We start from the raw sequence: 57,671 nt of genomic DNA on the forward strand, positions 1-57,671 counted from the left end.
CGGCCCCGCCAACCGCTCCACTCCCCACCTCCGCCCCGACACCCTCAGGCACGCCCTCGCCGCAGCTGCCCTAGCACCCAGACACATCCCCAGAAAGACGGCGAAGCCCGCCGCCGCCACGCCGCCGCCTCCCCCAACCCCCGGCCCCGCCAACCGCTCCACTCCCCACCTCCGCCCCGACACCCTCAGGCACGCCCTCGCCGCAGCTGCCCTAGCACCCAGACACATCCCCAGAAAAGCGACGAAGCCCGCCGCCGCCACGCCGCCGCCTCCCCCAACCCCCGGCCCCGCCAACCGCTCCACTCCCCACCTCCGCCCCGACACCCTCGGGCACGCGGTCGCCGCAGCTGCCGTAGCGCCCCGTACACACCCCGGAAAAAATTCGGGGTACGCCGCGACGGACGCCCCGCCCCTCCCCGTAGAGCAGGTGTCGCAGCTGCTTCCCGGGCGAAGGGTGGAACCGGATGGGTGTCGAGATCTGTGTGGAAGGGCTGAGCAAGTCCTTCGGTCACCAGGTCATCTGGGAGGACGTCTCGCTGACGCTGCCCGCTGGGGAGGTCTCGGTGATGCTCGGGCCGTCCGGGACGGGCAAGTCGGTGTTCCTCAAGACGCTCGTCGGGCTGCTGAAGCCTGAGCACGGCTCGGTGCGGGTCGCGGGCCGGGACGTCACCCGGCTGCGCGAACGCGACCTGTACGAGGTGCGGAAGTTGTTCGGCGTGCTGTTCCAGGACGGCGCGCTGTTCGGCTCCATGGACCTGTACGACAACATCGCCTTTCCGCTGCGCGAGCACACCCGCAAGTCCGAGAGCGAGATCAGGCGGATCGTGCTCGGGAAGATGGAGATGGTCGGGCTGATCGGCGCCGAGAAGAAGCTGCCCGGCGAGATCTCCGGCGGTATGCGCAAGCGGGCCGGGCTCGCCCGCGCCCTGGTCCTCGACCCGGAGATCATCCTGTTCGACGAGCCGGACTCGGGTCTGGATCCGGTGCGTGTGGCCTATCTCAACCAGCTCATCGTCGACCTCAACGCACAGACGGACGCGACCTTCCTGATCGTCACCCACGACATCGCCTCCGCCCGGCAGGTCCCCGACAACATCGGGCTGCTCTTCCGGCGTGAACTGGTCATGTTCGGGCCCCGCGAGCAACTGCTGACCAGCGACGAGCCGGTCGTACGGCAGTTCCTGAACGGCCGGATGCAGGGGCCGATCGGCATGGCGGAGGAGAAGGACGCGGCCCAGGTCGAGCAGGAACTGGCCCAGATGGACGAGCCCGGGTCGGCCGAGGGCCTGACCCCCCGCCTGCTGCCGAGCCCCGGCATCGCCCGCCCGCCCCGGTGGGAGGCGATCGCGCGCCGGGAGGCCGAGCTGCACGGGACGGGGGTGACGGGCGGATGAGCCTCTCCCCGACCGGTGCCCTCAGGCACTCCGGCAACCTGTTCGCGATGGCGCTGGACGTCGTCCGCACGCTGCCCCGACGGCCCTTCCAGGCACGGGAGTTCATCCAGCAGGCGTGGTTCGTGGCGAGCGTGACGATCCTGCCGACGGCGCTGGTCTCGATCCCGTTCGGGGCGGTCATCGCGCTGCAGATCGGCAGCCTGACCCGGCAGCTCGGCGCCCAGTCTTTCTCGGGCGCCGCGTCCGTGCTCGCCGTGCTGCGCGAGGCCTCGCCGATCGTCACCGCGCTGCTGATCGCGGGCGCGGGCGGTACGGCGATCTGCGCGGATCTCGGGGCGCGGAAGATCCGGGACGAGATCGACGCGATGCAGGTGCTCGGCATCGACCCGATCCACCGGCTCGTCGTTCCGCGTGTGCTGGCGTCCATGGTCGTGGCCGTGCTCCTCAACGGCCTCGTCTCGGTGGTCGGCGTCGCGGGCGGCTATTTCTTCAACGTCATCCTCCAGCACGGCACCCCCGGCGCCTACCTGGCGTCCTTCACCACCCTCGCCCAGCTGTCCGACCTGTGGGCGGCCGAGATCAAGGCGCTGGTGTTCGGGGCCATCGCGGCGATCGTCGCCTCGTACAAGGGGCTGACGGCGAAGGGCGGCCCGAAGGGCGTCGGCGACGCCGTCAACCAGTCCGTGGTCATCACCTTCATGTTGCTGTTCGTGACCAACTTCGTGATGACCGCCGTGTACTTCCAGGTCGTCCCGCAGAGGGGTTAGCCAATGAGACTTCTCGACCGCCCCTTGCGCTCACTCGAAGAGCTGGGCACCCAACTCTCCTTCTACGGCCGCTCGCTCGCGTGGACCGGCCGCACCCTGCGCCGCTACAAGAAGGAGATCCTGCGGCTGCTCGCCGAGGTCAGCTTCGGACGCGGTGCACTCGCCGTCGTCGGCGGCACGGTCGGCGTGATCGCCTTCCTGTCCTTCTTCACCGGCACCGAGGTCGGCCTCCAGGGCTACGCAGCCCTGAACCAGCTCGGCACCTCCAACTTCGTGGCGTTCCTGTCGGCGTACTTCAACACCCGGGAGATCGCCCCGCTGGTGGCCGGACTCGCCCTGTCCGCGACGGTCGGCGCCGGGTTCACCGCACAGCTCGGCGCGATGCGGATCAGCGAGGAGACCGACGCGCTGGAGGTGATGGGCGTGCCGTCGCTGCCGTTCCTGGTGACGACCCGGATGATCGCCGGCTTCGTCGCGGTGATCCCGCTGTACGTGATCGGGCTGCTGTCGTCCTACTTCGCCGCGCGAACCATCACCACCGGCTACTACGGGCAGTCGACGGGTACCTACGACCACTACTTCCAGCAGTACCTGCCGCCGGTGGACGTGCTCTGGTCCTTCGGCAAGGTGATCGTCTTCGCGGTGCTGATCATCCTGGTGCACTGCTACTACGGCTACCACGCGAGCGGCGGCCCGGCGGGCGTCGGGGTCGCGGTGGGCCGGGCGGTGCGGACGTCCATCGTCGCCATCAACGTCCTGGACTTCTTCCTGAGCCTCGCGATCTGGGGGGCCAGCACGACCGTACGGATCGCGGGGTGAACCGGTGAAACATCTGAGGCTCAGGCTGTACGGCATCGCGTTCATCGCCGTCCTCGCGTCGCTGCTCTCGCTCGCGGTGGCCGTCTACCAGCAGGCGTTCACGCCCGTCGTACCGATCACCCTGGAGGCGGACACTCTCGGCAACCAGCTCGATCCGCGCGCCGACGTGAAGCTGCGCGGGGTGCTGGTCGGCGAGGTGCGCGAGGTGCACGCCGACGGCACGAAGGCGACCCTCGACATCGCGCTCAAACCGCAGTACGTCCCGTACATCCCCTCGGACGTGCATGCGCGGCTGCTGCCGAAGACCCTGTTCGGCGAGAAGTACGTCGACCTCGTGGCGCCCGGCCGTTCCGCGCAGTCGCCTGCCCGGTCCATCCGCGCCGGGGACGTGATCACCCAGGACCGCACGAAGGTCGGCATCGAGGTGCAGCAGCTGATGAACGACCTGCTGCCGCTGCTGCGGACCGTCCGGCCCGGTGAGCTCAATGCCACGCTCTCGGCGTTCGCCACCGCGCTGGAAGGCCGCGGCGACCGGATCGGCGACAACCTCACCCGGGTCGAGGGCTATCTGCGCCGCCTCAACCCGCACCTGCCGTCGCTCAAGGAGGACATCTCGCGCTTCGCCGACGTCGCCGAGGTCTACGGCGATGCCGCACCCGACCTGATGCGGATCCTGCGCAACACGGTCACCACCAGCCGGACGATCGTCGAGAAGAAGGACCAGCTGGCCGCGGGCCTCCGCTCGACCGCTGCGGTGGCGGGCACGGCGGACGACTTCCTGTCCCAGAACGGCGACCGGCTGATCGCTCTGGGCCGGGTCTCCCGCCCCACGCTGCAACTGTTCGCCCGCTACTCCCCCGAGTACCCGTGCCTGCTGAAGGGCCTGGTCCGGCAGGAGCAGGCGTCGGAGGACGCGTTCCGGGGCGGGGAGATGCGGATCACCCTGGAGGTCGTCCGGCCGCAGGGCGCGTACCGGCCCGGTGAGGAGCCGGTGTACGGCGAGCGGTCCGGCCCGAACTGCCGTGGGCTGCCGGATCCGCCGGTGCCCGGGCCCAAGCCTCATCTGAACGACGGTACGTCCGCCCGGAGTTCGGGCGGACCACTCCCCGGAGGTGTCGACGTGTCCGCCACCGCGGCCGAGCAGCGGGCCGTCGGCTCGCTCGTGGCCCCCGTCATGGGCGTCCCCGCGGACCAGGTGCCGCCCGTCGCGACCCTGCTGTTCGGGCCGCTCGCACGCGGAACGGCGGTGAGCATCGCATGAGCAGGGCAGGAGCCCGGCAGACCGCCGGTCCACTGATCAAGTTCAGCCTGTTCGCGCTGGTCACCATCGCGGCGACGGCGCTGCTCGCCGCCACCATCGTCAACATCTCCTTCACCCCGAAGGACACCTATCACGCGGTGTTCTCCGACGTCACCGGGCTGGAGACGGGCGACGACATCCGGGTGGCCGGAGTGCGGGTCGGCCAGGTCGAGGGCATCCGGATCAAGGACCGGACCCTGGCCGAGGTCACGTTCACCGTCACCGCCGACCGGCCGCTGTTCGCCGGCACCCACGCGGTGGTCCGCTACCGCAACCTGGTCGGGCAGCGGTACATCGCGCTGACCGAGGGCACCGGCGGCAGCGGGCGGCTGCGGCCCGGCGGCACCATCCCGCTGTCCCGGACCCAGCCGGCGCTGGACCTCAACGCCCTGCTGAACGGCTTCAAGCCGCTGTTCGCGGCGCTCAGCCCGAGCGACGTCAACCAGCTCGCCACCGAGATCGTCCAGACCCTCCAGGGCGAGGGCGGCACGGTGAACAGCCTGCTCGCGCACACGGCCTCGCTCACCACGACCCTCGCCGACCGCGACCAGCTGATCGGCTCGGTGATCGACAACCTCAACACCGTCCTGAAGACGCTCGACAAGCGCGGCTCCCGCTTCTCCGATCTGCTCACGCAGTTGCGCCGGGTGGTCTCGGGGCTGTCCGCCGACCGCAAGCCCATCGGGGAGTCCCTGGTGAGCATCGGCGATCTCACGGACGCCACGGCGGGGCTGCTGAAGGACGCACGTCCGCCGCTGAAGGACGACATCGCCGGGCTCGGCGATCTCACCGGAACGCTGAACAAGAACGAGACCACCGTGGAGGGTGTCCTGAAACGGCTGCCGAACAAGCTCAACAAGCTGACCGGGACGGCGTCCTACGGCTCGTGGTTCAACTTCTACCTCTGCGACTTCGACGGCCGGATCGTGCTGCCGAAGACGAAGCAGGTGATCACCCCGGACCTGCACGTGGCACGGGCGAGGTGCGGCGGATGAGCATGCGCGTCCCGCGGCGCAGGGTCCGCCGCCCCGAACCGCTGGTGAAGGTACGGGTCCTGCCACCGAGACTGCCGAGGCTCCTGCCCCGGCTGCCGAGGCGCGAGGCGCGCCCCGAGCCCTTGGTGAAAGTGCGCGTCCTGCCGCCCCGGTTGCCGAGGCTCCTGCCGCGGCTGCCGAAGCGCAAGACCGGTCCCCAGCCCCTGGTGAAGGTGCGCGTCCTGCCACCGAAGCTGCCCAGGATCCGGCTGGGGCGCCCTCGGCTGAAGCCGTTCCGGGAGCGTAACCCGGTCGTCGTCGGCGCCGTCGGTCTCACCGTCCTCGCGCTGCTCACGGTCGCCGCCTTCAACGCCGACAGCCTGCCGCTGATCGGCGGCGGCGACACCTACAGCGCCGCCTTCTCGGAGGCCGGCGGGCTCAAGCCGGGCGACGAGGTGCGGATCGCCGGGGTCAAGGTCGGCAAGGTCGAGGACGTCGGCCTGGACGGCGACCATGTCAAGGTCACCTTCAAGGTGAAGGGTCACCCGGCGTTCGGCACCGACACGGGCGCGTCGATCCGGGTCAAGACGATCCTCGGAGCGAAGTATCTGGCCCTCTCCCCCAGGGGACCCGGGCAGTTGAAGCCGGGCAGTGAGATCCCGATCGGGCGGACGGTGTCGGCGTACGACGTCGTCCAGGCCTTCAGCGACCTCACGACCACCACCGAGGAGGTCGACACGGACCGGCTCGCGAAGGCGCTGGACACGATCTCCGTCACCTTCCAGGACTCGCCCGCGGAGGTGCGGGCGTCCATCAAGGGACTGTCGCGGATCTCTCGGACCGTGGCCTCCCGTGACAAGGCGCTGCGCGGGCTCCTCGACCACGCGAACGGGGTCACCAAGGTGCTGGCCGGCCACACCAAGGACTTCTCGGCGCTGGTGAAGGACGGCGACGCGCTCTTCAAGGAGATCGGCCGGCGCCGTACGGCGATCCACGACCTGCTCAAGAGCTCCGCCCTGCTGGGCATCGAGCTGTCGGGCCTGGTCGACGACAACAGCAAGGACATCGGGCCCGCACTGAAGAACCTCGACACCTTCGTGAAGATGCTCGAACGCAACCAGGCGAGCCTCGACCGCAGCGTCCAGCTCCTCGCGCCGTACGTGCGGCTGTTCACCAACACCCTCGGCAACGGCCGCTGGTTCGACTCCTACGTCCAGAACCTGGTCGCCGCCCCGGTCACGCCCCGGACGGGAGGCACCCGATGACCCGCAGACTCCTGGCCCTGTTCACCGCGCTCGCGGTCGTCGCGGGCCTCGCCGTGCTCCTGTGGCCCGGCCCCGACCCCGTCCGGGTCACGGCGTACTTCCCGCGCACCGTCGGCATCTACCCCGGCTCCGACGTCCGGGTGCTCGGTGTCCGCATCGGCGAGGTCAGGAAGATCACGCCGGAGGGCGGCCGGGTGCGGGTGGAGCTGGAGTACGACCGGGGCCGCAGGGTCCCCGCGAACGCCCAGGCCGCCATCGTCAACTCCTCGGTGGTCAGCGACCGTTACGTGCAGCTGCTGCCGGTGTACCGGACGGGCCCGGTCATGCGGGACGGCGACGTCATCCCCGAGTCCCGTACGGCCGTCCCCGTCGAGCTGGACCGGATCTTCGACAGCCTGCACACCACGGCGGAGGCACTCGGGCCGGTCGGCGCCAACAAGAAGGGCTCGCTGTCCCGGCTGCTGGGGGTGAGCGCCGACAACCTCCGGGGGCAGGGCGAGAACCTGAACCAGACGGTCGGGGACCTCTCCGAGGCGGTCACCACGCTGTCCGACGGGCGCGGCGACCTGTTCGGGACCGTGCGGAACCTGCAGGTGTTCACGGCCGCACTGGCGGCGGACGACACCAGCGTGCGGTCCTTCGACACCGACCTCGCCGACGTGGCCGGGCAGCTGGCCGGGGAGCGCAAGGATCTCGCGGCCGCGCTGAAGTACCTGGCCGCGGCCCTCGGCGACGTCTCCGGCTTCGTGAAGGGCAACAAGAAGGCGCTGGCCTCGGACGTACGGGGCCTGGCCAGGGTCACCAAGGTGCTCGTCACCCAACGGGCCGCACTGGAGGAGCTGTTGACCGTCGCGCCCACCGGCCTGTCGAACCTGCAGAACGCCTACAACCCCGCAGCCGGCACCCTCGACACCCGCAACAACGCGCAAGCCCCGCAGGACCCCGCGTCCCTGCTCTGCTCGATCCTGAGGACGACCGGGGACGAGGGCGGCAAGAACCCCGACTGCACCGACCTGAAGAAGCTCTTCCACTCCCTGCCCGAGGTGCCGTCGGCCCCTGCGGGGACGGGCACGGTCGACAAGACCCTCGGCGGAATCCTGGGGGCCCGGGTATGAGCGCGCGGCGCTTGGGGCGGGTGGCCGCCTGGACGGCGGTCGGCTCACTGCTGCTGACCGGCTGCGAGTTCAACGGCTGGTACGACGTCCCGCTCCCCGGCGGCGCCGCCTCGGACGGCCGCGCCTACCATGTCACCGTCGACTTCCGGGACGTCCTGGACCTGGTGCCGCAGTCGGCGGTGAAGGTGAACAACGTCACCGTGGGCACGGTCGAGAAGGTGCAGCTGGACGGCTGGCACGCGCGGGTGCGGCTGCGGATCGCCGACTCGGTGAAGCTGCCCGGCAACGCGGTCGCCGACCTGCGGCAGACCAGCATGCTCGGCGAGAAGTACGTGGCCCTGTCCGCACCGGCCGGCACGCCACCCGTCGGGCGGCTCCGCGACGGCGACCGCATCCCGCTCTCCCGCAGCGGCCGCAACGCGGAGGTCGAGGAGGTGCTGTCCGCCCTGTCCGCGCTGCTCAACGGCGGCGGGGTGGCCCAGCTGAAGACGATCACCGTGGAGCTGAACAAGGCCCTGAACGGCCGTGAGGACCGGGTCAGGTCGCTGCTGAAGCAGCTCGACACCTTCCTCGGCGGCCTCGACGACCAGCGGGGCGAGATCGTGCGCGCGCTCAAGGGCGTCGACCGGCTCGCCGAGCGGCTGAAGAAGGAGAAGAAGACGATCGCCCTCGCCGTCGACACCATGCCGCCGGCCCTGAAGGCCCTCGCCGACCAGCGCCGCGACCTGACGAAGATGCTCAGCGCACTGTCCCGGCTCGGCACGACCGGCACCAAGGTGGTGAACGCCTCCCACGCCGACACCGTCGCCGACCTGAGAAGTCTGCAACCCGTCCTGCAGGAGCTGAACAAGGCGGGCGACGACCTGCCCAACTCCCTCGAACTGCTGACCACATATCCGTTCCCGCGCAATGCCACGGACGCGGTCAAGGGCGACTACGTCAACCTGAGGATCACCGCCGACCTCGACCTGGCGGGCATCTACGGCAACCTGAACGGCAAGCCCGGCAAGGGCAGGAGCACCCCGGCGCCCGGGACCCCGCGTCTTCCGGGTGTCCCCACGCCGGTCCCCCTGCCGTCCCTGCCGGCCACCCCGCCCCTCCCGTCCGCCCCGTCGGTGCCCTCCGCACCCGCCGTGCCCTCGAAGCCCTCCGACGGCAGCACCCTGCTGTGTCCGCCGGTGTGCACCGCGGCCTACGGCACGGGGGACGGCTCCCGTCGCCTCCCACCCGGGATCGACCTCGGCCTGGCCGAGCTGATGCTGAAGGGGATACTGCCGTGATCACACGTACGGTCAGGGCCCAGTTGCTCGCCTTCGCGACCGTCACCGCCCTCGGGGTGTCGTACGTCGGCGCCCGGTACACGGGCCTGGTGGACGACGTGCTGCACCGTGGATACACCGTGCGCGCCGACTTCGCCGAGTCCGGGGGTGTGTTCCCCGGCGCGGAGGTCACCTACCGCGGGGTGCCGGTGGGCCGGGTGGGCGATCTGCGGCTGAACGGGTCCGGGGTCTCGGTGGCGCTGAAGATCGAGGACGGTGCCCCGAGGATCCCGGCCGACACACTCGCGGTGATCGCCGACCGTTCGGCGGTGGGCGAGCAGTACGTCGACCTCCAGCCGCGCGGGTCGGGCGGGCCGTACCTCATCGACGGCAGCCCGATCCCACGCAGCCGCACCCGGACCCCGCTGCCGGTCACCGACCTGGTCCTCAGCCTCGACCGGCTGGTCAACTCGGTCGGCAAGGACGATCTGCGGGTCACCGTCGACGAGTTGGGCAAGGCGTTCGCCGGCACCGGGCCGAACCTGAGCCGTCTGGTCGACTCCGGCAACTCCCTGGTGGAGTCGGCGTCCGCATCGCTCCCGCAGACCGTCTCGCTGATCGAGGACTCGCGGAAGGTGCTGAAGACCCAGGCCGACCAGGGCTCGGCCATCAAGTCGTTCTCCCGTGATCTGGCTACGCTCACCGCGCAGCTGAAGTCGAGCGACGGCGATCTGCGCCGGCTGATCGGCAACACGGTGCCCGCCACGCAGGAGCTGGACTCCCTGCTGAAGTCCACCCGGCCGCACGTGCCGGTCCTGCTGGCCAACCTCATCAGCGGCGGCCAGATCACCGTGGCCCGGCTGCCCGGCGTCGAGCAGGCCCTGGTCACGCTCCCGCTCACCGTGGCGGGCAGCTACACGGTGATCCCGGGCGACGGCACCACCCACTTCGGGCTGACCGTGAACGCCGACGACCCGCCCGCCTGCACCCAGGGGTACGGCACCCAGCGCCGCGACCCGGCCGACACCGGCCCGCGCCCGGCGAACACCGACGCCCGTTGCACGGCGCCGCGGGGCAGCAAGACGTCGGTACGCGGTGCACAGAACGCCCCCGGCGCGAGGACCGGCGCGGACGGCGCGAACCAGGCCGCGTTCGTGGCCCCGTACGACCCGGAGACCGGCACCCTGACCGGCCCGGACGGAACGCCCGTCGAGATCGGCTCGGCGGGCGGCGAACAGAGCGTGTTCGGAAAGGAGTCGTGGCAATGGCTGCTCGTGGGACCGATGGCATGACAGGGGGACGCATGCGGCTGCTGTCGGCCGGCCTTGTCGCCGCGACCGTGCTGACGACCGTGCTCTGCGTCTGGCTGGGCCTGAAGCTGGCCGACCAGCGCGGGACGGAGCAGCGCCGCCAGGAGGTCCTGGCGGCGGCCCGCCAGTCGGCGCTGAACTTCACCTCGCTCGACTACCGGCACTACGACCAGGACAGCCGCACTGTGCTGGAGGGTGCCACCGGCGACTTCAAGAAGCAGTTCGCTGCGCAGACAGCCCAGTTGACGAAGCTGGTCGCGCAGAACAAGTCGGTGTCCGAGGGGCAGGTGCTGGATGCGGGCATCGTGCGGTCCGACGCGCGCTCGGCTCGGGTGCTGGTCGTGGCCGACAGCAAGGTGACCAATACCGCCGCGCCCGAGGGCCAGGCGCGCACCTACCGGCTCCAGCTCGACCTCGTGCGGGTCGGCGACCGCTGGCTGACCTCCGACGTCACGTTCGTGGGCTGACCCGCCGGTGAGGCCATCAGTGAGGAGAGAGACCATGGCGAACCCGACCCGAACCCGCGGCAGCGGCTCCCCGGCCCGCCGTACGCTGACCGCGGCCGCCCGCGCGGCGGCCAAGCGCGCCGGGCGGCCGGAGCGCGCTCCCCGCCGGGAGGAGGAGGAGGTCTCCCCCGGGCGCACGCTGCTCATCGATCCCCCGGCGGACGGCTGGGAGGACCCGCCGGAGCCCGAGCCGTCCGACGCACCCGAGTCGTCCGACGCACTCGAGCCGTCCGAGAACGAGCCGCAGGAGAGTGGGTCGCAGGAGAGCGCGTCCCCGCGCAGGGCCGGACGGCACGTGCTCATCGCGGTACTGGGCGTCGTCCTCGTGGCGGCCCTGGTCGTGGCCGCCGTACTCGGCTGGCGGTACCGGGAGGGGCGGCAGGCGGAGCAGGCCCGCGGCGAGGCCCTCGCGGCCGCGCAGAAGGCGGCGCCGGCCGTGCTGTCGTACGACTACCGGCATCTGGACCGCGACTTCGCCCGGGCCCGTGCCCTGCTGACCGGGCACTTCCGCGACGAGTACGGAAGGACCACGAAGACGGTGGTCGCGCCGACCGCGACGAAGTACCACGGAGTGGTGAAGGCGACCGTGGCCACGCCCGCCGACGGCGGCGCCCCCGCGGCCTCCGTCGTGTCGGCGACATCGGACCGGGCCGTCGTCCTGCTCTTCGTCAACCAGGTCACCGAGAGCACCCAGGTCCCGGAGCCCCGGCTGGACCTGAACCGGGTGCGGATGACGCTCACCCGCACCTCCGACGGCTGGAAGGTGAGCGGCGTCGACGCCCTCTGACCAGGCCTTCCCATGTGCCCCTGCGCGATCGCGCGGGGGCACTTTTTCGTGGGCTCTCTTGACAGTCCTCCACCCCCGCAGGCAATCTTTCCATACAGCAGAAAGCAACTTCCGCAATACGGAATTACAGGGAAGGGAGCGCCGTCCCCGTGGGATTCGCAGACCAGCGCTTCAACGTCAACCTGTCGATCCTCTTCACGGAACTCCCGCTCCTGGAGCGCCCCGCGGCCGCCGCCGCGGCGGGCTTCACGGCGGTCGAGCTGTGGTGGCCCTGGGTCGACTCCCCCACTCCCGAGCAGTCCGAGCTCGACGCCCTGAAGAAGGCGATCGAGGACGCGGGCGTCCGGCTCACGGGGCTGAACTTCTACGCCGGACAGCTGCCGGGCCCGGACCGCGGCGCCCTGTCGATCCCGGGCGAGGAGTCGGAGAGGTTCCGCGCCAACATCGACGTGGCCGCCGACTTCGCCGGCTCCCTCGGCTGCACGGCGCTCAACGCCCTGTACGGCAACCGCGTCGAGGGCGTGGACCCGGCGGAGCAGGACGCGCTCGCCCTGGAGAACCTCGCCCTCGCGGCCCGGGCGGCCGACCGGATCGGCGCCATCCTGCTGATCGAGACGCTGAACCGGCCGGAGTCCCCGCTGTACCCGCTGGTGAGCGCGCCCGCCGCCATCGAGGTCGTGGACAAGGTCAACGAGGCGACGGGCCTCGGGAACGCCAGGTTCCTGATGGACCTGTACCACCTGTCCATGAACGGCGAGGCCCTGCCGTCGGTCATCGAGCAGCGCGCGGCGAAGACCGGCCACGTCCAGATCGCCGACAACCCCGGCCGCGGCGCCCCCGGGACGGGTTCGCTCCCACTGGAGGAGCTGCTCGACCAGCTCAGGAAGGCCGGTTACGACGGCTGGGTCGGCCTGGAGTACAAGCCGGGCGACCGCCCGAGCGCCGAGGCCTTCGGCTGGCTCCCGCGCGAAGCCCGCGCGGCGCGCTGAACCCCCTGACTTCGCAAGGCAGTTGAGAGAGGCACCCCCATCATGAGCAGCAATCTCCCCAAGATCGCGTGGATCGGCCTCGGCATCATGGGCTCCCCCATGTCCGAGAACCTGATCAAGGCGGGTTACGACGTCACCGGCTTCACCCTGGAGCAGGACAAGCTGGACCGCCTGGCCGCCGCCGGCGGCACCGCCGCCCCCTCGATCGCCGAGGCCGTGCGCGACGCCGACGTGGTGATCACCATGGTCCCCGCCTCACCGCAGGTCGAGGCCATCTCCTACGGCCCGGACGGCATCCTGGAGAACGCCCGGCAGGGCGCCCTGCTGATCGACATGTCCTCGATCACCCCGCAGACCTCCGTGGACCTCGCGAAGGCCGCCGGGGACAAGGGCATCCGGGTGCTGGACGCCCCGGTGTCCGGCGGCGAGGCCGGCGCCGTCGAGGCCGTACTGTCGATCATGGTCGGCGGTGAGCAGGCCGACTTCGACCAGGCCAAGCCGATCTTCGAGGCACTCGGCAGGACCATCGTGCTGTGCGGCCCGCACGGCTCGGGCCAGACCGTGAAGGCGGCCAACCAGCTGATCGTCGCCGTGAACATCCAGGCGTGCGCCGAGGCCGTCGTCTTCCTGGAGAAGTCGGGCGTGGACCTGGCGGCCGCGCTGGACGTCCTCAACGGCGGCCTCGCGGGCTCCACCGTGCTGACGCGGAAGAAGGACAACTTCCTGAACCGCGACTTCAAGCCGGGCTTCCGGATCGACCTGCACCACAAGGACATGGGCATCGTCACCGACGCCGCCCGCAACGTCGGCGCCGCACTGCCGGTCGGTGCCGTGGTCGCCCAGCTGGTCGCCTCGCTGCGCGCCCAGGGCGACGGCGGCCTGGACCACTCGGCCCTGCTGCGCGCGGTCGAGCGCCTCTCCGGCGCTCAGCTGTAGAGACTTCCGGGCCGCGGCGCCGCTGACACCTGTCCTGTCGCGCCCAGGCGGCGCCGCGGCCCGGAATCGACCTTCAACAAACTGTTGACGCTCGGATCACCAACTTTTAGGCTCCACGAAGCGGAAACAGGTTTCCGCTGACACCCGCACGGAAGGTCCCCGATGTCGAAGCGCGTGCTCACGACAGAGTCCGGCGCCCCGGTCGCCGACAACCAGAATTCCGCCTCCGCCGGCGTCGGCGGCCCGCTCCTGATACAGGACCAGCACCTCCTGGAGAAGCTCGCACGCTTCAACCGCGAGCGGATCCCGGAGCGTGTGGTGCACGCCCGCGGCTCCGGCGCGTACGGCCACTTCGAGGTGACGGACGACGTCACCGGCTTCACCCACGCCGACTTCCTGAGCACGATCGGCAAGCGCACCGAGGTGTTCGTGCGCTTCTCCACGGTGGCCGACTCCCTCGGCGGCGCGGACGCCGTCCGTGACCCGCGCGGCTTCGCGGTGAAGTTCTACACCGGGGAGGGGAACTACGACCTCGTCGGCAACAACACCCCGGTGTTCTTCATCAAGGACCCGATCAAGTTCCCCGACTTCATCCACTCGCAGAAGCGCGACCCCTTCACGGGCCGTCAGGAGCCCGACAACGTCTGGGACTTCTGGGCGCACGCCCCCGAGGCCACGCACCAGGTGACCTGGCTGATGGGCGACCGCGGCATCCCGGCGTCGTACCGGCACATGAACGGCTACGGCTCGCACACCTACCAGTGGACGAACGCCCAGGGCGAGGCCTTCTTCGTCAAGTACCACTTCAAGACGAACCAGGGCATCCGCTCGCTGAGCAGCGAGCAGGCCGCGGAGCTCGCGGGCAAGGACCCGAACTCCCACCAGACGGACCTGCTGCAGGCGATCGAGCGCGGCGTGCACCCGTCGTGGACCCTGTACGTCCAGCTCATGCCGGCGGCCGAGGCGGCGGACTACCGCTTCAACCCGTTCGACCTGACCAAGGTGTGGCCGCACCAGGACTACCCGCTGCAGCGGGTGGGCCGCCTGGTGCTGGACCGCAACCCGGACAACGTCTTCGCCGAGGTCGAGCAGGCCGCGTTCTCCCCGAACAACTTCGTGCCCGGCATCGGCCCCTCCCCCGACAAGATGCTCCAGGGCCGCCTGTTCGCCTACGCGGACGCGCACCGCTACCGCCTGGGGGTCAACCACACCCTGCTGCCGGTCAACTCCCCCAAGGCGGTCCCGGGCGGTGCCCGGAACTACGGCCGCGACGGCTACATGGCGTTCAACGCGCAGGGCCGCGGCGCCAAGAACTACGAGCCGAACTCCTACGACGGCCCGGTGGAGACCGGCCGCCCGCTGTCGGCACCCCTGGCGGTGTCGGGCCACACGGGCAACCACTCCGCCCCCCTCCACACCAAGGACGACGACTTCTACCAGGCGGGCGAGCTGTACCGCCTGATGTCGGCGGAGGAGAAGTCCCGCCTCGTCGCGAACATCGCCGGCGGCCTGTCACAGGTCTCCCGCGACGACGTGATCGAGAAGAACCTGGCCCACTTCCACGCCGCCGACCCGGAGTACGGCAAGCGCGTGGAGGAGGCGGTCCGCGCCCTGCGCGAGGACTGAGATCAGGAACCAGCGAGCAGCGTACGGGAGCTGACGGGAAGTCAGGATCCCCGCACGCGGCCCGCGCCGACCGCAGTACGGCCCGGATGAGGGGTGGTCGTGCGGCGGTGGGCGCGGGCAGGGCGCGGACCGTGGCGGCATGCGAGCCAGTGCGGTGGTCAAGGACCGGGTCCTCTTCTCGACCAGAGGGAAGGGTCCCCGGCTCCGTCGCACGCCCCACGGTCCCACCCAGCCCCCTCCGACGGGGGCCACCCGCTCCGTCCGGCGGCGCGAACGACCTGTCGCGCCCAGCCTCGCGCCGTCGGACGGTCATCATCGAGAACGCTCCCCACGCCGGCTCGCCGCCCGCGCAGAGGGAGCGTTCGGCGTTGCGGGGCGCCTTCTCCGCACGCCCGGCCGTCAGCCGGAGCGGTCTCCTGCCACCGCCGCACCGCCGTCTGTACGGCCTCCTCGTCCTCGACGGCATGGGCCCCGGACGCACCCGCGGCACCGGGGATCACATCGTCGTCGGTGACCAGCACACCGCCGGCCCACGGCACGAAGTCGCCGCCGTAGAGGTGCTGGAGGCTGTCGACGATCCCTCCGGGCAGCTTGATCAGACCGGAGGACCGCAGGGCGAGCAGCGCGGTGCGCGCCTTGGCCACGGCGATGCGGCTGGTCATCGGCATCCCGCCGTCGGCCCGGCGCAGGACCACCACCTCATCGGTCAGATCGACCACGCCACCGCCGGCGGAGGGAAACCCCGCTCCGCGCCGACCGCCGGCGCGGCCTGCACGAGCCGGTCCGCCTCGGCCGACGTCGGACCGGGTAAGCGTGGGGTGTCGGACATGATCCCGAAACCAGCGGCGGCGCCTCAGGGCCGTCAAAGCACCCGCCCCCGCGCCCCGAACCGCCGGGCGGCGACCGACGTGCGAGAACCCGGCCGGCGCAGGACGCTGAACCCATGGGCAATCCGACGCACCACCCGCACATCGTGGTCCACTCCCCGGCACTGGACGGCTCCCGGCGGGTCACCGAGGGGGAGGTGACCCTGGGGATCGCCTCGCATCTGGACGATGTCGTGGAGATCCTGCGGCTGGCCGATCTGGACCGGATCGAAGTGGAGGAGAGCGATCTCATCGAGTGGCAGGGCGGCGGGCCCGACGACTGGCCGGGACTGTCGGAGCACGAGCTGTAGCGGCTGGTGTACGGCAGCGGTCGTAGCCGGACTACGCCATCCTCAAATCATCCTCTGAACACCGCGGCTCAGGCTTCAACCGCCCCCGCGGTCGGGCATGTTACGGGCACGGGGCCCGCCGGCACGGGGGCGGCGGGCCCCGCAACGGGGGAGGCACGGGGGACGCGTAAGGGCGGCCCGTCCTGCTGGACGGGCCGCCCTTGGTGTGCGTGGCGGGGGATCAGACCTTCAGCGGCTTGATCGACGTCGGCGCGTGGCCCGGCTCGGTGGCCAGGTCCTCGAACTCGGAGATGTCGCTGATGTCCATGGTGCGGCTCATCGAGATGTTGGTGATCCGCTCCAGGATCGCCTCGACGACGACCGGCACCCGGTACTCCGCGGCCAGCTTCTTCGCCTGCTCGAAGGCCGCGCCCAGCTGGTCAGGCTCGGTGACCCGGATCGCCTTGCAGCCCAGGCCCTCGGCGACCTTCACATGGTCGACGCCGTAGACGCCGATCTCCGGCGTGTTGATGTTCTCGAACTCCAGGTTGACCTGGAAGTCGATGTCCAGGCCGAGCTGCGCCTGACGGATCAGGCCCAGGTAGGCGTTGTTCACCAGCACATGGACGTACGGGATCCTGTGCTGGGCGGCGACCGCCAGCTCCTCGATCAGGAACTGGAAGTCGTAGTCGCCGGAGAGGGCCACCACCGGGCTGTCCGGGTCGGCCTTGGCGACGCCGATCGCGGCCGGGATGGTCCAGCCGAGCGGGCCGGCCTGGCCGCAGTTGATCCAGTGCCGCGGCTTGTAGACGTGCAGCATCTGCGCACCGGCGATCTGGGAGAGGCCGATGGTGGTGACGTACCGGGTGTCCGGGCCGAAGGCCTTGTTCATCTCCTCGTACACACGCTGCGGTTTCATCGGCACGTTGTCGAAGTGCGTACGGCGCAGCAGCGTGGCCTTGCGCTCCTGGGTGTCGGCGACCCAGGCGGAGCGGTCGGGGAGCCTGCCCTCGGCCTTCAGCTCCTTCGCCACCTCGACGAACAGTTCCAGCGCCACCTTCGCGTCGGAGACGACACCGTAGTCCGGCGGGAAGATCTTGCCGATCTGGGTGGGCTCGATGTCGACGTGGACGAACTTGCGCTCGCCGCGGTAGACGTCGAGCTTGTAGCCGGTGTGGCGGTTGGCCCAGCGGTTGCCGATGCCGAGGACGAAGTCCGACTCCAGGAAGTTGGCGTTGCCGTAGCGGTGCGAGGTCTGGACGCCGACCATGCCGGCGTTCAGCTCGTGGTCGTCGGGCAGCGCGCCCCAGCCCATCAGGGTGGGGATGACCGGGGTCCGGGTCAGCTCGGCGAACTCGACGAGCAGGTCGGCGGCGTCGGCGCCGATGATGCCGCCGCCGGCCACGATGACCGGGCGCTCGGAGCTCAGCAGGAAGGAGATCGCCTTCTCGATCTGGGCGCGGGTCGCGGCCGGCTTGTAGACGGGCAGCGGCTCGTACGTCTCCGGGTCGAACTCGATCTCGGTGAGCTGGACGTCGATCGGCAGGTCGATCAGGACCGGGCCGGGACGACCCGAGCGCATCAGGTGGAAGGCCTGCTGGACGACGCCGGGGACCTGCGCGGCCTCCAGGACGGTGACCGCCATCTTCGTCACCGGCTTGGCGATCGAGGCGATGTCGACGGCCTGGAAGTCCTCCTTGTGGATCACATGGGTGGGCGCCTGGCCCGTGATGCACAGGATCGGGATGGAGTCGCCGATGGCCGAGTACAGGCCGGTGATCATGTCGGTGCCGGCGGGACCGGAAGTGCCGATGCAGACGCCGATGTTGCCCGGCGCGGTGCGGGTGTACCCCTCGGCCATGTGCGAGGCACCCTCGACATGGCGGGCGAGGGTGTGGCTGATGCCGCCACCCTCCTTGAGAGCTTTGTAGAAGGGGTTGATCGCCGCGCCCGGCACACCGAAGGCGTCGGTGACGCCCTCGCGCTTGAGGATCTCAACTGCCGCGCGGGCAGCGGTCATACGAGCCATCGAGTACTCCTGCTTCGGCTTCTCGGATGCGTACTCCCGTCGCGCCCCGCGGTGAGCACAGTCTCCAGATTGTCGAAGTTCCGCGAACTTATTTCCGTATCGCGGAACTTAACTTCTACTATCTGGAATCAATGTAGAAGTGCGCGCCAAGTGTCGTCAAGAGAGGGCGAGACATGGCAAGAGCCGGACAAGCGGGGCGGGAGAGGAGGACCATGGGAGCCGCTGTCCCGACGCAACGGTTCCGAAGTGACGCCTGGGGGTGGGCCATGTCCGAGAGCGTGCCGGTGCGCTGCCCGGCCTGCCGGCGCGAGCACGTCTACAGCGCGCCGTCGTATCCGTGCGCATGCGGCGCGCCCACCGCGCCGCGGCTGGATCCGGCCGCCGAACCGGCCGTGGCGGCCCACCGGGCCTGGGACGATGAGTGGATCTCCGTGCCGTGCGCCGTTTGCGGGCGCAGCAATCAGTGGCCGCGCCCGGAACTGGGCTGTACCTGCGGCACTGTCCTGCGCATCCCGGTGGGGACGATGCCTCCGGCGGACCGCGGCATGCCGTCAGCGGCGGCCGGCAGAGCCGCGTCGGACAGCGGTAGGCGGTCGGCGGTGACCCAGCCGGGGTCCCCCGCCCACCGCCCCGCCTCCCAGCCGCGCGCCATCCGCACCGCCTGCGACGCCGTCACCGCCGCCGCGCTCTATCTGCGCTGGCTCGGTTACCGGGACCTCCGCCGCGCCGAACAGCGGCCCCCGAACGGCATCGGGCTCGCCGCGCACGGACTCCTCGCCCAGGTGGACCCGACCGTGCGCCCGGCGGCGCCGCGGGACGTGGAATGCCTGTGGCTGACGGCGATGACGGAGTCCGCGGACTGTGTGTACTTCTCCCTCGCGGGCTACACCGACGACGCCCGGGCCCGTGCGAACACCCTGGGCATCCCCCTCTTCGCCCTGGACCTCGCGGGCGTCCCGCAGCCGGTGAACGACGCGGCCGACGCCCTGAACGAGGCGGGCGCGCCGGGCGGTCGGCCATGGACGCGGCGGCGCCTGCAGTAGTACAGGGTGACGGCGCCGGACAACGGCAGACAGCAAGCGTTCAGCACCATTGCCCCCACGGGGTGATGTCCATCCGCGCGCAGGGTCGTCCACACGAACAGCGCCCCGTGGACCGAGCAGGCCGGCGCACCGAGTCCGGCGGGCACGACGGCCGCGGGGAGGGCAGCGGCAGACCGCAGGCGTTCATCAGCCATGACCCCCACGGGGTGATGTCCATCCGCGACGCAGGGTCGTCCACACGAACAGCGCCCCGTGGACCGAGCAGGCCGTCGCACCGAGTCCGGCGGGCACGACGGCCGCGGGACGAAAAGCCGGCTCGGCCAGGTCTCGCCCCACGGCCGCACCAGCCCCAGCGTCAGCCAGGCAGGCCCTCCTGGGCGAGCGAGAGCAGGGGCAGGAGCAGCAGCCCCCAGCCGGGCGTGAGCATCGCGTCATACTCGCTGTCACCGAGCCGCAGCCGCACGCCGAGCACGACGGCCGGCCGCCACAGCCCGGACGGCAGGCTCACCCATACGGCAGCGGCGGCGGCCCAGCGGGGGACCTGCGGTGCGGTCCGGGGGCGGGGCGGGTTGTGGCGGGCGCGGCCGTGGCCATGGAGGGACCCCTTCGCAAGCGGGCCCTTCTCGACAGGCCCGATGCCGTCCCGCGGGGCCGGCCGCGTCCGGCTGCACGGTGAGGCCGCCTCCGCCGTGCGGCGGAGACGGGCTCACCGGTCGTGCCGCGACGGGCTCACCGCCCGTACCGAGCGGGACTCACGCCCCGTACGTCTCGCGCAGTTCGACCTTGCGCACCTTTCCGGACACCGTCATCGGGAAGGAGTCGAGGAGCTGGAGCCGGCTGGGGATCTTGTAGTGCGCGAGCCGGCCCCGACAGAAGGCGCGCAGTTCCTCCAGGCTGAGCGGGTCGGTCGCGTCGTGCGGGATCACACAGGCCAGGACCTCCTCGCCGTACGTCTCGTGCGGCACTCCGACGACCTGGACGTCCCTGATCTTCGGGTGGGCGTAGAGGAACTCCTCGATCTCGCGCGGGTAGATGTTCTCGCCGCCCCGGATGATCATGTCCTTGATCCGGCCGACGATCTCGACGTACCCGTCCTCGCGCATCACCGCCAGGTCCCCGGTGTGCATCCAGCGGCCCGTATCGACGGCCTCGGCGGTCTTCTCGGGCTCGTTCCAGTAGCCGAGCATCACGCTGTAGCCGCGGGTGCACAACTCCCCTGCAGTGCCGCGCGGCTGGGTGACCCCGGTGGCCGGGTCGACGACCTTGACCTCCAGGTGCGGCAGCACGCGGCCGACGGTGCCGGTGCGGTGCTCCAGGTCGTCGTCCCGGCGGGTCTGCAGGGACACCGGCGACGTCTCGGTCATCCCGTAGCAGATGGAGACCTCCGCCATGTGCATCTCGGCGACGACCCGCTTCATCACCTCCACCGGGCACGGCGAGCCCGCCATGATGCCGGTGCGCAGCGTCGAGAGGTCGTACGTGGCGAAGTCGGGGAGGTTCAGCTCGGCTATGAACATGGTCGGCACGCCGTACAGGGACGTACAGCGCTCCTGCTGCACGGCCTCCAGGGTGGCCCTGGGCTCGAAGGACGGGGCCGGGATGACCATGCAGGCGCCGTGCGAGGTGGCCGCCAGGTTGCCCATCACCATGCCGAAACAGTGGTAGAACGGGACGGGAATGCAGATTCTGTCCTGCTCGCTGTAGGCGATCAACTCCCCCACGAAGTAACCGTTGTTGAGGATGTTGTGGTGGGACAGGGTGGCGCCCTTCGGGAAGCCGGTGGTCCCCGAGGTGTACTGGATGTTGATCGGGTCGTCGCAGGACAGTTCCGCGTACGGGGCGTCACCGGTGCCCCGCCCGAGCAGCGCCTCCCAGCTCGGGTCGCCGATGTACACGACCTCGCGCAGCGCCGGGCACCGGCCGCGCACCTCCTCGACCATCGCGTGGTAGTGGCTGCTCTTGTGGCTCAGCGAGGCGAACAGCAGGGAGATCCCGGCCTGGTTGAGCACGTACTCGATCTCGTGGGTGCGGTAGGCCGGGTTGATGTTCACCATGATCGCGCCGATGCGGGCGGTGGCGTACTGGACCAGCACCCACTCCGGGCAGTTGACCGCCCAGATGCCCACCCGGTCGCCCTTGACGACTCCGCTCGCGATCAGCGCCTGGGCCAACTCCTCGACGGCCGCGCCGAATTCGGCGTACGTCCAGCGCCGCCCCGACGACACGTCGACCAGGGCCTCGCGGTCCGGCCAGGCGGCCACGGCGCGGTCGAGGTTGGCGCCGATGGTGTCCCCGAGCAGGGCGGTGGAACCGGTTCCGTGGGTGTACGACAGCGATGCGGTCACCGGAAGTCCTCCTCGCGGTACTCGTGCTCCGAGCCCTGGGCGGTCGCCTCGCGCAGCTCGATCCGGCGGATCTTGCCGGAGACGGTCTTGGGCAGCGCGCCGAACTCCAGCCGGCGGATGCGTTTGTAGGGGGCGAGCACCTGGCGGGAGTGCTCCAAGAGAACCTTCGCGGTGTCCGGTCCGGGCTCCCAGCCTTCGGCGAGCACGACGTAGGCCTTCGGCACCGCGAGCCGCAGCTCGTCCGGCGCGGGCACCACGGCGGCCTCGGCCACCGCCTCGTGCTCCAGCAGCGCGCTCTCCAGCTCGAACGGGCTGATCTTGTAGTCGGACGCCTTGAAGACGTCGTCCGCGCGGCCGACGTAGGTCAGATAGCCGTCCTCGTCGCGGGAGGCGATGTCCCCGGTGCGGTAGTAGCCGCCCGCCATGGCCTCCGCCGTGCGGTCCGGGTCGCCGTGGTAGCCGGTCATCAGGCCGACCGGGCGCTCGGAGAGGTCGAGGGCGATCTCGCCCTCGGTGGCGCCGGGTGCACCGGAGACCGGGTCGAGGAGCTCGACGCGGTAGCCGGGGCTCGGGCGGCCCATGGAACCGGTCTTCAGTGGCTGGCCGGGGCTGTTGGAGACCTGCACCGCGGTCTCGGTCTGCCCGAAGCCGTCCCGGATGGTCACGCCCCAGGCCCGCCGGACCTGTTCGATGACCTCGGGGTTGAGCGGCTCTCCGGCAGCCACCACCTCGCGGGGCGGGGTGGCGAGGAGGCTCAGGTCGGCCTGGATGAGCATGCGCCACACGGTCGGCGGGGCGCAGAAGGTGGTGACTTCGGCCCGGTCCATCTCGGCCATCAGGCGGGCCGCGTCGAACCGCGTGTAGTTGAAGAGGAAGACGGTCGCCTCGGCGTTCCACGGCGCGAACAGATTGGACCAGGCGTGCTTGGCCCAGCCCGGCGAGGAGATGTTCAGATGCACATCACCGGGTTTCAGGCCGATCCAGTACATGGTGGCCAGATGCCCGATCGGGTACGAGGTGTGGGTGTGCTCGACCAGCTTGGGGCGGGCGGTCGTGCCGGAGGTGAAGTAGAGCATCAGCGGGTCGTCGGCCAGGGTGGGGCCGTCGGGCACGAACCCGGCGGGGGCGGTGTACGCGTCCTCGTACGGCTCCCAGCCCTCCTGCGGCGGGCCGCCGACCGTGATCCGGGTGTATCCGCCGGGCACCTCGGCGAACTTCGCGGCGTCCTCGGCCCGTACGATCACGTGCTTCACCCGGCCCCGGTCCACGCGGTCGCGCAGATCGGCCGGACCGAGCAGCGGGGTGGCGGGGATGACCACCGCGCGCAGCTTCATCGCGGCCAAGGCGGTCTCCCACAGCTCGGCCTGGTTGCCGAGCATGACCAGGATCCGGTCCTCGGCGGCGACACCCCGCGCCCGCAGATGGTTCGCGACCCGGTTGGACCGCTCGGACATCTCGGCGAAGGACAGTCGCGTCTCGACGCCGTCCTCCTCGACGATGTGCAGCGCGGTCCGGTCGTTGCCGGCAGCGATCGCGTCGAACCAGTCCAGCGCCCAGTTGAACTGCCCGGGCCGCGGCCAGGCGAAGCCGTCGTAGGCGGCGGCATAGTCCTCTCGGTGCGCCAGCAGAAAGTCCCGGGCCTTCCGGAACGACTCGGTCGCCGTTGTCATCACACACTCCTCGCATCACCGGCGCGCCCTGGGCCTGCGGCTCACTCCCGCTGTTCCGGACCATTGCCGGGCGGCTCTCTGGCATCGTCTAATCCGTGATGCAGGTCTCACTACCCCCGAACGGGGGTGTGGACGGCAGAAGGGGCGAACACGTGACGGCGGACGCGGCGGGAACGGTGGAGATCGGCGGCGCACTGGTCCGGCTGCGGCGTGCCACGGGGCTTCCCGTCGCCTTCGGCGGCCTGGTCGAGTCCGGCCGGCCGCAGATCCGGATCAGCGAGCTGAGCGGCACGACCACGGCCGCCCTGCGCTCGCTCGCGGTGACCTCCGGAAACGGACTCGGCGGCAAGGCGGTGGCGCTGGCCCGGCCGTGCGCGGTCACGGACTACTCCAGCTCCCGGCAGATCAGCCACGAGTACGACGTCCCGGTGGCCGCGGAGGGCATCCGCTCGGTCGTCGCCGTGCCCGTGGTGGTACGGCGCCGGGTGCGCGGCGTGCTCTACGGCGCGCTGCGCACGGCCCAGCCGCTGGGTGACCGCACGCTGGGCGCGGCCATGGCCGTCGCCCGGGACGTGGAGCAGGCGCTGGTGGTGCGGGACGAGGCGCGCGGGCTGCTGGCGGCGGCCCGGCCGGAGCCCGCCGGGGGCGACCAGGGTGCCGCCTGGGAGCAGGTGCGCGAGGCGCATGCGGCGCTGCGGGCCCTGGCCCCCCGGATCACCGATCCGGAGCTACGGGCCGAACTGCTGGCGGCCTGCGGAATGCTGACGGCGCCGGCACGGTCCGGCGGCGTGGCCCTGGCGCCACGCGAGCTGGACGTGCTGTCCTGGGTGGCGGCGGGGGCGACCAACGCAGCCGTGGCCGAACGGCTGGGACTGCGTGCGGAGACGGTGAAGGGCTATCTGCGCTCGGCGATGCGGAAGCTGGGCGCGCACACCCGGGGAGAGGCGGTGACCGCGGCCCGCAGGGCGGGGCTGCTGCCATGACGGCGGACCGTTGGGAAACCTGCCCATTCAAGCGGGGCAGTCTTGAATTTCTTTATGCTTGATCATTTGTTATTTCCCTCACCACGGCTTCCGTCCGAATTTCAGCGATCGTTGCCTAGAATTTGCCCAGGACACGACACACGAGGGGAGCGGTGACCGTGCGACGGGACTTCCAGGAGCCTGCCAGGTGCCGCCCCGACCTGGTCATCGGCCGCGAGGACCTGCTCGCCGGCGCCCGCGACCAACTCGCCTCGGGCGGCAGTGTGCTGCTCCACGGTCCCGCGGGAATAGGGAAATCCACCGTCCTGCGGGAGTTGGCCGAGGAATACGGCGCCACCGCCCGCACCGTCCTGCGCTGCTCCGCCACCGAGTCCGAATCCCATCTTCCCTTCCTGGCCCTCGCCGACCTGTTCGGCCTGGTCCTCGACGACGTCTCCCCCCGGCTGCCCGCCGCGCAGCGCACCGCCCTGGAGTCGGCGCTCACCGGCCGCGGCGAGTCCAGCCTCCAGCGCGACGGACTCGCCCTGCGCCTCGCGGTGCTCTCCACGCTGCGCGCACTGGCCGCGCACGGCGGTGTCCTCGTCGTCGCCGACGACCTGCAGTGGCTGGACCCGGCCAGCGCCGAACTGCTCGGCTTCGCCGCCCGCCGGCTGGAGGGCACCCCGGTGCAGCTGCTGTGCGCCGTACGCACCGAGGGCCAGGACAGCCAGGAGTACGACCGGCATCTGCGCGCCTGCCCGCCCGGCACCCTCGCGGTCCGGCTCGGCCCGCTGTCCCGCGCCCAGGTCGCCCAGCTCCTCGACCACCGCGGCCACGGCGGCCTGCCCCGGTCCACCGTCCGCGAGATCCACCGCACCAGCGGCGGCAATCCGCTGTTCGCCCTGGAACTCGGCCGCGCCCTCGCCGACAGCCCCACCCCGCCCCGGCCGGGCGAACCGCTGCCTGTGCCGACCAGCCTGCGCGCCCTGGTGCTCAGCCGCCTGGACATGCTGTCGGTCGAGGCCCGCCGCACCCTGCTGGTGGCCAGCGCCGGCGCCCGCCCCACCCCGGCACTGCTGCACGCCGCCGGCCGGGAGAACGCCGAGGCCGAGTGCGCCCAGGCCGCCGAACTCGGGCTGCTGGCCACCGAACCCGACGCCCCCGCCGTACGGTTCGCACACCCGCTGATATCGGCCGCGCTGTACGCGGAGGCGCCCGCGCACGAGCGGCGTGCCGCGCACGCGGCCCTGTCCACGGCCGCCTCCGACCCGATCGAACGGGCCCGGCACCTGGCCCTGGCCACCACCGGCACCGACCCGGACGTCGCCGCCCGGCTCGCCGAGGCCGCCGCCCTCGCCCGGGACCGCGGCGCCCCCTCGGTCGCCGCCCACCTCGGACTGCTCGCCGCCCGGCACACCCCCGCCGACGGGGCGCCCGGCCCGGAGGAGCGCCGGCTGCAGGCCGCCGAGGACGCGATCACCGCGGGCGAGATCGACCTGGCCCGGGACATCGCCCGTGAGGTGCTGTCGCGGGCGAGTGTGCCCGCCGAACGGGTGCGGGCCTGGATCATCGTCATCGACACCGCCGGTCACACCATGGCCGAGGTCGACGCCGTCTTCCCGCAGGCCCTCGCCGACGCCGGCGACGACCCCCGGCTGCTGGCCCTGGTGCACTATCAGCTGGCCTGGCGGGCGCTGATCGTGGAGGGTGACTTCACCGAGGCCCGCGAGGCCGCCGCGCACGCCGCCGAGCTGGCCGCGCGCGGCAAGGACCGGCGCACCGAACTGCTCTCCCTCGCCTTCCAGGCCCAGACCGAGACCCTGATGGGCCATCCGGAGGCGCCCCGGACCATCAAACGCGCCCTGAAGGAGCCTCAGGACCCCAGGGTGGCCTGGCACCACAACGGGGCGGGCAGCGCCCGGTTCCGCTGGCTGGTGATGAGCGACCAGCTGACGGAGGCCCGGGTGGCGGTCACCGCGCTGCTGCGGGAGGTGCGCCGGCGCGGCTCGGTGGAGAGCGAGGTGCACTTCCTGCGCGGCATCGCCGAGACCGAGCTGCGCGCCGGGCACTGCGGACGCGCCCTGGAGCTGGCCCGCGAGAGCCTCCGGCTGGCCCGGGACTCGGGGATCGGCGAGACCGCCTCGGCGATGCTCACCTCGCTCGCCGAGGCCTCCGGCGGCGACGTGGACCGGGCCCTCGCCCTCGCCCGGGAGGCGGTCGAGCACGCCGAGGAGGACGGCGACCAGATGTACCTCTCCCGGGCCCTGGGCGCGCTCGGGTACGCCCAGCTGGTGGCCGGGGACCCGGCGGGCACGGTCCGCTCGCTGCGCCGGGTGCGGGCCCTGGAGCTGGGGCTCGGCATCACCGACCCGGCGCGCGGCCGCTGGCACGGCGATCTCGCCGAGGCGCTGGTCCGGATCGGTGAACCGGCCGAGGCGCAGGACGTCATCGACGTGAGCCGCGAGCACGCCCTGAGGCTCGGCCGGGAGAGCGTCCTCGCCGTCCTGGACCGCTCCGAGGCCCTGGTGCGGGCCGCCCGGGGCGAGCTGGAGGCGGCGATCGCCCAGCTGACGTCCGCTCAGGACCGGCTCGGCCAACTCGGCTACGGGCTGGAGGAGGCACGCGCCGCGTTCGCCCTCGCCCGGCTGCGCGGCAGGGGCCCCGGCTCCGCGGCGTACGACGAGGCCACCCGGATGTTCCGCCGCTGCCGGGCACTGCCCTGGCTGCGCCAGGTGGACGAATCCCTCACCGCCCCCGAGCCGGAACCCGCGCGTCCCGTGCCGGGCGCCCTGGACGCGCTGGACGTGCTGGCCGCGATGGAGCGTCAGGTCGCCGCGCTGGTCATGGAGGGCGCCACCAACCGGGAGATCGCCGCCCGGCTGTTCATCAGCGTCAAGACGGTGGAGGCGACCCTGACCCGGGTCTACCGCAAGCTGGGGATCCGGTCGCGGGTGGACATCGTCCGATTGGCGGCGGCTCGCCGCGCGAAGTGAGAACGCGGCCGGTTAACTGAACCGGACCGAGGGTTTTCCCTCACCCAACCCCCTAGGGGGTTCCCTCATTGGGAGCCGAGGGTGCCGGGTCCTAGCGTAATGGGCGTGCCGCTCGCCCGGGCATACGGGGGTCGGTCCCGCGACCCCCGTGCAAACCCCACACCCGTGCGATCCCCCACCGGTGCAACCCATTCAGGAGACTCATGTTCGGGCCCAGACGCGCAAGACAGGCCGCCGCGAGCCTGGTGGCCGCAGCCGCCGCGGTGACCGCGCTGCTCGCCTCCCCCACGGCGAGCGCCGCACCCCAGCCCATCGTCGGCGGTACGACCACGTCGACGGCGGCGTACCCGTTCGTCATGCAGATCACCGACGCGTCCGGCAGCCTGTTCTGCGGCGGCACCCTGGTGTCCGCCACGAAGGTGGTGACGGCCGCGCACTGCATGGCCGGCCAGCCGGTGAGCAACATCCGTGTGGTCGGCGGCCGGACCGAACTCAACGGCACCGACGGCACGGTCAGCAAGGTCAGCAGGATCTGGGTCAACCCGGACTACACGGACGCCACCGGCGGCCACGACGTGGCCGTACTGACCCTGTCGACGGCGATGCCGTACCAACCGGTGTCGTACGTCTCCTCCTCCCAGACGGGCGTGTACGCGGCCGGCACCACGGCCCGGGTCCTCGGCTGGGGGACCACCTCGGAGATCGGCGGCCCCTCCAATCAGCTGCGGACCGCGACCGTCCCGGTCGTGTCCGACTCCAGCTGCCGTTCCTCCTACGGTTCGGACTTCGTCCAGTCCGACATGGTGTGCGCCGGATACTCCTCCGGCGGCGTAGACACCTGCCAGGGCGACAGCGGCGGTCCCCTGCTCATCGGGGGCGTCCTGGCAGGGATCACTTCCTGGGGCGAGGGGTGCGCGGAGGCGGGTCACCCGGGTGTGTACACCCGGCTGACCGCCTTCTCGGACCTGGTGACCGCGCAGGTCAACTCGTGACCCGGAAGAAGGACACCTGAGCACCCCTCAGGTAGATGCCAGGGGGGCGCTGCGAGCCACCACGAGCGGCCCGCAGCGCCCCCCTCTCCACGTTCACCCCCGTGGAACGCGGGGGCTACTTGTCGGCCGTGAGCTTCCCTGCCGCGCCCCGGCTGTCCGCCGGGACCTCATGGTGCCGGGCCGGCCGCTGGTCGCCCCGGAGCCCATGCCGGCATCGCGCGGGCCCTGCTGGATGGTGACGATCGGCATGCCTGGACTCCCCCGGTACCAGCCCCGCCGGGCGCCAGCCCCCGAACGCCGTACCCGCCACGCCGACCCACAAGCCGGCCCTGGCTCAGCGCCGGGCGCCGCACCCACCCCACCGTGGGCCGGGCCGCGTACTCGCCGTCCCCGGCCGGCCCTCCCGGGGGGTCCGCACGGGAACCCGCGGTCTCTCCGGGTCGGTCATGGTGTGTGGTCGCAGACCGAGGGGAGCCAGGTCAGGCCCTGGCTGCGGGTGAGGGTGTCCAGGGAGGCCAGCAGGGTGTTCAGATGGCCGGGGTGGGCGAGGAACTCGATCGTGGCCTCCGCGAACGCGTCCCGTACCGAGGGCGGCATCGCGTCGGAGGCGTCGAAGCAGTGCACTGCCCGGCCGTCGAGGAGGATCGCGGCGAGGGAGCGGTGCCAGGCCGGGCCGGCGGCGGAGGGCGCCGGCTGCGCCCCGGGGCTGACCGAGAAACCGGATTCCCTGGCGTTCCAGGCACGTTGGGCGCCCGCCGAGGCGAGGTGCCGGATCAGCGTCTTGGCCTGCGGGGTGTCGTGCAGCAGGGCGACCAGGTCCCCGGAGACCTCCCAGGCGTCGCTCGCCCGCGCACCGGGGATCCGCCGGGCCGAGGGCTCGTAACGGCCGTCCACGCGTTTCCAGGAGTCCTCGCTGCGTATGAAGGACGCCTGGTGCTCCAGCGTGCAGCCGCGCGGGCTGGTGGTAACCGGTTTCGACGCGTCCTGGTACGGCGTCTTCAGCACGCGCCGGACCAGTTCGGGGTCCCCGCCGGCCCCCACCAGCCGCCCCCAGGTGGTCCAGGCCGACCGCACCTCCTTGGACGTCCAGGGCAGCTCGCCGCGCGCCCAGCGCTGATACGTGCCGGGGCCGTACTGCTGGAGCAGGATGTCCTCGACCCAGTCCGTGCCGGGCCAGCCGCTGGTCGCCCCGGAGCCCATGCCGACGCACCACTGGCCGGGCTTGCCCGCCGCCTCGGCGCGCTGCCGCTCGCTCGTGCTCGCCGGGTACCAGACGACGGACTTCAGGTCGGCCTTGAGCGGGAACCAGTAGACGTGCCCGTCCAGCGGCGTGGTCCAGGACGCGCCGAAGCCCGCCCGGGGCACGAGGTCGTCGAGGGGTTTCAGCTGTCCCCGCCCGGCGTAGTCGGCGAGTTCACCGGGACCGGTCAGCACCACCACGTCCGGTGGCGTCCCGGCCTCCACGTCGGCGCCGAGCACCTGGCTCTCGGCAGAGCTGCCCTGGTAGTCGACGTGGATGTGGTACTTGCGCTCGAAGGGTTCGATCACCGACTCCCGGAAGTTCCGCTCGTCGGTGCCGGTCCAGTTGGCGAGCAGTGTGACGGTCGGCTCCTGGCCGAGGGCGCGCACGGCGAACACTACGGCCGCCGCCAGCAGGACCAGACAGCTCGCCAGCACGGTCAGGGTGCGGATGCGGCGGGCACGGGAGGCGGTGGGCGTCGCGGCGCCGCCCTGCGGGGCGCTCACCGGGGCCTGAACCGGTAGTCGTCGATGTGCCGCCGCAGCCCCGTCTCGGCGAGGGCCATGAGCAGGATGCCTCCTATCAGGATCCACACCGCGGCCGAAGCCCGGAAACCGGTGTGCGCCAGGTACGACGCGGTGTGCCGCCCGGCGTCGGTGATGAGCCGCCCGGTCAGCGGGCGGTCGAGCAGCTTGCGGGTGTGCGCCATCCCCTGATGCGTCCACACCGTGAACAGCAGCGTGACGACGAGCCCGGCGGCCAGCAGGGCGCCGGCCGCGAGGAGACCGCGGTTGTACCGGCGCCGGAAGCGCCGGCGCAGGAACAGCTGGGTCTCCAGCAGGGCCGCGCCGAGGGAGAGGGCCAGCAGCAGGGTCGTACCCCAGCCGAGCCACAGCAGCGGGCCGAACGAGGTCTGCCGGTGCACCGCGGCGCGCTGCTGGCGTTGCAGAGCCGTCAGCCGGGCCTGGATCCCGGAGCCCTTGTCGGTCAGGATGCTGGTGGCGTAGCTGAGGTAGGCCTCGCGCAACACGCTGTCGTCGGGCTGGAGTTGGGCCTGCTGGACCTTGACGGCGTACACCGTGATCAGTCCGGCGACCGTCTGCAGGGCCTGTCGGCCCGCCGGCCCCCCGACGTCGTCTGCGGCGGCGGCCGCGAGGCTCTGCGCGGCGACCGAGATCTGCTTCTGGAAGTCGCTGGTCGGTGCCGCCGCGCCGGCGTCCTGCTGGGCCTGGCCGAGCGCGTACAGCGCGGTGTCGATGGACAGCACGGCCGGAGCGCTGGAGGTGCGCAGCGGGTTCGCGTCACCGTGCACGCCCTCGTAGGACAGGAACAGCGACAGCGTCAGCAGCGCGGACAGGGCCAGCAGCAGGCGGTGGCGTACGGCGAGATCGTGGGCGGTCGTACTGCCGCCGCCCGCCGGACGCCGAGCGGGAGGGAGCAGCCGGTGGCGGAGTCGGGCCGGTCTTCCGGCGGGGGCGCGTCGGTCGGCCGGAGCGCGTCGGCCGTCCGGGGTGGCAACGGACGTACCGGCGGGCAGGCCGGCGTCGTGACCCGGTTCTCCGCCGGAAGGCGTCGCGCCCCTGCCGCGGGTCATGGCGTCGGCTCCCTCAGCCGGCGGCCGCAGTCGCCCCCGCAGTAGACGGAGTCGGCGGGGCCGAGCCACTTGCAGTGCGGGCACTCGACCAGGGCGTCGGCGTCGGGGGGCGTGGCGGTGCCGGGTGGGGGCGTGGCCGGCGGGCCGGAGCTGGGGGGCTGCGGCGGGGTCGTCAGGGCGCTGGAGAGGATCAGGTGCTGCCAGTCGACGTCCTTCAGGCCGGCCCGGACCCGGCCGGTGCCCGGTTCCTCGATCCGCCGCAGTGCGCCGAGGAACTGGGCGTCGCCCAGCTCACCGGCGAGGGCCAGGGCGCGCGCCAGATGCCGGTCCGCCTCGGTCCGGCCGCCGGTGCCGCGCAGCCAGGCCCGGTAGGCGCCCGCGACGGCGGCGCTCGCCTGCTGGTACAGCTCGTGCCGGCGGACTCCGGGATGCTGCCGGGAGGCGTCGAGCGGGTTGTCGGTCCAGCGGACCAGGACGGGCCGCGGCGCGGGCAGCCGTACCGGGCGCCCGAAGTGCGGTACGGCGACCTCCACGGCGGCGAGCTGAAGGTCCTCGCCGGTCTCGCGGCCGGCCGGGTCGGCGGTCAGGACGACCTGGTAGTGCCGTGTCTCGTCGCCCCAGGCGCGGGTGACGTACTCGGCGCCGCGGCCGCCGGAGCCGGCCGGGACGGCGGCCAGTTCCTGCTCGCCGGGCACCACCTGCTTGACCCGGCGGATCACCGTGCCGGGGGTGGGGGTGATCCTGATGCGCAGCTCGGGGATCGCGGTGCCGAGCAGTCCGGTCACCAGCTCCTCGTAGGCGGCGGGAAGTTCGGATTCCTCGCGGACCGCTCCGGCGCGGCCGTGCAGCCGCCGGGCGATGCGCAGCAGCAGCTCGGCGTCCCAGTCGTCGCCGATACCCCAGGCGTCACAGACGAACCGGCCCTCGCAGGCGTCCAGGGCGGTGTCCAGCGACATCGCGGCCCGGTGGTCGTGCTCGTTGCGCCCGTCGGTGAGGAGCAGGACGTGCTTGACGGGGGCGGGCTGCTCCTTCAGCAGCCGCCGGGCGAGGTCGAGCCAGGTGCCGAGGGCGGTGCCGCCGTCCGCGTCCAGGATCCGTACGGCCCGCTCGGCGGCCTCCCGTTCGGCGGGTCCGGCGACGGCCATCGGGGCGCGGCCGGGGCCGGGATGGACCACGGTGGCGTCGAACCGCCCGGAGAGCACGGCGAATGCGGTGCCGTCGGGCAGCAGCCGGACCGCCGCGGCGGTGGCGTCCTTCGCCGCGTGCAGTTTGGCGGCGGGGTGGAGCATGGAGCGGGACGTGTCGACGATCAGCACCTCGGCGAGCGCGGGGCCCGCCCCGTGCGCGGGGGCGGGGCCGGATCCCGGGCCGCCGGGACCGCCGCGGCCGCCGTGGCTGCGGACGCCGATCTCCAGGATGGCGTGCATCTCGCGGTCGGCGGACTGGCCGGGCGCGGGCGCGGCGGGCAGTTCCTTCTGCTGACCGACCGCGAGTGTCACCTCGATCTCCTCGGCGATCTCCCCTGCCTCGGTCATCGTGTGTCCCCCAGGTGCTCACGGGCGTGCTCGGGCGTGCTCGGTGTCAGAAGGTGGTGACCGGCCGGACCGCGTGGGCCAGGTCGAGCAGCCGGCCGTGCTCGTCGGCGGTGCGGGCCTGCGCGGCCAGCAGGCGGAAGGAGTGCTCCAGCAGGCGGCGCAGGCCGTCCTCGTCGCCGGGTCCGAGGAGGTCGCCGGTGGGGAACTCCGGCCCCCAGCCCTGTTCCGGCCGGCAGCGCAGGGCGTTCTCGCGGACCTCGGCGACCAGCCGGGCCCGGGACTCGCCGTCGGTGGCGCCGCCGTCCAGGCGCAGTCCGGGCAGCCGCCAGGCGGCGTCGCGCAGGTCGGCCGGTGTGGGCGGGCCGCCGCGCAGGATGCCGGCGCGGACGCGGACGGCCGCGATCCGGGCCGCGTCGTGGTGCCGGGAGGTGGCGGGCACGTCGTCGAGGACGCGGACGGCGGCGTCCCGGTCACCGCCGGCCAGATGGCCGCGGGCCAGCCCGAAGGCGGCGGCGGTGTGCGCGAAGTCCCGTTTCCAGACGGCCTCGTAGAACCGCATGGCCCGCTGGACGCGCTGCGGTCCTGCGGTCCCGGCCTCGTGTTCCGCGCAGTAGGCGAGGGCGAGCTTGGGCACGTACTCGCCGGGCAGGGCCCGGTAGACGGCGTCGAAGCGGCCGCCGGCCCGGCGCACCTCCCCTCTGCTGAGGTGGAGGACGCCGCGGTGCCAGGCGATGCGCCAGTCGTGTGCTGCGGCGTGTTCGCCGAGCTGGGTCTCGGCCTCGGCGAGCCAGCTCTCGGCCTGGTCCCGCTCGCCTCGTCTGAGATAGGCGCGGCACAGCCACAGCGCGGTCTCCGGGGTGCCGAGGCGGGACTCGCGGGGCCACTGCCGGGCGACCCGGTCGGGGGCGTCGGGCGGGAAGGTGTCCAGCAGCAGGGCGGCGCCGTCGTCGGGGTCGGGGACCGGCTCCGGCAGGGCGCCGGCGACCTCGGCGGCGGAGGGCGGGGAGACGTCGAGGCCGGGCGGCTGCCCGCCGGGGTGGGCGGTGAAGTGGTCCAGGGCCGGGATCGCACCGAGTCCGGCGTCGAGGCTGGCGCCGGTGGCGCGGAACCGGGTGGAGCTCTCCGGCAACTGCTCGCCGAACTGGAGGGAGCGGAACTCCCGGAGGACTTCCCAGAGTTGCCGGGACATCTCGGCTGCCGAGCGGAACCTGGCTCCCGGCTCCGGGTGGGTGGCGCGGTCGATCAGCCGACGGAAGGAGTCCGGGGCCAGGCCGCGGGCCGGTTCGGTGCCGTGGCAGAGCGCCTGGAGGGTCATGCCGACGGTGTAGAGATCGCTGTCGACGTGCCAGCCGCGCCGGCCGATCTCCTCCTGGGGCGGGGCGAACGGGGCCGTGCAGACGTAGGCGGAGGTGCGGTCGCCGATCGCGCGGACCGCGCCGAGGTCGATGACCTTGATCGCCCGGCCGAAGTGGATGACGTTGGCGGGCTTCATGTCGCAGTAGAGCAGCCCGCGTTCGTGCATGTACTGGAGGGCGCCGAGGATCTTGCAGCCGTAGGTGAGGACGTGGTCCAGGCGGGGACGGCCGTGAAAGATCCGTTCGACGTCGTCGGCGGCGAACAACTGCTGCAGGGAACGGCCGCCGATGTAGTCCATGACCAGGTATCCGGTGGGTGGACGGCCCGGGACGTGGTGGTCGGCGTAGGTGATGAGCCGGACGATGTCGGGGTGGTGCAGGTCGGTCAGCGAGCGGCGCTCCTCGACGGCGGTGCGGCGGGCGAGCGCGTCGTGGGCGTCGATCTGGCCCTTGAGGACGACCCGGTGGCCGTCGGCGCGGGTGTCCTCCGCGAGATGGATCCAGCCGAGCCCGCCGCCGCCGAGGCAGCCGAGGACGCGGTAGTGGTCGTCGACCAGGTCGCCCTCGCCCAGCTGGGGCAGCAGGGAGTAGGGCGTGCCGCAGCGGGGGCAGTGGCCGGTGGCGGGGGCGGGCCGGCCGCCGTAGCCGACGCCGATGGTCATGGTGCAGCCGTTCGCACCGCAGCGGCGGCCGCCGGTGGGCGGGCGGGGGTCGGTCACGAGCACGTCGTCGGGTGCGGGCACCTCGGGCAGTACGACCAGTCCGTGCTGGTCGAGGTCCCCGACCCCGGCGACGGCGTGCACGGCCGGCGGGCCGGGGCTCTCCTCGGCCGGGGTGCCCGGGGGCGGGGTCCGCGCTTCGGTGCGCGCTCCGGCCGGTGCCGATGGCTCCGGTTGTGTCGCGGGGTTCGGTTCGGCGTGGCGGCGGCCGCAGGTGTCGCAGTAGCCGGTGCCCATGATGTGGCCCGAGCAGCCGGGCCGGAGGCACGAGGTCACGGTGCGCTCTCCTTCCGGGGTGCGCCGGGGGCGGCGGGCCGCGTCGGCGCGGCCGGGGCGGGCGGAGCGGAGGCCGAGCAGAAACCGACGAAGCGCTCGACGGCGGTCTCGGCCCGCTCGATGTCGCAGGGGGTGTGCCGCAGCAGGGACAGGGCGTGCTCGTAGAGCCGGTAGGCCTCCATGACCCGGTCGCCGTGCGCGGCGGCCCGTCTGCGGCACAGCGGCCACTCGGCGCTGACCCGGCCGAGGAGTTCCTCGCGGCGGCGCAGCCGGGCGTCGAGGACGCCGATGGCCTGTTCCAGGCGCTGTCTGCGGCGGTCGGCGGCGTCCTCGAAGGTGAACAGCAGGTCGGCGCGGCCGGGTTCGCGCTCCCGCTCGGGGGTGTGGGCGACCCAGGCGAGCAGCATCCGGGTCCGCCGTACTCCGGCCTCGGCCTGCTCCACCAGCTGCCGGGTGCCGGGGCCGGGCAGCACCCGGTCCCGGAGCCGGTCCAGGCCCGGCCCCAACTCGTCCACGATCCGGTCGAGTTCGCCGTGCAGCCGGCTCCAGCGGTCGCGCAGCGGGCGATGCACGAGGGACTCGGCGGCCTGCTCCGCGCGCTCGCCCCGGCGGCGGAAGACCAGCAACAGCCGGGCCCCCTGCCGGGCGAGCCGGTCCAGCAGGCCGAGCAGGGCGTCGGGTTCGGCGGCCTGGTCGACGCCGACCAGGACGGCGGCGAGCGGGACGCGCAGGGCGCCGAACCGTTCGGGCCGGATGTCGTCGCGGATGCCCAGCCGGGCGGCGATGCGCTCCATGACCTGACCGGCCGTCAGCCCCTTGACGTCCAGGGCGAGATCGTGCGCGCCGGCCGGGGGCACGGTCTCGGGCGGGTCATGGCTGAAGCCGCTGGTGTTGCGGTCGGTGCGCAGCTCCCGGTCGGCGAGGGTGACTGCCCGGTTCAGGGTCCAGGCGCGGTCGCCGCGGGCGGGGGCGACGGTGACGAGGACCGGCCAGCCCTCGCCGCGGAACCAGGAGGCGAGCTCGGTGGCGAACGGCACGTCCAGCGCGCCGGCCGCCTCCGCGGCTCCGGTGCGCAGTCGGGGGTCGACCGCCTCGGCGCCGTCGGTCCAGGCGGCGACCTGCGGCAGATGCCGGAGGATGGTCTCGGTGGGACTCATATAGCTGAAGGCCCACCCCGGCCCCTCGTCCACGCTGAGGACGATCCCGATGACCTGGTCGGTGGCATGGTCGACCACTCCGCCGCCACTGAAGCCGGGTGCGGCCAGCTCGCCCGGGGCCAGCGGGCGCAGCTGCACCTGGCTGTCCCGGCCGCGGGCGGCGACCAGGGTGGCGCCGTGCCAGCGGCCGCCGTCGTCACCGGCCGGGAAGCCGTACATGCTCACCGGTCCGTGCGGTGAGGCGAGCCGGTAGAGCCGGGTGGTGTGCGCCGCCGGCAGTGGTGCGGCCAGCCGCAGCAGGGCGAGATCACCGCTGCGGTCACCGAAGGCGTCCTCCTGCTCCGGCACGTACTCGTCCTCGCGGACCGTGGCGGGTACGGCGCCCAGGCCGGGTACGCCGATCAGGCGGACGGTGTAGTGGCGGCCGGGTCCGGCGACATGCCCCGCGGTGAGCACCCGGTCCGGGGCGAGCAGCACCCCGGCACCGAGGACCTGCCCGTCCGGCGCCTCGATGCGCGCGATCCAGGACGGCGTCCGTAACCGCGACTTGACGGCTCGCTCCCCCGTGCGCGTCATGGCCCCGAGGTTACTCCGAGTACCGGCCCGGTACTACTGGTGTGCACGGGAGTGTTACGGAGGGGCGGTGAACGAGCGCCCCGAAGGGGCGCGGGGCACTGCGCGAGAAACCACACCGAACCCCCACCCGGCAACGGCGGAACACTCCGACGGCGCCCCCCGTCACCGCCCCAGTGCGGCCAGCACCTCCGTGTCCGTCAACTGCTCGAAGTCCTCGTACCACTGCCCCACCGCGGTGAACCCGGCCGGCCGGTGCGGGCACACGATCGTGTCGGCCTCGGCGGCGAGTTGGTCCACGGAGTCCGGCGCGCCGACGGGCACGGCCAGCACCAGGTGCGCGGGCCCGCGCCGCCGTAGGTGCCGCAGGGCCGCGCGGGCCGTGGCGCCGGTGGCCAGGCCGTCGTCGACGACGATCACCGTGCGCCCGGCAGGGTCCGGCGCCGGACGGTCGCCGCGGTACCGCTGCTCGCGGCGACGCAGTTCCCGCCGCTCTCGTTCCACCACCGGGGCCATGGACTGCTCGGTCAGGCCGAGCCGGTCCAGGGTGCCGGCGTTGAAGAGGGGCGGGTCGTCCCCGACGAGCGCGCCGACGGCGAACTCCTGGTGGTGGGGGGCGCCGATCTTGCGCACGATGAGCACATCGAGCTGGGCGCCCAGGGCGCGGGCGACGGGCTCGGCGACGGCGATGCCGCCGCGCGGCAGGGCGAGGACGAGCGGATCGACGAGGGCGCCCTGTTCACGCAGGTCGCTCAGCAGTCCGGCGAGTTCCCGTCCGGCTTCGGCACGGTCCCGGAAGCGCATGGTCGTCCTCCTCCGCGGTGCCTCTCCTTCCATGGTGCTCCCGGTCGGGCGTTGTGGAGATATTCGAACCTGCGCTCTATATACGCGGAAAGTAGCAGGGCCCTTCATTGCCTACGATCGTGCCGTGCCCACCTTCTCCTTCGAACGTACGGCCCCGCTCGCCCTGGACGAGGCCTGGCGCCGGCTCACGCAGTGGCCCCGCCACGCCGACGTGGTCCCGCTCACCCGGATCACGCTGCTCACGCCCCCGCCGACCCGTGTGGGCACGCGTTTCGTGGCCCGGTCGGGCATCGGCCCGCTCGCCTTCGACGACCTGATGGAGGTCACCCTCTGGTGCCCGCCGGCCGACGGCGAAGCCGGGCTGTGCCGCCTGGAGAAGCGCGGCCGGGTGATCCTCGGCTGGGCGGAGATCGAGGTGCGGCCGGGGCCGGGCGGCCGTAGCCGGGTCGTGTGGCGCGAGGAGGTGCGCCTGCGCTTCCTGCCCTCGGCCTTGGACGGCCTGGTGGAGCGCACGGCCCGTACGGTGTTCGGGCGGGCCGTGAACCGGCTGCTGCGGCGGGAGTGAGCGCTCGGGGGCGAGGAGCGGCGCAACCGGCCACGACGGTGCCGCGGACGCCGGACGGCCCCGCACGGCCCCCCGGGGAGCGCTCAGTCCTTGCGCCCCGTCACCGCCACCGTCACCCCGAGCCCGACCATGGTCAGCCCGCCGATCCCACCGACGGCGGCGAGCCGCCGGGGCGAACGGGCGAACCAGTCGCGGGCGGCGGAGGCCACCAGTCCCCACAGGCTGTCGGAGGCCACCGCGATGGCGTTGAAGACCAGGCCGAGCACCAGCATCTGCACCGGCACACGGCCCTGCTCGCGGTCCACGAACTGGGGCAGCACGGCGGCGAAGAACACCGCCGTCTTGGGGTTGGCCACGCCGACCGCGAACCCCTCCCAGAGGGTGCGCAGGCTGCCGTGGGCCGGTCCGGACTCCGTGAACGCGGCCCGCAGGGAGCCCCGCTGCCGCCATGCCTTGATCCCGAGGTGCACGAGGTAGGCGGCGCCGGCGAGCTTCAGGGCGGTGAAGACGAGCACCGAGCGCTCCACGATCGAGCCGATGCCGAGCGCCACGGCCGCCACGAGCACGTACGCCCCGAGGGTGTTGCCGAGGACCGTGGTCAGCGCGGCGCGCCGCCCGTGCGCCAGCGCCCGCCCGACGACGAAGAGCACGCTCGGGCCGGGGATCACGATCAGCAGGAAGGACAGGGCGGCGAACGCAGCCAGCCGGTCGGTGGACACCATGCCCTCATGCAATACGGCGGCCGCGGCGCCCGGCAAACCGTTTTCCCGGCGCGGTCTCCCCGGGCGGCATGGAGGACGGCCGAAGCGACCTCAGGCCACCGAGCCGATGCGGCCGACAGGTGCCGGGTTCGTGTCATGGTGGATCGGCGTGTGCGCACCGGTCAGCGACACGCCCGAGCCACCCCGCCGGCCGGCGACGATCTCCGCGCCGATGGACAGGGCCGTCTCCTCCGGCGTACGGGCGCCGAGGTCGAGGCCGATCGGCGAGCGCAGCCGGGCCAGTTCCAGCTCGGTCACGCCGACCTCGCGCAGCCGCTCGTTGCGGTCGAGGTGGGTGCGGCGGGAGCCCATCGCGCCGACGTAGGCGACCGGCAGCCGCAGGGCCAGCTTGAGCAGCGGCACGTCGAACTTGGCGTCGTGGGTGAGGACGCAGAGGACCGTACGGCCGTCGGTCTCGGTGCGCTCCAGGTACTTGTGGGGCCACTCGACCACGATCTCGTCCGCCTCCGGGAAGCGGGCCTTCGTGGCGAACACCGGGCGGGCGTCGCACACCGTGACGCGGTAGCCGAGGAACTTGCCGACGCGGACCAGTGCGGAGGCGAAGTCGATCGCGCCGAAGACGATCAGGCGGGGGGCGGGGACGGAGGACTCGACCAGTACGGTCAGCGGGGCGCCGCAGCGCGAGCCCTGTTCGCCGATCTCCAGGGTGCCGGTGCGGCCCGCGTCCAGGAAGGCGCCAGCCTCGGCGGCGACCGTGCGGTCCAGTTCGGGATGGGCGCCGAAACCGCCGTCGTAGGGGCCGTCGGGGCGGACGAGGAGGGCCCGGCCCCGCAGCTTTGCCGGTCCCTCCACGATCCGCGCGACCGCCGCCGCCTCCCCGCGGGCGGCGGCGGCCAGCGCGGCGGCGAGCACCGGCCGGGCGGGACCGTCCGCCCGGACCGGCGTGACGAGGATGTCGATGACGCCGCCACAGGTCAGGCCGACGGCGAAGGCGTCCTCGTCGCTGTAGCCGAAGCGTTCGAGCACGGTCTCGCCGTCCTCCAGCGCCTGTCGGCACAGCTCGTACACGGCGCCCTCCACGCACCCGCCGGAGACCGAGCCGATGGCCGTGCCCGCGGCGTCCACCGCGAGGGCGGCGCCGGGCTGGCGCGGGGCGCTGCCGCCGACGGCCACCACGGTGGCGACGGCGAAGTCACGGCCCTGCTCGACCCACCGGTTCAGCTCTTCGGCGATGTCCAGCATCTGACGGTCTCCTAACGGGGTTGCGTGGAAGGGACGTTCAACCGGCTAGTGCACGCCCAGCAGGGATCGGAGCGGATGCAGGGAGAAGTAGACCAGGAAGAGCACCGTCAGACCCCACATGAAGGGACCGATCTCCCGCCACTTGCCCTGGGCGAGCCTGATGACCACGTAGGAGATCACACCGGCGGCGACACCGGGGGTGATCGAGTACGTGAACGGCATGATCACGACGGTGAGGAAGACCGGGATCGCGACGGAGCGGTCGCCCCAGTCCACGTGCCGGGCGTTCATCATCATCATCGCGCCGATGGTGACGAGGGCGGCCGAGGCCACCTCGCGCGGCACGATCGCCGTGATCGGTGTGAAGAAGAGGCAGAGGGCGAAGAACCCACCGGTGACGACCGAGGCCAGTCCGGTGCGGGCGCCCTCGCCGACGCCGGTCGCGGACTCGATGAACACGGTCTGGCCGGAGCCGCCCACCACGCCGCCCATGGCGCCGCCGGCACCGTCGATGAACAGCGCCTTGGACAGGCCCGGCATCCGCCCCTGGGCGTCGGCGAGTCCGGCCTCGGTACCGATGCCGATGATGGTGGCCATCGCGTCGAAGAAGCCGGCGAGCACCAGCGTGAAGACGATGAAGGTCACCGTCATGTAGCCGACGTCGCCCAGGCCGCTGAAGGACACCTTGCCGATGAGCGAGAAGTCCGGCATCGACACGGCGCTGCCGTGCAGCGCGGGGCCCTCGCCGTTGGCCCAGCCCTTGTCGCCGACGAGGCCGGCCGCGTTGACGACCACCGCGAGCACGGTGCCGGTGGCGATGCCGATGAGGATGGCGCCCGGGATGTTCCGGGACTGCAGCGCGAAGATCAGCAGGAGCGTGACCGCGAAGAGCAGGACGGGCCAGCCGGAGAGTTCGCCCGCGTCGCCGAGGGTGACCGGGGTCGCCGTACCGGCGTGCACGAAGCCGGCCTTGACCAGGCCGATGAACGCGATGAACAGGCCGATGCCGATGGTGATGCCGTGCTTGAGCGGGAGCGGGATCGCGTTCATGATCATCTCGCGGAGTCCCGTGACCACCAACAGCATGATCACGGCGCCGTACGCGACACACATGCCCAGCCCCTGAGCCCATGTCAGGGTCTTGGTCCCCAGGACCAGTCCGGCCAGCACTCCGGAGACGGAGAGTCCGGCGGCCATGGCGAGCGGCACCTTGCCGATCCAGCCCATCAGGAGAGTGGTGCCCGCCGCGCCGAGCGCGGTGGCCGTGATGAGGGCCTTCTGGGCCAAGGAGTCGCCCGACTTGTCCGCGCCGCTGAGGATCACGGGGTTGAGGAGAAGGATGTACGCCATCGCCATGAAGGTGGTGACGCCACCGCGGACCTCGGTCGCGACGGTGGATCCTCTTTCGGATATGTGGAAGTACCGGTCGAGCCACGACCTGCCGGCCGGCGGGCGCGAACCCGCGCCCGCGTCTTCGGCGGTGGTCGTGGGCTCCACTGACTGCTGGGTCATGGTGCCATCTCCCAAGGTTCACAGGGGCACCCGTGCAACCGCCTTGACGGTCACGGGATTTGGGGAATGGACGACCCGGGGGACGGCCCGAGACGAACGAATTTCCTGGTACTTCAAGGACCGCGAGCGGTGCGGAACTCAAAGGGGTTCCTCCGGGCGACGCGGCGGAGTGTGTGACGTTCCCTGCGCCGCCCGGAGAGCTGTGGGGTGCTACGCGGTTCCCGTGAGGTGCTCGGGCCGCACCGGCGTGCGGTTGAGCTCCAGCCCGGTCGCGTTCCGGATCGCCGCGAGGACGGCCGGGGTGGACGACAGGGTCGGGGCCTCGCCGATGCCGCGCAGCCCGTAGGGGGCGTGCTCGTCGGCGAGTTCGAGCACGTCGACCGGGATGGTCGGCGTGTCGAGGATCGTGGGGATCAGATAGTCCGTGAAGGAGGGGTTCCGGACCTTCGCGGTCTTCGGGTCGACGATGATCTCCTCCATCACCGCCACGCCCAGGCCCTGGGTCGTACCGCCCTGGATCTGGCCGATGACGGAGAGCGGGTTGAGCGCCTTGCCGACGTCCTGGGCGCAGGCCAGCTCGATGACCTTGACCAAGCCGAGCTCGGTGTCGACCTCGACGACCGCGCGGTGCGCGGCGAAGGAGTACTGGACGTGGCCATTGCCCTGGCCGGTGCGCAGGTCGAAGGCCTCGGTCGGCCGGTGCCGCCACTCCTCCTCGACCTCGACGACCTCGTCCTCCAGCACGTCGACCAGGTCGCCGAGGATCTCGCCGCCGTCGGTGACGACCTTGCCGCCCTCCAGCAGGAGTTCGGCGGTGGCCCAGGCCGGGTGGTAGGTGCCGAACTTGCGCCGGCCGATCTCCAGGACCTTCTCGCGGACCAGCTCGCAGGCGTTCTTCACGGCGCCGCCGGTGACGTACGTCTGCCGGGAGGCCGAGGTCGAACCCGCCGAGCCCACCTGGGTGTCGGCCGGGTGGATGGTCACCTGGGTGACGCCGAGCTCGGTGCGGGCGATCTGCGCGTGGACGGTGACACCGCCCTGGCCGACCTCCGCCATCGCGGTGTGCACGGTGGCGACGGGCTCGCCGCCCACGACCTCCATGCGCACCTTGGCCGTGGAGTAGTCGTCGAAGCCCTCGGAGAAGCCGACGTTCTTGATGCCGACCGCGTAACCGATCCCGCGTACGACGCCCTCGCCGTGCGTGGTGTTGGACAGACCGCCGGGCAGCTGCCGTACGTCGGCGCCCTCGCTGGACTCCCACTGGCGCTCGGGCGGCAGCGGCATCGCCTTGACGCGGCGCAGCAGTTCGGCGACCGGGGCGGGCGAGTCGACGGGCTGGCCCGTCGGCATGATGGTGCCCTGCTCCATCGCGTTGAGCTGCCGGAACTCCACCGGGTCCATGCCCAGCTCCTTGGCCAGCTTGTCCATCTGCGCCTCGTAGGCGAAACACGCCTGGACCGCGCCGAAGCCGCGCATGGCGCCGCAGGGCGGGTTGTTGGTGTAGAGGGCGATGGCCTCGATGTCGACGTCGTCCACCACGTACGGGCCCACCGACAGGGACGAGGCGTTGCCGACGACCGCCGGGGAGGCGGAGGCGTAGGCGCCGCCGTCCAGGACGATCCGGCACTTGAGGTGGGTCAGCTTGCCGTCGCGCGTGGCCCCGTGCTCGTAGTACAGCTTGGCCGGGTGGCGGTGGACGTGCCCGAAGAAGGACTCGAAGCGGTTGTAGACGATCTTGACGGGCTTGCCGGTGCGCAGCGCGAGCAGGCACGCGTGGATCTGCATCGACAGGTCCTCGCGGCCGCCGAACGCGCCGCCGACACCGGCCAGCGTCATGCGCACCTTGTCCTCGGGCAGACCGAGGACGGGCGCGATCTGGCGCAGGTCGGAGTGCAGCCACTGGGTGGCGATGTAGAGGTGGACGCCGCCGTCCTCCTCGGGCACGGCGAGCCCGGACTCGGGGCCGAGGAAGGCCTGGTCCTGCATGCCGAAGGTGTACTCGCCCTTGACGATCACGTCGGCCCGCTTGGCTGCCTCGTCCGCGTTGCCGCGGACGATCGGCTGGCGGTGCACGATGTTCGGGTGCGGGACGTGCCCGAAGTGGTGGTCGTCGCGGTTCTCGTGGACGAGGATCGCGTCCGGGGCCAGCGCCGACTTCTCGTCGGTGATGACCGGGAGTTCGCGGTACTCGACCTTGATCTTGGCGGCGGCGCGGCGGGCCGTCTCCGGGTGGTCGGCCGCGACGAGGGCGACCGGCTCGCCGTGGTGGCGTACCTTGCCGTGGGCGAGGACCGGGGTGTCCTGGATCTCCAGGCCGTAGTTCTTCACCTCGGTGGGCAGGTCGTCGTACGTCAGGACGGCGTAGACGCCCGGGGTCTTCAGCGCCTCGCCGGTGTCGATCGAGACGATCTCGGCGTGCGCGACGGTGGAGCGCAGGATCTGGCCCCACAGCATGTCCTCGTGCCACATGTCGGACGAGTACGCGAACTCGCCGGTGACCTTGAGCGTGCCGTCCGGGCGGAGCGTGGACTCGCCGATGCCGCCCTTGGTCTGGGAGCCCTGCGTGATCTTCGTAGGAGCGCCGTTGGCCGGCATGGTCAGACCCCCTCGGACTGGCGGGCGGCCGCCAGGCGGACCGCGTCCATGATCTTCTCGTAGCCCGTGCAGCGGCACAGGTTGCCCGACAGCGCCTCACGGATGTCGGCGTCGGACGGGTTCGGGTTGCGCTCCAGGAGTTCGTCGGAGGCGACGAGCAGACCCGGGGTGCAGAAGCCGCACTGGACCGCGCCGGCGTCGATGAACGCCTGCTGGATGGGCGAGAGGGCTGCGCCCGGGGAGATGGCGCCCTCGCCGGTCTGGGAGTCGGTGCCCTTGGCCTGCCTCTTCCAGGCTTCGCCCGGGGGGACCCCCAGCTGGGCGTCCTGGAGGGTCGTACCGCACGCGGCGGAGGCGCAGCCGCCCTCGGCGCGCTGCTTGGCGAAGTCCGCCAGGCCCTCGACGGTCACCACGTCGCGGCCCTCGACCTGGCCGGCCGCGACCAGGCAGGAGCACACCGGCACGCCGTCCAGGCGGACGGTGCAGGAGCCGCACTCGCCCTGCTCACAGGCGTTCTTGGAACCCGGCAGGCCGAGGCGCTCGCGCAGGACGTACAGCAGGGACTCGCCCTCCCAGACGTCGTCGGCCTCCTGAGGGCGACCGTTGACGGTGAAGTTGACGCGCATTACGCAGCTCCCTCAGTGGTGCGGCGGGCGCCGCGGTACGACTCCCAGGTCCAGGTCAGCGTCCGGCGGGCCATCACGCCGACCGCGTGGCGGCGGTAGCTCGCGGTGCCCCGGACGTCGTCGATCGGGTTGCAGGCGGCCGAGCACAGGTCGGCGAACTGCTTGGCGACCGACGGGGTGATGACCTTCCCGTTGTCCCAGAAGCCCCCCTCGTCGAGCGCCGCGTTCAGGAACTCCTCGGCGGCCTTGGCCCGGACCGGGGTCGGGGCGGCCGAGCCGATGCCGGTCCGGACCGTACGGGTCCCGGGGTGCAGGGCGAGGCCGAAGGCGCACACGGCGATGACCATGGCGTTGCGCGTGCCGACCTTCGAGTACTGCTGCGGTCCGTCGGCCTTCTCGATGTGCACGGCGCGGATCAGCTCGTCGGGCTGGAGCGCGTTGCGCTTGACGCCCGTGTAGAACTCGTCGATCGGGATCAGCCGGGTGCCGCGGGCCGCCGACTCCACCTCGACCTCGGCGCCCGCCGCGAGCAGGGCGGGGTGGGCGTCACCGGCGGGCGAGGCCGTGCCGAGGTTGCCGCCGACACCGCCGCGGTTGCGGATCTGCGGGGAGGCGACCGTGTGCGAGGCGAGCGCGAGGCCCGGCAGCTCGGCACGGAGGTTCTCCATGATGCTGGTGTACGGGACGGAGGCGCCCAGCCGCACGCTCTCCTCGCCGACCTCCCACTCGTAGAGGTCACCGATGCGGTTCAGGTCCAGCAGATACTCGGGCCGGCGGTGGTCGAAGTTGATCTCGACCATCACATCGGTGCCACCCGCAATCGGCACAGCGGTGGGGTGCTCGGCCTTCGCGGCGAGCGCCTCCTCCCAGCTGGCGGGGCGAAGGAAGTCCATGACCGGCTCTCTTCTTCGTCTCGTGGGTCGTACAGATTGAGCCAATCCGTGTGCGGCGGGCGCGGCTCGTTCATGTGCTGTTAACGCGCAGTGGACTCAGTACACCGCCCGGTGCTCCGGCGGGGTCAGTCACCGAAACCATGAAGGAGTTCGCTGGCCACGGCGAGCATCTTGTAGATTCGTATGAACGGAGGTCATCGGTAACCTCTCCGTTTTCCTGGAGAAACGCAGGAAACAGCAGGAGGACCGCCGAACGCGTTCCCGGGGGCAGGTTCCGGGTGACTTCCCCGTCACCCTCCAAGATTCATCGTAGGTTTCGAGACATAGAACGGCGGCGACGAGATGCGGCTGCGCGCACTTCTGGACACCGATGCGCTGGGCCTGCGGCTGCTCGGCGGCGAGGAGGAACTGGACCGGTCGGTGCGCGGGGTCATGACCACGGACCTGCGCGACCCGAGCCGCTATCTCTCCGGCGGCGAGCTGGTGCTGACCGGCCTGGCCTGGCGCCGGGACGCCGCCGACTCCGAGCCGTTCGTACGGATCCTGGTGCAGGCCGGGGTGGCGGCGCTCGCCGCCGGTGAGGCGGAGCTGGGCGATGTGCCGGACGACCTGGTCCTGGCCTGCGCCAGACACCGGCTGCCGCTGTTCGCGGTGCACGAGTCGGTGGCCTTCGCCACGATCACCGAGCACGTCGTCCGGCAGGTCTCCGGCGAGCGCGCCGGAGACCTGGCGGCCGTGGTCGACCGGCACCGGCGGATGATGACCTCGGGCCCGGCGGGCGGCGGCCCGGACGTGGTCCTGGACCTGCTCGGCACCGACCTGGACCTGCGCGCCTGGGTGCTCGCCCCGACCGGCCGGCTGATCGCGGGCTCCAAGGTCGCGGGCCCGGCGCTGCCGGCCGAGACCTGCGCCAGGCTCGCCGCCGAGCACCTGGCGGCCACCCGCACCGGCCGCCGCGGCCCGCACCGCGTCCTGCTCGGCGGCAGCACCTACTCCCTCTTCCCGATCCGCTCCTCCGGCCGCTCCCCGCAGGCCGCCCGCGATGTGCGCGAGTCGGTGCTGTCGGACTGGCTGCTGGCCGTCGAGGCGGACGCCGGCGACTGGCCCGAGGAGCGGCTGGACCTGCTCCAGGGCGTCACCCAGCTGATCTCGGTCGAGCGGGACCGCCGGGACGCGGCGCGCACGGTGCGGCGCCGGCTCGCCCAGGAGGTGCTGGAACTGGTCCAGACGGGCGCGGCGCCGGCCGAGATCGCGGCCCGCCTGCGGGTGGCCGCCCCGGTGCTGCTGCCCGGGCTCGGGGCGGCCCCGCACTGGCAGGTCGTGGTGGCCCGCGTGGAGTGGGACGGCGGCGAGGTCGAGGGCGGCCCGGTCGCCCAGTCGCTCCTGGAGGAAGTGCTGGTCGACCCGCAGGCGACCGGCCCGGAGCCGTCCGACCGGATCGCCGTCGCGCACACCGGCGACGAGGCGATCGCCCTGGTGCCGCTGCCGGCGGTCTCCACCGAGCACGACGGCTCGGAGACCGGGCTGCTGGCCGACTCCCTGCTGCGGTCGGTGCGGGAGACGCTCTCGGCGGGCCTGCACGACGACGGGCGGCTCACCCTCGGCGTCAGCGCGGCCGTGCACTCCGCGGAGGGGCTGCGCGGCGCCCTGGAGGAGGCCCGGCACGCCCGCCGGGTGGCGGCCGCCCGCCCCGGCCGGGTCTGCGCGGCGGGGCACCAGGAGCTGGCGTCGCACGTCCTGCTGCTCCCCTTCGTCCCGGACGACGTCCGCCGCGCCTTCACCGCGCGCCTGCTGGACCCGCTGACGGACTACGACCGCCGCCACCGGGCCGAGCTGATACCGACCCTGGAGGCGTTCCTGGACTGCGACGGCTCCTGGACCCGCTGCGCCACCCGGCTCCACCTGCACGTCAACACGCTGCGCTACCGGGTCGGCCGGATCGAGCAGTTGACGGGACGGGACCTGTCGCGCCTGGAGGACAAGCTCGACTTCTTCCTCGCCCTGCGCATGAGCTGAGGCCGGCGGGGGCGCGCGGCGGCCAAACCCGGTCACGCCCGCGCCCCACGACTTTGTGAAATCTTTCACCCACCCTCTTGGCCCCGCCCCGCGATTGGTGCTGGAATGCCGCCACCACTCAACAGCTCGATGGCGTGCTCGGGGAGGGCAACGTGGCGTATCCCGCCATGTCTGGTAACGGAACGACCGCCGGTGACGATCCGCTCCAGACCGCGGTATGGCGGTTGCGCTCGCGGGCCTGCTGGGCGGACGCGGCGGCGCTGCTGCCGCCGGACACCCCCGCCACGTCCCTGCAACGGGCCGCACTGCTGGTCGAACGGTGCCTGTACACCGAGCGGGGCTGGGAGCACGCGGAGGACGCCCTGCGGACGGCGGAGGCGCTCGCGCACACCGACGAGGAGCGCGGCGCCGCCGCCTGTGAGCGCGGCCAACTCGCCTACACGGCAACGCTGCACGGCGTCCGGGACCGCGCGGACGAGGCGCGGGCCGCGCTGGGGCGGGCGGCGGCGCTGATCCCGCCGGGGGCACCGGGCCGGGCCCTGCTGGACTTCCGCCGGGGCCTTGTCGCGGAGAACCTGACCCATTCCCCGCAGGCGGCGCGCGCCGCGTACCGCCGGGCGCACGCGGGCGCCGCCGCGCACGCGGATCAGCTGCTGCTGTCCTTCACGTGGCGCCACCTCGCCGGACTCGCCCTGCGCGACGGCGAGCTGCCCGAGGCGCGGCACGGCTTCGCCGAATCGCTGCGGATCCGCGAGGAGTTGGGCTATCTGGTGGGCACGGCCCCCGCGCTGGCCTCGCTGGCCGACGCGGAGTCCGAGCCGGAGGCTTCGCGGTTGCGGGAGGAGGCGCGACGGTTGTTCCGGCTGCTCGGGGGTGTACCGACATGGCTGGCACGGCAGCTGGCGCCGCCGGCTCCGGGGGTGGCTACGGCGTAGGGGCGGGTGGGGCCGGTCTCGAGGGCCGGCGCGGCGCCACTGCCGCGGGCGGTCGTGCCTCCCGGCAATCCCTCATCCGGCCCCGGCGAAGTGCTGGGACACCAACCCCCGCACCCCATCCACATCCCCGGAGATCAGCGCGTCCAGCAGAGCCATGTGCTCAGCCGCGTCCGCCACCAGGTACGCCCGGCCCCGCCGAACCGGCGGCCACTGCGAGCGCCGGTGCAGATCGGCCGCGATGCCGACCAGCTGCTCGTTGCCCGACAGCGCGAGCAGGGCGCGATGGAAGGCGCGGTCGGACTCCGCGTACGTCGCCGGGCAGCCGGTGCCCGCCGCCCGTACCGTCTCCTCGGCGAGCGGCCGCAGTTCGGTCCACAGCTCGCCCGGTACGGTCCGGGCGAGCCGCAGCATCACCGGCACCTCGATGAGCGCCCGCACCTCCGCCAGCTCGGCCAGTTCCCGCGCCCCCCGCTCGACCACCCGGAACCCACGGTTGGGCACGACCTCGACGGCCCCCTCCAGGGCGAGCTGCTGCATGGCCTCGCGCACCGGCGTGGCCGAGACACCGAACCGGTCACCGAGGACCGGCCCCGAGTAGACCTCGCCCGGCTTCAGCTCCCCGGTCACCAGCGCCGTACGCAACGCGTCCAGGATCTGCCCGCGCACCGAGGAGCGCTGCACCGCCGGCCGGGCCTCCGGAATCGGGCGCTCACTGTGCGTGTGCTCCCCGCGGGCGGCGCGCGCGGCGGGCACGGCGGTGTCCCGCTCACGGAAGCCGTCGGGGGCGTCCGCCGGGCGCGGCTGCGCGGGCACCCGGGCGTCACCGGGCGGCGTCCCCGCACCGGCGGAGCCCTGCGCGCGCTGCTTCACGGGTCCCTCCTGGCGGCTTGTCGGCACTTGGGTCATTAACGGTGGGTTGTCACTCGTCCGTCAAGCACCATAGGCGCCCGAGCCGGTAGTTCAAATTCACCGATGAGTAGCCAAGGCTAGGCTTACCTAGCCATGGCGGAGCCTGGGTGTCCCCGCTGCCCGTGACACACGTCTCGTACGACCGCACCGCCGGGCGTACGGCCGTACGCCGGTCCGCCGCCTTCGCCTGCCGCCGGGCGACCCGGCCGCGGCGCCGCCAGGCGCCGTCGTCGTACCGGACGCGGAGGCGCTGCGGTCCGAGGTGCGGGCGGCCGTCGCCGGGCATCCGGAGCCGTGCCGGCCGCCTTCGGGCCGCGGGTGCGGCGGGGGCAGGAGTACGGGAGCCCGAGCGGCCGCTGCCCGGCGCAGCCCGGCCGTACGCCGGCTCGCCCCCGTTGCGCTCGCCGACCGGCCCGGGCGGCGAGCGGCTGCCCACCCGGGACCGGACGAGCTGCCGCGCGTTCCACACCGTGCGCGCCGAGGGGACCTGTGCCACTGGCCGCCCACCAGCCATCGCGAGCGGATCGCGAAACTCGGGGCCGCCGCGGCGGCTTGAGGCCCCCTCAGGGACTGAGCACGGTCCCGGGTCCATTAGGATCACCGGGGCGGACCGGCCACCGACGGACGGGCCCCGCGGGCAGGTGATTCACAACTTCCTCACCTGTCGCGGGAACTTTCCGAGGAACCACCCGTACGGGTAGTCTTATTCGAACTCAACTCCCGCCCCTCATGCGGCAGTTCGAGCAGAACGCCGCCCAGGGCATTCCCTTGCACTTCCTTGGCGGCCTCTTGCCCCGAAACCCCCTGAGGGCGGTCGGGAGTGGGCCACTATGGCGGGCGTTACGCCCTATCCCAATGCAAGGGACCCCTGATGAGACTGACCGACATATCGCTGAACTGGCTCCTACCGGGCGCCGTACTGCTCCTGGGAATGCTGGCGGCGGTGGCGGTGCTCGCGCGCGGCAAGCGCTCCTCCGGGGAGAACGCGAGCGCGGACGACTCGTGGGAGCGCAGCGAGGAGCGCCGCAGACGCAAGGAGGCCATCTACGGCACAGCCTCCTATGTGCTCCTGTTCTGCTGTGCGGCGGTCGCGGCCGCCCTGTCCTTCCACGGCCTCGTCGGCTTCGGCGAACAGAACCTGGGGCTGACCGGCGGCTGGCAGTACCTCGTGCCGTTCGGCCTGGACGGCGCGGCGATGTTCTGCTCCGTCCTCGCGGTGCGCGAGGCCAGCCACGGTGACGCGGCCCTCGGCTCCCGGATCCTCGTATGGATGTTCGCCGCGGCGGCGGCCTGGTTCAACTGGGTGCACGCGCCCCGGGGCGTCGGCCACGCGGGCGCGCCGCAGTTCTTCTCCGGTATGTCGCTGTCGGCGGCCGTCCTGTTCGACCGCGCGCTGAAGCAGACCCGCCGGGCCGCGCTGCGCGAGCAGGGCCTGGTGCCGCGTCCGCTGCCGCAGATCCGCATCGTGCGCTGGCTGCGCGCCCCCCGCGAGACCTACCGGGCCTGGTCGCTGATGCTCCTGGAGGGCGTGCGCAGCCTGGACGAGGCGGTCGATGAGGTTCGCGACGACAAGCGGCAGAAGGAGGAGCAGCGGCAGCGCCGGCGCGAGCAGCAGCGCATCGAGCGCGCCCAGCTGAAGGCCATCAGCCGGGGCCACCGCGGCTTCGTCAACCGGGGCGGACGGCAGGTCGAGGTCGAGGTGCAGGCGGTGGAGCGCGGCCCCGCCCCGGCGACCGCGGAGCCTGCCATATCGACCGCGGAACAGCTGCCCGTACGCGCCCGACCCTCCCTGCAGCCGGTCCGCAGCGGGTCCGCTGAGCAGGTGACCGTCGACCTCACCGCCGAGGACGACACCATGGCCCTGCCGCGCCTGGACTCCCTTGAGCGCAAGCTGAAGGACTTGGAGCAGCAGTTCGGCTAGGACCGCCGCGCAGGGCAGTCCAGTCGGAATCACCGCTCATGACGGGCCGGGGGTGTGACCGCACGGGTCGCACCCCCGGCCCGTTTCGGAGCGTCACGCCGCCTCGGCGCCCAGTTCGAACCACACCGCCTTGCCCACCCCGTGCGGCCGTACCCCCCAGGCGTCCGCCAGGGACTGCACCAGCACCAGGCCCCGCCCATGGGTGTCGTCGTCCGAGTCCGGGCCTCTCAGCTCCGGTCTGCGGGCCAGGAAGTCCCGTACCTCCACGCGCAGTCCGCCCGGCTGCACGACCGCCGTGAGGACCGCGTCGTCGTCGGTGTGGACGAGCGCGTTGGTGACCAGTTCGCTGGTGAGGAGTTCGGCGATCTCCGAACGGCCCGGTTTCCCCCAGTGCCGCAGCAGTTCTCGCAGCTCCCGGCGGGCCTCGGGCACCGCCTTCAGATCCGCCCGCCCCAGCCTGCGCCGGAGCCGGTGCGCGTGTTCCGTGATGGTGCCGGCCTCTTCCCCCGTCGTCGCCGAGGAGCCCCCGACGACCGCGGGACCGCCCCCTCGTGCCTGACTCTTCATGACCCCCGCCCGCACGCCGCTGGACCCTGCCCCTCCTGGTCGAACACGTTCACGGGGGATCCATGCCCAGCACGCACACGGGCAGTCATCACACATGCCCGACGACCGGCGGTTCGGCCACGGCTGTACGGCGTACGAGCCGGCCGCCGGGCCCTGCCGCACCGGGGTGGCCGGCTCCCCGCAGGGCTCTGCCCGCCACGGACGTCCCGGGACGGCAAGGCAGATGCGCCCGGCACCGGCCGTCGGCACACCGTCACACCCCGTGAAAGTGGCCGAAATCCGCCCCTCCGCCTCCGGATTCGGGGACGCGGCACGTTGCCCATATTGGAGCGGGCCATCCGGACCGTACGGCCGACGCCGCCGGTCTCCTGGAAGTAGCCGAGACCCATCTCGCTCGACGGGATGTACGAGGCGAGCGCGAGCACCGGGGCCATGGAGCGGTGCGCGTCGTACAGGCCGTTGATCAGGCGCAGGTTACGCCTCCCACACGGCCGCCGCCGTACGGTCGTCTGCGTAACCCTTCACCCGTACCTGGGCGTCGGCGAGGAAGGCGGCGAGCCCGGGCGGGGTGCGGCCGGACCAGCGGCGGGCCAGGTAGGCGCAGAGGGCGGCCTCGCCGCGCAGCGGATCGGCCAGGCCACCGGTGCACATCACCAGGGCATCACCCGGGCGGGCCACCGAGGCACGGAAACGGAACGGCTCGCGGGGCGGCTCGGGCGCGGGTTCGTACGGGCTCGGCGGGGTGGGGATGCCGAAGTCCATGGTGAGCCGGTCGCCCTCGGGAGTTTCGGCAAACGTTTTCAGGGGCGGGGAGCCGAAGCCGACGACGGGATCGCCGGTGGTGTCGGCGGGCGACGCCGTCGGCTCGATGTCCTGCCACGCGCCGTCCCGCAGCCGGAACAGGCCGCCGTCGCCGACGCCGAAGAACACGCGTGTACGGCAGTCGGGGTCGGCGGGCAGCAGCAGACAGCGCAGGCTCGCCGTGTACTCCTCCGGGTCGATGCCCTGCTCGTCGGCGCTCGCACGGAGCTTGCCGAGGCTGCGGTCGGTCAGCCGGTGCAGACCCGACTTCAGGTCGCCGCGCCGGGCCGCCCGGATGTCCTCCACGAGCCGGTGATGACTGCGGCCCACGGCCCGCCCGATCCACCGGCACGCCTCGGCCGCCGCCAGATGCGCGGCCGGGGTGCCCCGCACTCCGGTCGCCATCGCGACGAGCACCAGCGCCTGCTCCCCCGACCCGAACCGGGCAGTGAGCAACGAGTCCCGGCGCGGCTCGCCCCGGTACCGCGCCGAGTCCCCGCGCAACGACACGGCCCGCAGCGTGCAGGCCCCGTACCGGGCACCGTCCAGCACGGTGTCCGCGACCAACTCCCCCAGCCCGTCCGGATCGGCGACCGGCAGCGCGGTGGGCTCGGGGTCGTAGGTGGGCGGACCGGAGCCGACGTAGTCGACGGCGGAGGGGGGTGGGGGCGAGGGGGGTGCCGACGGGGTCTGCGGCTCAGGGGAGGCTGCTTGCGCCGACGGGAACTGGTCGGGGCGGTCGGGCGCCGGGGCCGGGGGGACGGGATGTGGGGGGACAGGTGGCGGTGGGACGGGTGGTGGGGCGGCGGGGTCCTTGGCCGCGCGTTGCGTCGGCACCGCGGGCTCCCGGGACTCCGTTCCCGGCGCGCCTTCCGCGCCTTCCGCTCCTCGGTCCGTCACCCCAGCGCCTCCGGCGTCCCGGGCCGAGCCACCGTCCGCACTGCGCGCGTCGCCGTCTCCGTTCCGCCTGCCCGGCGCCGGATCGCGCGGCGGCACCGGATCACGCGGCGGCACGGCCTCGTGCGGTGGTGTCGTAGCCGGCGGGCCCGTCACCGTGTGCTTCGCGGAGGCGAAGCGGTCGTCCAGGGAATCGGGCCCGGCCGTGGGTCCCGTGTCCTCGGCGGAGTCGTCGTACAGCTGTCCCCACCAGTCGTCCTCAGGACGGGCGGGCCTTCCCCCCTGCTGGCTCATGCCCCCAATTGTCCACCGCACGGGCCGCATGAAAACGGGGCATCGGGAAAATCCGGCGCACCCGGCGGCGTCGAACGGCGTGTCGGGTGAGGGAGTGAACAGCCGTACGGAAGGGGGCGGATGGCCGCCGGGCGGCCCCACCCAACAGGGAGGACCGCCCGGCGACATCCCAAGTGGCCCTGGTGGGCGCCACCGCGGTGCTGCTGCTGTCGCCGGCGGTGCGCGCGGCCCTGCCCCCGCGCCGGCTCCGCCGGAGCGGCGCCACACCGCGGATGGGGGTGTACGCGGGCGCCGGGGCGTTCCTCGGCTTCGTCCTGCTGCCGGTGCTGGGCGCCCTGCCGGGCTTCGTGGCCGGGTCTATCTGCACGAGCGGCTGCGCCTGGGCGGGCACGGCGAGGCGATGGCCGCCCTCCGTACGACGATGCGCTCGGGCGGCTCCAGCGTGCCGGCCGAACCGTTCGCCTGCCTGCTGATCGCGGGCGCCTGGTTGGGGGCGGTGCTGTGGGGGTTGAGCGGTGACGAGGGAGCGGTCACGAGGGGGATCCGGCGAGGGCCCGCCGTACCGTCTCGGCCACCACGGCCATGCCGGTGTCGTTGAAGTGCAGGTGGTCGCCGGGGTCGTAGGCGGGCAGGAGGCGGGTCGGGGCGACCGGGTCACGGAGGGCTGCGTCGGCGTCGGCGACCGCGTCGAAGGCGCCGCCGGTGCGGATGAAGGCGTTCACCTGCTGCCGTACGGCCTCGCGGGCGTCCGTGTAGGCGGCGAAGCCCCGGTACGGGGTGAGGGTGATGCCGACGACCCGGATGCCCCGGGCGTGGGCGCGGGCGACGAGGGTGCGGTAGGCGGCGGCGTAGGCGGAGACGTCGCCGGCCGTCGGTGTGCCCTTGATGTCGTTGATGCCCTCCAGGACGACCAGGACCCGTACCCCGGCCCGGTCCAGGGCGTCGGTGTCCAGGCGGGCGAGGGCCCTCGGTCCGACGCCGTCGCGCAGCAGCCGGTTTCCGGAGATGCCGGCGTTGAGCACGCCGAGCCGGTCCGCGAGGACCTGTTCGGCCAGGCGGTCGGGCCAGCGGTGGTTGGTGTCGGGGGTGGAACCGTTTCCGTCGGTGAGGGAGTCGCCGAACGCGACGATGCTGCCCGCGGCGGAGCCGAGGACGTCGACGCCGGTGACGTAGTACCAGCGGCTGATGAGGATGGTGTAGGCGGCGCCGTCCTGGTCGGCGGCCCGGCCCGCGCCGTGCGGGGCGACGTAGCTGGTCTGCAGGGCGGTCCGGTGGGAGGTGGCGGGCCCGCTGTCGCCGGGGGTGTACACGGTGACGAGGAGGTCGGCGGCGGCCGGGACGGGCAGCGGCACCGGGTCGGTGACCGTGTCCTGGCCGGGCGGCACGGTGGCCGTCGCGGTGCCGTGGAAGGTGGCGGTGCGCAGGGTGCCGGGCACGGCGTCCGGGCCGGTGCCCCGGCGCAGCGCGACGGTGACCGCGCCGAGCCGCAGGGGCGCGGTGCCGAAACGGTTGCCGAGGCGGATGCGCACGGCCGTACCGCCGACGCTGAGGTGGACGACGTTGCGGATCGCGGCGCCGGGCAGTGCGGAAACGGTTCCCGACGGCGCGGTCTCCCAGCTGCCCGTCCAGTGCGGCGCCGCCGGCTCCGCCCCGGCCGGCACCGTCGTGGCCGGCAGCATCGCCAGCAACAGCACCGCGAGGATCCGTCCGGCCCCGGCCATCTCCGCACCCGCCCTTCCCCGTTGCCCCTCGGAGCAGACCGTGCCACACGCCCGGGCCGCGCCACCGCATCCGCGACGGCGGTCCACCCGCTCGGCGCAGCCGGACGCGGCACGGCGGCCCTGGGACACGCAGTCGAAGTGCGGGGCGGGCGGGTGTGCTCGGCCGGCCTCATGACCGCATTCGGCGAGGCGGAACGCGCCTGTCCGGCGACGCAGCGGCCGGGCCGCAGGCCACGGCCGACCCGCACGGCCGGCCGCAGGCGGACCCCGTGGGCTTCCTCGTCCAGGACGACGGTACGACTCTGACCGGCGGCTGCACGACGAGGCCGAACTCCTCGGCGGACCGTACGACTTGGGCCCGCACGTTCAGCGAGGAGGCGATCCCGGCCGGCCGGGGAGGTGTTGTAGTCCGCCGGACCGGGCCGAGCCGGTGAGCCCGCCCTCCAGGGTCAGCAGCCACACCTTCCGTTCGACTCCGCCCGCGTACCCGGTCATCGAGCCGTCCGCGCCGATGACCCGGTGGCACGGGCGCACGATCAGCAGGGGGTTGGCACCGATCGCTCCGCCGACGGCGCGGACCGCCGCGCGGGAGGCGCCGATCCGTGCGGCGATCTCCCCGTAGGTGACGGTGGCGCCGTACGGCACCTCGTCCAGCGCGGCCCACACCCGCTGCCGGAACTCGGTGCCGCGTGGACTCAACGGCACCCGGAATTCCCTGAGTTCACCGGCGAAGTAGGCGGCGAGCTGGTCCGCTGCGGCACGGAACGGGCCGGCGTCGTGCCGCCATCCGTCCTGCACGCTCTGCCCGCCCTTCTGCCCGGGCACGGACAGCGAGGTGAGCGCCCCGTCCGCGTCTGCGGTGAGCAGCAAGTGGCCCACGGGGGCGTCGAGTCCGGTCCAGTAAACGGTTGTCATCGGTCGTTCCACTCTCCTGCCACACGCAGATGCTGGACGGCGTACGAGCGCCAGGGCCGCCAGTCGTCCGGCACCTCGGCGCCGGGCGGGGCGACGTCCGGATCGCCGAGGGCGCGTACGCGTACGGCGGCGATGGTGACCGGGTCCAGCGCGGGCAGGGCGAGCAGGGCCTGCTGCGCGTCGTCCCGGTCGGCGCCCGGGTCCAGCCGTACGGTGCCGTCGGCGAGGGCAGCGGTCAGTGCGCCCAGTGGCCCGTCCGGCTCGGCCTCGGCGAGGACGGCCGGCTCGGGGAAGAGATGGGTGAGGCTGCCGCAGGGCGCGTCGAGGGCCTTGCCGTACCGCCGTACCAGTTCCTGCGCGCCGTCCTTACCGACCAGGGCGCGGACGGCGGCCTCCGGCGGGTCCACGGCGCCGGGCGAGCGCAGTCCGGGCCGCGCGGCGACCAGCGGGCCGAGCCGGGGGTCGGCGCCGAGCCGCTCGTCGACGGCGTACGGGTCGGCGTCGAGGTCGAACAGGCGGCGCAGCCGCTGCACCGCGGTGGTGAGATCCCGGGGGTCGGTGAGGTGCAGCCGCGCGTCGAGCCAGCCGCCCGGACGGGTGCCGGTACCGGTCCTCGGCGCCCCGGTGCGCTCCTCGACGGCGACGATCCCGGTGCCGTACGGCAGCCGCAGCGTGCGCCGGTAGGTACGGCCGCCCGGCGCGCCGGAAACCTCCTCGACACCGGTTACCGCCTCCGCCGCGAGCTGGTCGAAGACGGCGGCGGCCTGGTAGGGCCCGCGGTGGGCGAGCCGCAGCGGTATCCCGGCGCCCGGAGCGGCCCGGCCCCGGGAGGCGCCCCTGCCCCGCGGGGCGGCGGCCCGCAGTTCGGTCGGCGTCGAGGCGTACACCTCCCGGACGGTGTCGTTGAACTGCCGCACGCTGGCGAAGCCGGACGCGAACGCGATCTCGGTGACCGGCAGCTCGGTGGTCTGCAACAGCACCCGTGCGGTGTGCGCCCGCTGGGCCCGGGCGAGCGCCACGGGGCCGGCGCCGAGTTCCGCGGTGAGCTGC

General features: G+C 72.7%; 46 protein-coding genes and 2 pseudogenes (1 of these 48 running past the window's edge). 25 read left to right on the plus strand and 23 right to left on the minus strand.

Features of this window, described 5'->3' with window-relative positions; genetic code table 11:
- Positions 1-464 precede the first annotated feature (464 nt).
- The 14 genes from ACZ5NH_RS34105 to ACZ5NH_RS34170 all read left to right on the plus strand — a co-directional run bounded on the left by ACZ5NH_RS34105 (position 465) and on the right by ACZ5NH_RS34170 (position 15,047).
- Complete coding sequence (locus ACZ5NH_RS34105; protein ID WP_388624010.1) at positions 465-1,394, plus strand: ABC transporter ATP-binding protein; 930 nt, start codon at positions 465-467, stop codon at positions 1,392-1,394.
- On the plus strand, positions 1,391-2,161 hold the full coding sequence (locus ACZ5NH_RS34110; RefSeq protein WP_023545776.1) for an MlaE family ABC transporter permease: 771 nt from the start codon (positions 1,391-1,393) through the stop codon (positions 2,159-2,161). The genes ACZ5NH_RS34105 and ACZ5NH_RS34110 overlap by 4 nt, the downstream gene beginning before the upstream one ends.
- A 3-nt stretch (positions 2,162-2,164) precedes the next feature.
- Positions 2,165-2,980, plus strand: coding sequence for an MlaE family ABC transporter permease (locus tag ACZ5NH_RS34115; protein ID WP_388624013.1), 816 nt, complete (start codon positions 2,165-2,167; stop codon positions 2,978-2,980).
- Between the two features lie 4 nt (positions 2,981-2,984).
- A complete protein-coding gene (locus tag ACZ5NH_RS34120) occupies positions 2,985-4,241 on the plus strand; it encodes an MCE family protein (protein WP_468780824.1) in 1,257 nt (418 codons plus the stop codon).
- Positions 4,238-5,275, plus strand: a complete 1,038-nt coding sequence (locus ACZ5NH_RS34125) for an MCE family protein (RefSeq protein ID WP_388624018.1) — start codon at positions 4,238-4,240, stop codon at positions 5,273-5,275. The genes ACZ5NH_RS34120 and ACZ5NH_RS34125 overlap by 4 nt, the downstream gene beginning before the upstream one ends.
- A 242-nt stretch (positions 5,276-5,517) precedes the next feature.
- Positions 5,518-6,519: an MCE family protein gene (locus ACZ5NH_RS34130; protein ID WP_388624946.1), complete on the plus strand. Its 1,002-nt coding sequence runs from the start codon at positions 5,518-5,520 to the stop codon at positions 6,517-6,519.
- Positions 6,516-7,634 carry an MCE family protein gene (locus tag ACZ5NH_RS34135; protein ID WP_468780826.1) on the plus strand — a complete coding sequence of 373 codons (1,119 nt, stop codon included), beginning with the start codon at positions 6,516-6,518 and terminating at the stop codon, positions 7,632-7,634. Before ACZ5NH_RS34130 ends, ACZ5NH_RS34135 begins: the two co-directional genes overlap by 4 nt.
- Positions 7,631-8,914 (plus strand): MCE family protein, encoded by a 1,284-nt coding sequence (locus ACZ5NH_RS34140; RefSeq protein WP_468780828.1) that lies wholly within the window; start codon positions 7,631-7,633, stop codon positions 8,912-8,914. The genes ACZ5NH_RS34135 and ACZ5NH_RS34140 overlap by 4 nt, the downstream gene beginning before the upstream one ends.
- Positions 8,911-10,185: an MCE family protein gene (locus ACZ5NH_RS34145; protein ID WP_468780830.1), complete on the plus strand. Its 1,275-nt coding sequence runs from the start codon at positions 8,911-8,913 to the stop codon at positions 10,183-10,185. Before ACZ5NH_RS34140 ends, ACZ5NH_RS34145 begins: the two co-directional genes overlap by 4 nt.
- On the plus strand, positions 10,182-10,670 hold the full coding sequence (locus ACZ5NH_RS34150) for a hypothetical protein (protein WP_468780832.1): 489 nt from the start codon (positions 10,182-10,184) through the stop codon (positions 10,668-10,670). Before ACZ5NH_RS34145 ends, ACZ5NH_RS34150 begins: the two co-directional genes overlap by 4 nt.
- A 34-nt stretch (positions 10,671-10,704) precedes the next feature.
- Positions 10,705-11,496: a hypothetical protein gene (locus ACZ5NH_RS34155; RefSeq protein ID WP_468780834.1), complete on the plus strand. Its 792-nt coding sequence runs from the start codon at positions 10,705-10,707 to the stop codon at positions 11,494-11,496.
- Between the two features lie 149 nt (positions 11,497-11,645).
- Positions 11,646-12,485: a TIM barrel protein gene (locus tag ACZ5NH_RS34160; RefSeq protein WP_468780836.1), complete on the plus strand. Its 840-nt coding sequence runs from the start codon at positions 11,646-11,648 to the stop codon at positions 12,483-12,485.
- 42 nt (positions 12,486-12,527) lie between these two features.
- On the plus strand, positions 12,528-13,421 hold the full coding sequence (locus tag ACZ5NH_RS34165) for a 2-hydroxy-3-oxopropionate reductase (protein WP_468780838.1): 894 nt from the start codon (positions 12,528-12,530) through the stop codon (positions 13,419-13,421).
- A gap of 162 nt (positions 13,422-13,583) precedes the next feature.
- A complete protein-coding gene (locus tag ACZ5NH_RS34170) occupies positions 13,584-15,047 on the plus strand; it encodes a catalase (protein ID WP_468780840.1) in 1,464 nt (487 codons plus the stop codon).
- Positions 15,048-15,205: 158 nt separating this feature from the next.
- On the opposite strand, the gene ACZ5NH_RS34175 is transcribed toward ACZ5NH_RS34170, so the two are convergent.
- Complete coding sequence (locus ACZ5NH_RS34175) at positions 15,206-15,766, minus strand: heme-binding protein (RefSeq protein WP_468780842.1); 561 nt, start codon at positions 15,764-15,766, stop codon at positions 15,206-15,208.
- Between the two features lie 224 nt (positions 15,767-15,990).
- On the opposite strand from ACZ5NH_RS34175, the gene ACZ5NH_RS34180 reads away from it, so the two are divergent.
- On the plus strand, positions 15,991-16,224 hold the full coding sequence (locus tag ACZ5NH_RS34180; RefSeq protein ID WP_388624045.1) for a hypothetical protein: 234 nt from the start codon (positions 15,991-15,993) through the stop codon (positions 16,222-16,224).
- A gap of 220 nt (positions 16,225-16,444) precedes the next feature.
- Here the strand turns inward: ACZ5NH_RS34180 and gcl are convergent, their stop codons facing one another.
- The gene (gene gcl / locus ACZ5NH_RS34185; protein WP_468780844.1) at positions 16,445-18,232 is read right to left on the minus strand and encodes a glyoxylate carboligase; all 1,788 of its coding nucleotides are present in this window, start codon (positions 18,230-18,232) and stop codon (positions 16,445-16,447) included.
- Positions 18,233-18,498: 266 nt separating this feature from the next.
- Between gcl and ACZ5NH_RS34190 the strand changes: the two genes are divergently transcribed.
- Positions 18,499-19,275: a hypothetical protein gene (locus tag ACZ5NH_RS34190; RefSeq protein WP_468780846.1), complete on the plus strand. Its 777-nt coding sequence runs from the start codon at positions 18,499-18,501 to the stop codon at positions 19,273-19,275.
- 355 nt (positions 19,276-19,630) lie between these two features.
- Here ACZ5NH_RS34190 and ACZ5NH_RS34195 read toward each other — a convergent pair whose 3' ends face one another.
- From ACZ5NH_RS34195 to ACZ5NH_RS34205, 3 genes are all read right to left on the minus strand, one after another.
- Positions 19,631-19,783, minus strand: a complete 153-nt coding sequence (locus ACZ5NH_RS34195) for a hypothetical protein (RefSeq protein WP_468780848.1) — start codon at positions 19,781-19,783, stop codon at positions 19,631-19,633.
- A 244-nt stretch (positions 19,784-20,027) separates the two neighbouring features.
- Entirely contained in the window at positions 20,028-21,620 is a 1,593-nt protein-coding gene (locus ACZ5NH_RS34200) for an AMP-binding protein (RefSeq protein WP_468780850.1), read from the minus strand.
- Positions 21,617-23,290: an AMP-binding protein gene (locus ACZ5NH_RS34205; RefSeq protein WP_468780852.1), complete on the minus strand. Its 1,674-nt coding sequence runs from the start codon at positions 23,288-23,290 to the stop codon at positions 21,617-21,619. The genes ACZ5NH_RS34200 and ACZ5NH_RS34205 overlap by 4 nt, the downstream gene beginning before the upstream one ends.
- 152 nt (positions 23,291-23,442) lie before the next feature.
- Here ACZ5NH_RS34205 and ACZ5NH_RS34210 point away from each other — a divergent pair, with 152 nt between their 5' ends.
- The 3 genes from ACZ5NH_RS34210 to ACZ5NH_RS34220 all read left to right on the plus strand — a co-directional run bounded on the left by ACZ5NH_RS34210 (position 23,443) and on the right by ACZ5NH_RS34220 (position 28,237).
- Positions 23,443-24,273 (plus strand): helix-turn-helix transcriptional regulator, encoded by an 831-nt coding sequence (locus ACZ5NH_RS34210; RefSeq protein WP_468780854.1) that lies wholly within the window; start codon positions 23,443-23,445, stop codon positions 24,271-24,273.
- A 152-nt stretch (positions 24,274-24,425) separates the two neighbouring features.
- Complete coding sequence (locus ACZ5NH_RS34215; RefSeq protein WP_468780856.1) at positions 24,426-27,245, plus strand: ATP-binding protein; 2,820 nt, start codon at positions 24,426-24,428, stop codon at positions 27,243-27,245.
- Positions 27,246-27,448: 203 nt separating this feature from the next.
- Positions 27,449-28,237, plus strand: a complete 789-nt coding sequence (locus ACZ5NH_RS34220) for a S1 family peptidase (RefSeq protein WP_468780858.1) — start codon at positions 27,449-27,451, stop codon at positions 28,235-28,237.
- Positions 28,238-28,681: 444 nt separating this feature from the next.
- Here ACZ5NH_RS34220 and ACZ5NH_RS34225 read toward each other — a convergent pair whose 3' ends face one another.
- From ACZ5NH_RS34225 to ACZ5NH_RS34250, 6 genes are all read right to left on the minus strand, one after another.
- Positions 28,682-29,983, minus strand: coding sequence for an ABC transporter substrate-binding protein (locus ACZ5NH_RS34225; RefSeq protein WP_468780860.1), 1,302 nt, complete (start codon positions 29,981-29,983; stop codon positions 28,682-28,684).
- Positions 29,980-31,071, minus strand: coding sequence for a hypothetical protein (locus tag ACZ5NH_RS34230; RefSeq protein WP_468780862.1), 1,092 nt, complete (start codon positions 31,069-31,071; stop codon positions 29,980-29,982). The genes ACZ5NH_RS34225 and ACZ5NH_RS34230 overlap by 4 nt, the downstream gene beginning before the upstream one ends.
- Complete coding sequence (locus ACZ5NH_RS34235; protein WP_468780864.1) at positions 31,068-32,606, minus strand: VWA domain-containing protein; 1,539 nt, start codon at positions 32,604-32,606, stop codon at positions 31,068-31,070. Before ACZ5NH_RS34235 ends, ACZ5NH_RS34230 begins: the two co-directional genes overlap by 4 nt.
- A 46-nt stretch (positions 32,607-32,652) precedes the next feature.
- Positions 32,653-34,956 (minus strand): tetratricopeptide repeat protein, encoded by a 2,304-nt coding sequence (locus ACZ5NH_RS34240; protein ID WP_468780866.1) that lies wholly within the window; start codon positions 34,954-34,956, stop codon positions 32,653-32,655.
- Positions 34,953-36,689 carry a trypsin-like peptidase domain-containing protein gene (locus tag ACZ5NH_RS34245; protein WP_468780868.1) on the minus strand — a complete coding sequence of 579 codons (1,737 nt, stop codon included), beginning with the start codon at positions 36,687-36,689 and terminating at the stop codon, positions 34,953-34,955. The genes ACZ5NH_RS34240 and ACZ5NH_RS34245 overlap by 4 nt, the downstream gene beginning before the upstream one ends.
- 162 nt (positions 36,690-36,851) lie before the next feature.
- Positions 36,852-37,490 (minus strand): phosphoribosyltransferase, encoded by a 639-nt coding sequence (locus ACZ5NH_RS34250; protein WP_388624074.1) that lies wholly within the window; start codon positions 37,488-37,490, stop codon positions 36,852-36,854.
- A 124-nt stretch (positions 37,491-37,614) separates the two neighbouring features.
- Between ACZ5NH_RS34250 and ACZ5NH_RS34255 the strand changes: the two genes are divergently transcribed.
- Positions 37,615-38,055, plus strand: a complete 441-nt coding sequence (locus tag ACZ5NH_RS34255) for an SRPBCC family protein (RefSeq protein ID WP_450983919.1) — start codon at positions 37,615-37,617, stop codon at positions 38,053-38,055.
- 83 nt (positions 38,056-38,138) lie between these two features.
- On the opposite strand, the gene ACZ5NH_RS34260 is transcribed toward ACZ5NH_RS34255, so the two are convergent.
- From ACZ5NH_RS34260 to ACZ5NH_RS34285, 6 genes are all read right to left on the minus strand, one after another.
- A complete protein-coding gene (locus tag ACZ5NH_RS34260) occupies positions 38,139-38,777 on the minus strand; it encodes a LysE family translocator (protein WP_468780870.1) in 639 nt (212 codons plus the stop codon).
- Positions 38,778-38,867: 90 nt separating this feature from the next.
- On the minus strand, positions 38,868-40,019 hold the full coding sequence (locus ACZ5NH_RS34265; RefSeq protein ID WP_388624081.1) for an XdhC family protein: 1,152 nt from the start codon (positions 40,017-40,019) through the stop codon (positions 38,868-38,870).
- A gap of 45 nt (positions 40,020-40,064) precedes the next feature.
- Positions 40,065-41,531 carry an NCS2 family permease gene (locus ACZ5NH_RS34270; protein ID WP_468780873.1) on the minus strand — a complete coding sequence of 489 codons (1,467 nt, stop codon included), beginning with the start codon at positions 41,529-41,531 and terminating at the stop codon, positions 40,065-40,067.
- A gap of 210 nt (positions 41,532-41,741) precedes the next feature.
- Positions 41,742-44,126, minus strand: a complete 2,385-nt coding sequence (locus ACZ5NH_RS34275) for a xanthine dehydrogenase family protein molybdopterin-binding subunit (RefSeq protein ID WP_388624085.1) — start codon at positions 44,124-44,126, stop codon at positions 41,742-41,744.
- Positions 44,127-44,128: 2 nt separating this feature from the next.
- A complete protein-coding gene (locus ACZ5NH_RS34280; protein WP_468780875.1) occupies positions 44,129-44,752 on the minus strand; it encodes a (2Fe-2S)-binding protein in 624 nt (207 codons plus the stop codon).
- The gene (locus tag ACZ5NH_RS34285; RefSeq protein WP_468780877.1) at positions 44,752-45,645 is read right to left on the minus strand and encodes an FAD binding domain-containing protein; all 894 of its coding nucleotides are present in this window, start codon (positions 45,643-45,645) and stop codon (positions 44,752-44,754) included. Before ACZ5NH_RS34285 ends, ACZ5NH_RS34280 begins: the two co-directional genes overlap by 1 nt.
- A 342-nt stretch (positions 45,646-45,987) precedes the next feature.
- On the opposite strand from ACZ5NH_RS34285, the gene ACZ5NH_RS34290 reads away from it, so the two are divergent.
- Positions 45,988-47,661, plus strand: coding sequence for a PucR family transcriptional regulator (locus ACZ5NH_RS34290; RefSeq protein WP_388624092.1), 1,674 nt, complete (start codon positions 45,988-45,990; stop codon positions 47,659-47,661).
- A gap of 167 nt (positions 47,662-47,828) precedes the next feature.
- Positions 47,829-48,596, plus strand: coding sequence for a hypothetical protein (locus tag ACZ5NH_RS34295; protein WP_468780879.1), 768 nt, complete (start codon positions 47,829-47,831; stop codon positions 48,594-48,596).
- Between the two features lie 72 nt (positions 48,597-48,668).
- On the opposite strand, the gene ACZ5NH_RS34300 is transcribed toward ACZ5NH_RS34295, so the two are convergent.
- Positions 48,669-49,466, minus strand: a complete 798-nt coding sequence (locus tag ACZ5NH_RS34300) for a GntR family transcriptional regulator (protein ID WP_468780881.1) — start codon at positions 49,464-49,466, stop codon at positions 48,669-48,671.
- A 146-nt stretch (positions 49,467-49,612) separates the two neighbouring features.
- On the opposite strand from ACZ5NH_RS34300, the pseudogene ACZ5NH_RS34305 reads away from it, so the two are divergent.
- A pseudogene (locus ACZ5NH_RS34305) lies at positions 49,613-50,061 on the plus strand (iron-sulfur protein); the annotation flags it as partial.
- Between the two features lie 315 nt (positions 50,062-50,376).
- Positions 50,377-51,426, plus strand: a complete 1,050-nt coding sequence (locus ACZ5NH_RS34310) for a DUF2637 domain-containing protein (protein ID WP_388624100.1) — start codon at positions 50,377-50,379, stop codon at positions 51,424-51,426.
- Positions 51,427-51,519: 93 nt separating this feature from the next.
- On the opposite strand, the gene ACZ5NH_RS34315 is transcribed toward ACZ5NH_RS34310, so the two are convergent.
- Complete coding sequence (locus tag ACZ5NH_RS34315; protein ID WP_388624102.1) at positions 51,520-51,993, minus strand: ATP-binding protein; 474 nt, start codon at positions 51,991-51,993, stop codon at positions 51,520-51,522.
- 474 nt (positions 51,994-52,467) lie between these two features.
- Positions 52,468-53,985 (minus strand): protein phosphatase 2C domain-containing protein, encoded by a 1,518-nt coding sequence (locus ACZ5NH_RS34320; protein WP_468780884.1) that lies wholly within the window; start codon positions 53,983-53,985, stop codon positions 52,468-52,470.
- A 179-nt stretch (positions 53,986-54,164) separates the two neighbouring features.
- Here ACZ5NH_RS34320 and ACZ5NH_RS34325 point away from each other — a divergent pair.
- A pseudogene (locus tag ACZ5NH_RS34325) lies at positions 54,165-54,493 on the plus strand (DUF456 family protein); the annotation flags it as partial.
- A 22-nt stretch (positions 54,494-54,515) separates the two neighbouring features.
- Here the strand turns inward: ACZ5NH_RS34325 and ACZ5NH_RS34330 are convergent.
- The 3 genes from ACZ5NH_RS34330 to ACZ5NH_RS34340 all read right to left on the minus strand — a co-directional run.
- A complete protein-coding gene (locus tag ACZ5NH_RS34330) occupies positions 54,516-55,706 on the minus strand; it encodes an SGNH/GDSL hydrolase family protein (protein WP_468780886.1) in 1,191 nt (396 codons plus the stop codon).
- 366 nt (positions 55,707-56,072) lie between these two features.
- On the minus strand, positions 56,073-56,621 hold the full coding sequence (locus tag ACZ5NH_RS34335) for a methylated-DNA--[protein]-cysteine S-methyltransferase (protein WP_468780888.1): 549 nt from the start codon (positions 56,619-56,621) through the stop codon (positions 56,073-56,075).
- Positions 56,618-57,671, minus strand: the 3' portion of a protein-coding gene (locus tag ACZ5NH_RS34340; RefSeq protein WP_468780898.1) for a bifunctional transcriptional activator/DNA repair enzyme AdaA. Its footprint extends 350 nt past the window's final position; the window shows 1,054 of its 1,404 coding nt (coding positions 351-1,404); the start codon falls outside the window, past its right edge — the gene reads right to left on this strand; its stop codon occupies positions 56,618-56,620. Before ACZ5NH_RS34340 ends, ACZ5NH_RS34335 begins: the two co-directional genes overlap by 4 nt.

It is taken from the genome of Streptomyces sp. NPDC031426 (assembly GCF_055581585.1).

Coding starts and splice junctions, on each gene's coding strand:
- ACZ5NH_RS34105 (WP_388624010.1), top strand. CDS start 465: ATGGGTGTCGAGATCTGTGTGGAAGGGCTGAGCAAGTCCTTCGGTCAC.
- ACZ5NH_RS34110 (WP_023545776.1), top strand. CDS start 1,391: ATGAGCCTCTCCCCGACCGGTGCCCTCAGGCACTCCGGCAACCTGTTC.
- ACZ5NH_RS34115 (WP_388624013.1), top strand. CDS start 2,165: ATGAGACTTCTCGACCGCCCCTTGCGCTCACTCGAAGAGCTGGGCACC.
- ACZ5NH_RS34125 (WP_388624018.1), top strand. CDS start 4,238: ATGAGCAGGGCAGGAGCCCGGCAGACCGCCGGTCCACTGATCAAGTTC.
- ACZ5NH_RS34135 (WP_468780826.1), top strand. CDS start 6,516: ATGACCCGCAGACTCCTGGCCCTGTTCACCGCGCTCGCGGTCGTCGCG.
- ACZ5NH_RS34140 (WP_468780828.1), top strand. CDS start 7,631: ATGAGCGCGCGGCGCTTGGGGCGGGTGGCCGCCTGGACGGCGGTCGGC.
- ACZ5NH_RS34150 (WP_468780832.1), top strand. CDS start 10,182: ATGACAGGGGGACGCATGCGGCTGCTGTCGGCCGGCCTTGTCGCCGCG.
- ACZ5NH_RS34155 (WP_468780834.1), top strand. CDS start 10,705: ATGGCGAACCCGACCCGAACCCGCGGCAGCGGCTCCCCGGCCCGCCGT.
- ACZ5NH_RS34165 (WP_468780838.1), top strand. CDS start 12,528: ATGAGCAGCAATCTCCCCAAGATCGCGTGGATCGGCCTCGGCATCATG.
- ACZ5NH_RS34170 (WP_468780840.1), top strand. CDS start 13,584: ATGTCGAAGCGCGTGCTCACGACAGAGTCCGGCGCCCCGGTCGCCGAC.
- ACZ5NH_RS34180 (WP_388624045.1), top strand. CDS start 15,991: ATGGGCAATCCGACGCACCACCCGCACATCGTGGTCCACTCCCCGGCA.
- gcl (WP_468780844.1), bottom strand. CDS start 18,232: ATGGCTCGTATGACCGCTGCCCGCGCGGCAGTTGAGATCCTCAAGCGC.
- ACZ5NH_RS34190 (WP_468780846.1), top strand. CDS start 18,499: ATGTCCGAGAGCGTGCCGGTGCGCTGCCCGGCCTGCCGGCGCGAGCAC.
- ACZ5NH_RS34205 (WP_468780852.1), bottom strand. CDS start 23,290: ATGACAACGGCGACCGAGTCGTTCCGGAAGGCCCGGGACTTTCTGCTG.
- ACZ5NH_RS34220 (WP_468780858.1), top strand. CDS start 27,449: ATGTTCGGGCCCAGACGCGCAAGACAGGCCGCCGCGAGCCTGGTGGCC.
- ACZ5NH_RS34230 (WP_468780862.1), bottom strand. CDS start 31,071: ATGACCCGCGGCAGGGGCGCGACGCCTTCCGGCGGAGAACCGGGTCAC.
- ACZ5NH_RS34235 (WP_468780864.1), bottom strand. CDS start 32,606: ATGACCGAGGCAGGGGAGATCGCCGAGGAGATCGAGGTGACACTCGCG.
- ACZ5NH_RS34245 (WP_468780868.1), bottom strand. CDS start 36,689: ATGACGCGCACGGGGGAGCGAGCCGTCAAGTCGCGGTTACGGACGCCG.
- ACZ5NH_RS34250 (WP_388624074.1), bottom strand. CDS start 37,490: ATGCGCTTCCGGGACCGTGCCGAAGCCGGACGGGAACTCGCCGGACTG.
- ACZ5NH_RS34260 (WP_468780870.1), bottom strand. CDS start 38,777: ATGGTGTCCACCGACCGGCTGGCTGCGTTCGCCGCCCTGTCCTTCCTG.
- ACZ5NH_RS34265 (WP_388624081.1), bottom strand. CDS start 40,019: ATGCTGGACATCGCCGAAGAGCTGAACCGGTGGGTCGAGCAGGGCCGT.
- ACZ5NH_RS34270 (WP_468780873.1), bottom strand. CDS start 41,531: ATGACCCAGCAGTCAGTGGAGCCCACGACCACCGCCGAAGACGCGGGC.
- ACZ5NH_RS34275 (WP_388624085.1), bottom strand. CDS start 44,126: ATGCCGGCCAACGGCGCTCCTACGAAGATCACGCAGGGCTCCCAGACC.
- ACZ5NH_RS34280 (WP_468780875.1), bottom strand. CDS start 44,752: ATGCGCGTCAACTTCACCGTCAACGGTCGCCCTCAGGAGGCCGACGAC.
- ACZ5NH_RS34285 (WP_468780877.1), bottom strand. CDS start 45,645: ATGGACTTCCTTCGCCCCGCCAGCTGGGAGGAGGCGCTCGCCGCGAAG.
- ACZ5NH_RS34290 (WP_388624092.1), top strand. CDS start 45,988: ATGCGGCTGCGCGCACTTCTGGACACCGATGCGCTGGGCCTGCGGCTG.
- ACZ5NH_RS34295 (WP_468780879.1), top strand. CDS start 47,829: ATGTCTGGTAACGGAACGACCGCCGGTGACGATCCGCTCCAGACCGCG.
- ACZ5NH_RS34310 (WP_388624100.1), top strand. CDS start 50,377: ATGAGACTGACCGACATATCGCTGAACTGGCTCCTACCGGGCGCCGTA.
- ACZ5NH_RS34315 (WP_388624102.1), bottom strand. CDS start 51,993: ATGAAGAGTCAGGCACGAGGGGGCGGTCCCGCGGTCGTCGGGGGCTCC.
- ACZ5NH_RS34320 (WP_468780884.1), bottom strand. CDS start 53,985: ATGAGCCAGCAGGGGGGAAGGCCCGCCCGTCCTGAGGACGACTGGTGG.
- ACZ5NH_RS34330 (WP_468780886.1), bottom strand. CDS start 55,706: ATGGCCGGGGCCGGACGGATCCTCGCGGTGCTGTTGCTGGCGATGCTG.
- ACZ5NH_RS34335 (WP_468780888.1), bottom strand. CDS start 56,621: ATGACAACCGTTTACTGGACCGGACTCGACGCCCCCGTGGGCCACTTG.